The sequence below is a fragment of the Empedobacter tilapiae genome (genome assembly GCF_004785645.1).
Taxonomy (GTDB): Bacteria; Bacteroidota; Bacteroidia; order Flavobacteriales; family Weeksellaceae; genus Empedobacter; species Empedobacter tilapiae.
In genome coordinates, this window is record NZ_SRPE01000002.1 from 346030 (window position 1) to 403700 (window position 57671).

At 30.1% G+C, this 57671-nt stretch carries 56 protein-coding genes and 5 tRNA genes (1 of these 61 running past the window's edge); 32 read left to right on the forward strand and 29 right to left on the reverse strand.

Translation table 11 applies throughout. The annotated features are described in order from the left end of the window. Positions 1–109: 109 nt before the first annotated feature. From E4J94_RS03750 to E4J94_RS03770, 5 genes are all read left to right on the forward strand, one after another. Entirely contained in the window at positions 110–706 is a 597-nt protein-coding gene (locus tag E4J94_RS03750; protein WP_135834523.1) for a glutathione peroxidase, read from the forward strand. A gap of 3 nt (positions 707–709) precedes the next feature. Then, positions 710–1411, forward strand: coding sequence for a bacillithiol biosynthesis deacetylase BshB1 (gene bshB1 / locus E4J94_RS03755; RefSeq protein ID WP_135834524.1), 702 nt, complete (start codon positions 710–712; stop codon positions 1409–1411). A gap of 118 nt (positions 1412–1529) precedes the next feature. Next, a tRNA-His gene (locus E4J94_RS03760) sits at positions 1530–1605 on the forward strand. 43 nt (positions 1606–1648) lie between these two features. Beyond that, positions 1649–1724, forward strand: a tRNA-His gene (locus E4J94_RS03765). Positions 1725–1766: 42 nt separating this feature from the next. Continuing rightward, a tRNA-His gene (locus tag E4J94_RS03770) sits at positions 1767–1842 on the forward strand. Positions 1843–1884: 42 nt separating this feature from the next. Here the strand turns inward: E4J94_RS03770 and E4J94_RS03775 are convergent. Next, positions 1885–2340: a hypothetical protein gene (locus E4J94_RS03775; RefSeq protein ID WP_135834525.1), complete on the reverse strand. Its 456-nt coding sequence runs from the start codon at positions 2338–2340 to the stop codon at positions 1885–1887. A gap of 159 nt (positions 2341–2499) precedes the next feature. Between E4J94_RS03775 and E4J94_RS03780 the strand changes: the two genes are divergently transcribed. From E4J94_RS03780 to E4J94_RS03815, 8 genes are all read left to right on the forward strand, one after another. Then, positions 2500–3456: a hypothetical protein gene (locus E4J94_RS03780; RefSeq protein ID WP_135834526.1), complete on the forward strand. Its 957-nt coding sequence runs from the start codon at positions 2500–2502 to the stop codon at positions 3454–3456. Positions 3457–3465: 9 nt separating this feature from the next. Next, positions 3466–3993, forward strand: a complete 528-nt coding sequence (locus E4J94_RS03785; protein ID WP_135834527.1) for a GNAT family N-acetyltransferase — start codon at positions 3466–3468, stop codon at positions 3991–3993. A 123-nt stretch (positions 3994–4116) separates the two neighbouring features. Then, on the forward strand, positions 4117–4764 hold the full coding sequence (locus E4J94_RS03790) for a 2OG-Fe(II) oxygenase (RefSeq protein WP_135834528.1): 648 nt from the start codon (positions 4117–4119) through the stop codon (positions 4762–4764). 204 nt (positions 4765–4968) lie between these two features. After that, positions 4969–5646 carry a response regulator transcription factor gene (locus E4J94_RS03795; RefSeq protein WP_135834529.1) on the forward strand — a complete coding sequence of 226 codons (678 nt, stop codon included), beginning with the start codon at positions 4969–4971 and terminating at the stop codon, positions 5644–5646. Positions 5647–5649: 3 nt separating this feature from the next. Then, the gene (locus E4J94_RS03800; protein ID WP_246034247.1) at positions 5650–6987 is read left to right on the forward strand and encodes a sensor histidine kinase; all 1338 of its coding nucleotides are present in this window, start codon (positions 5650–5652) and stop codon (positions 6985–6987) included. A 72-nt stretch (positions 6988–7059) separates the two neighbouring features. Next, complete coding sequence (locus E4J94_RS03805; RefSeq protein ID WP_135834530.1) at positions 7060–8310, forward strand: TolC family protein; 1251 nt, start codon at positions 7060–7062, stop codon at positions 8308–8310. Positions 8311–8314: 4 nt separating this feature from the next. Further along, positions 8315–9406 carry an efflux RND transporter periplasmic adaptor subunit gene (locus E4J94_RS03810; protein ID WP_168801821.1) on the forward strand — a complete coding sequence of 364 codons (1092 nt, stop codon included), beginning with the start codon at positions 8315–8317 and terminating at the stop codon, positions 9404–9406. Positions 9407–9409: 3 nt separating this feature from the next. Further along, entirely contained in the window at positions 9410–12517 is a 3108-nt protein-coding gene (locus E4J94_RS03815; protein WP_135834532.1) for an efflux RND transporter permease subunit, read from the forward strand. Positions 12518–12595: 78 nt separating this feature from the next. Here the strand turns inward: E4J94_RS03815 and trxB are convergent, their stop codons facing one another. After that, positions 12596–13540: a thioredoxin-disulfide reductase gene (gene trxB, locus E4J94_RS03820; RefSeq protein WP_135834533.1), complete on the reverse strand. Its 945-nt coding sequence runs from the start codon at positions 13538–13540 to the stop codon at positions 12596–12598. 71 nt (positions 13541–13611) lie between these two features. Further along, the gene (gene holA, locus E4J94_RS03825; protein WP_135834534.1) at positions 13612–14622 is read right to left on the reverse strand and encodes a DNA polymerase III subunit delta; all 1011 of its coding nucleotides are present in this window, start codon (positions 14620–14622) and stop codon (positions 13612–13614) included. Between the two features lie 3 nt (positions 14623–14625). Between holA and E4J94_RS03830 the strand changes: the two genes are divergently transcribed. Genes E4J94_RS03830 through E4J94_RS03840 form a run of 3 tightly spaced genes read left to right on the forward strand, consistent with a single transcriptional unit; the run spans position 14626 to position 16457 of the window. After that, positions 14626–15078 carry a type I restriction enzyme HsdR N-terminal domain-containing protein gene (locus E4J94_RS03830; RefSeq protein ID WP_135834535.1) on the forward strand — a complete coding sequence of 151 codons (453 nt, stop codon included), beginning with the start codon at positions 14626–14628 and terminating at the stop codon, positions 15076–15078. Between the two features lie 53 nt (positions 15079–15131). Continuing rightward, positions 15132–15896 (forward strand): hypothetical protein, encoded by a 765-nt coding sequence (locus E4J94_RS03835; protein ID WP_135834536.1) that lies wholly within the window; start codon positions 15132–15134, stop codon positions 15894–15896. 15 nt (positions 15897–15911) lie between these two features. Next, entirely contained in the window at positions 15912–16457 is a 546-nt protein-coding gene (locus E4J94_RS03840; protein WP_246034248.1) for a DUF7832 domain-containing protein, read from the forward strand. Positions 16458–16513: 56 nt separating this feature from the next. On the opposite strand, the gene can is transcribed toward E4J94_RS03840, so the two are convergent. From can to E4J94_RS03855, 3 genes are all read right to left on the reverse strand, one after another. Further along, complete coding sequence (gene can, locus E4J94_RS03845) at positions 16514–17158, reverse strand: carbonate dehydratase (RefSeq protein ID WP_135834537.1); 645 nt, start codon at positions 17156–17158, stop codon at positions 16514–16516. A gap of 44 nt (positions 17159–17202) precedes the next feature. Continuing rightward, a complete protein-coding gene (locus E4J94_RS03850; protein ID WP_135834538.1) occupies positions 17203–18747 on the reverse strand; it encodes a SulP family inorganic anion transporter in 1545 nt (514 codons plus the stop codon). Between the two features lie 103 nt (positions 18748–18850). Further along, on the reverse strand, positions 18851–19141 hold the full coding sequence (locus tag E4J94_RS03855; protein WP_135834539.1) for a hypothetical protein: 291 nt from the start codon (positions 19139–19141) through the stop codon (positions 18851–18853). Between the two features lie 259 nt (positions 19142–19400). Here E4J94_RS03855 and E4J94_RS03860 point away from each other — a divergent pair, with 259 nt between their 5' ends. From E4J94_RS03860 to E4J94_RS03885, 6 genes are all read left to right on the forward strand, one after another. After that, entirely contained in the window at positions 19401–20240 is an 840-nt protein-coding gene (locus E4J94_RS03860; RefSeq protein WP_246034249.1) for a hypothetical protein, read from the forward strand. Between the two features lie 183 nt (positions 20241–20423). Then, the gene (locus E4J94_RS03865) at positions 20424–22310 is read left to right on the forward strand and encodes a S9 family peptidase (RefSeq protein WP_168801822.1); all 1887 of its coding nucleotides are present in this window, start codon (positions 20424–20426) and stop codon (positions 22308–22310) included. Between the two features lie 178 nt (positions 22311–22488). Next, positions 22489–23190 carry a hypothetical protein gene (locus tag E4J94_RS03870; RefSeq protein ID WP_135834540.1) on the forward strand — a complete coding sequence of 234 codons (702 nt, stop codon included), beginning with the start codon at positions 22489–22491 and terminating at the stop codon, positions 23188–23190. A gap of 56 nt (positions 23191–23246) precedes the next feature. Next, positions 23247–25436 (forward strand): ATP-binding protein, encoded by a 2190-nt coding sequence (locus E4J94_RS03875; RefSeq protein WP_135834541.1) that lies wholly within the window; start codon positions 23247–23249, stop codon positions 25434–25436. Continuing rightward, positions 25426–25980 (forward strand): biliverdin-producing heme oxygenase, encoded by a 555-nt coding sequence (locus E4J94_RS03880; RefSeq protein ID WP_135834542.1) that lies wholly within the window; start codon positions 25426–25428, stop codon positions 25978–25980. The genes E4J94_RS03875 and E4J94_RS03880 overlap by 11 nt, the downstream gene beginning before the upstream one ends. 113 nt (positions 25981–26093) lie before the next feature. Continuing rightward, on the forward strand, positions 26094–27362 hold the full coding sequence (locus E4J94_RS03885; RefSeq protein ID WP_135834543.1) for an alkaline phosphatase family protein: 1269 nt from the start codon (positions 26094–26096) through the stop codon (positions 27360–27362). 53 nt (positions 27363–27415) lie between these two features. Here E4J94_RS03885 and E4J94_RS03890 read toward each other — a convergent pair whose 3' ends face one another. The 12 genes from E4J94_RS03890 to E4J94_RS03945 form a co-directional block, all read right to left on the reverse strand. Beyond that, positions 27416–28372: an EamA family transporter gene (locus tag E4J94_RS03890; protein WP_135834544.1), complete on the reverse strand. Its 957-nt coding sequence runs from the start codon at positions 28370–28372 to the stop codon at positions 27416–27418. 70 nt (positions 28373–28442) lie between these two features. Continuing rightward, the gene (locus tag E4J94_RS03895; protein WP_135834545.1) at positions 28443–29057 is read right to left on the reverse strand and encodes a deoxynucleoside kinase; all 615 of its coding nucleotides are present in this window, start codon (positions 29055–29057) and stop codon (positions 28443–28445) included. Positions 29058–29273: 216 nt separating this feature from the next. Next, on the reverse strand, positions 29274–30056 hold the full coding sequence (locus tag E4J94_RS03900) for a hypothetical protein (protein WP_135834546.1): 783 nt from the start codon (positions 30054–30056) through the stop codon (positions 29274–29276). Beyond that, the gene (locus E4J94_RS03905) at positions 30057–30824 is read right to left on the reverse strand and encodes a sulfite exporter TauE/SafE family protein (protein WP_135834547.1); all 768 of its coding nucleotides are present in this window, start codon (positions 30822–30824) and stop codon (positions 30057–30059) included. An 83-nt stretch (positions 30825–30907) separates the two neighbouring features. Continuing rightward, complete coding sequence (locus tag E4J94_RS03910; protein WP_135834548.1) at positions 30908–32224, reverse strand: beta propeller repeat protein; 1317 nt, start codon at positions 32222–32224, stop codon at positions 30908–30910. A gap of 70 nt (positions 32225–32294) precedes the next feature. Then, a tRNA-Arg gene (locus tag E4J94_RS03915) sits at positions 32295–32366 on the reverse strand. A 31-nt stretch (positions 32367–32397) separates the two neighbouring features. Further along, positions 32398–33411: an acyl-CoA dehydrogenase family protein gene (locus E4J94_RS03920; protein ID WP_135834549.1), complete on the reverse strand. Its 1014-nt coding sequence runs from the start codon at positions 33409–33411 to the stop codon at positions 32398–32400. Beyond that, complete coding sequence (gene pnuC, locus E4J94_RS03925) at positions 33404–33991, reverse strand: nicotinamide riboside transporter PnuC (RefSeq protein WP_135834550.1); 588 nt, start codon at positions 33989–33991, stop codon at positions 33404–33406. The genes E4J94_RS03920 and pnuC overlap by 8 nt, the downstream gene beginning before the upstream one ends. Before the next feature lie 182 nt (positions 33992–34173). Further along, complete coding sequence (locus E4J94_RS03930) at positions 34174–34527, reverse strand: MmcQ/YjbR family DNA-binding protein (RefSeq protein ID WP_135834551.1); 354 nt, start codon at positions 34525–34527, stop codon at positions 34174–34176. Positions 34528–34619: 92 nt separating this feature from the next. Next, positions 34620–36062, reverse strand: a complete 1443-nt coding sequence (locus tag E4J94_RS03935; RefSeq protein WP_135834552.1) for a SusD/RagB family nutrient-binding outer membrane lipoprotein — start codon at positions 36060–36062, stop codon at positions 34620–34622. An 11-nt stretch (positions 36063–36073) separates the two neighbouring features. Next, entirely contained in the window at positions 36074–39337 is a 3264-nt protein-coding gene (locus E4J94_RS03940) for a SusC/RagA family TonB-linked outer membrane protein (RefSeq protein ID WP_246034250.1), read from the reverse strand. A 184-nt stretch (positions 39338–39521) separates the two neighbouring features. Then, positions 39522–41075 carry a calcineurin-like phosphoesterase C-terminal domain-containing protein gene (locus E4J94_RS03945; RefSeq protein WP_135834553.1) on the reverse strand — a complete coding sequence of 518 codons (1554 nt, stop codon included), beginning with the start codon at positions 41073–41075 and terminating at the stop codon, positions 39522–39524. A gap of 316 nt (positions 41076–41391) precedes the next feature. Here E4J94_RS03945 and E4J94_RS03950 point away from each other — a divergent pair, with 316 nt between their 5' ends. Continuing rightward, positions 41392–43062 (forward strand): formate--tetrahydrofolate ligase, encoded by a 1671-nt coding sequence (locus tag E4J94_RS03950; RefSeq protein ID WP_135834604.1) that lies wholly within the window; start codon positions 41392–41394, stop codon positions 43060–43062. 64 nt (positions 43063–43126) lie between these two features. Then, the gene (locus E4J94_RS03955; protein WP_135834554.1) at positions 43127–43618 is read left to right on the forward strand and encodes a ClbS/DfsB family four-helix bundle protein; all 492 of its coding nucleotides are present in this window, start codon (positions 43127–43129) and stop codon (positions 43616–43618) included. Between the two features lie 117 nt (positions 43619–43735). Here the strand turns inward: E4J94_RS03955 and E4J94_RS03960 are convergent, their stop codons facing one another. Then, positions 43736–44374, reverse strand: a complete 639-nt coding sequence (locus E4J94_RS03960; RefSeq protein ID WP_135834555.1) for a peroxiredoxin-like family protein — start codon at positions 44372–44374, stop codon at positions 43736–43738. A gap of 93 nt (positions 44375–44467) precedes the next feature. Here E4J94_RS03960 and E4J94_RS03965 point away from each other — a divergent pair, with 93 nt between their 5' ends. Together E4J94_RS03965 and E4J94_RS03970 are read left to right on the forward strand one after the other, a co-directional pair. Continuing rightward, positions 44468–44809, forward strand: a complete 342-nt coding sequence (locus E4J94_RS03965) for a winged helix-turn-helix transcriptional regulator (protein WP_135834556.1) — start codon at positions 44468–44470, stop codon at positions 44807–44809. A gap of 104 nt (positions 44810–44913) precedes the next feature. After that, positions 44914–45618 (forward strand): Dph6-related ATP pyrophosphatase, encoded by a 705-nt coding sequence (locus tag E4J94_RS03970; RefSeq protein WP_135834557.1) that lies wholly within the window; start codon positions 44914–44916, stop codon positions 45616–45618. 14 nt (positions 45619–45632) lie between these two features. Here the strand turns inward: E4J94_RS03970 and E4J94_RS03975 are convergent, their stop codons facing one another. After that, positions 45633–46286, reverse strand: a complete 654-nt coding sequence (locus E4J94_RS03975) for a class I SAM-dependent methyltransferase (protein WP_135834558.1) — start codon at positions 46284–46286, stop codon at positions 45633–45635. Positions 46287–46291: 5 nt separating this feature from the next. Continuing rightward, a complete protein-coding gene (locus E4J94_RS03980) occupies positions 46292–47113 on the reverse strand; it encodes a siderophore-interacting protein (protein ID WP_135834559.1) in 822 nt (273 codons plus the stop codon). Between the two features lie 198 nt (positions 47114–47311). Between E4J94_RS03980 and E4J94_RS03985 the strand changes: the two genes are divergently transcribed. After that, a complete protein-coding gene (locus tag E4J94_RS03985) occupies positions 47312–47917 on the forward strand; it encodes a hypothetical protein (RefSeq protein WP_135834560.1) in 606 nt (201 codons plus the stop codon). Positions 47918–47926: 9 nt separating this feature from the next. On the opposite strand, the gene E4J94_RS03990 is transcribed toward E4J94_RS03985, so the two are convergent. From E4J94_RS03990 to E4J94_RS04010, 6 genes are all read right to left on the reverse strand, one after another. Beyond that, positions 47927–48481 carry a GNAT family N-acetyltransferase gene (locus tag E4J94_RS03990; RefSeq protein ID WP_135834561.1) on the reverse strand — a complete coding sequence of 185 codons (555 nt, stop codon included), beginning with the start codon at positions 48479–48481 and terminating at the stop codon, positions 47927–47929. A gap of 166 nt (positions 48482–48647) precedes the next feature. Beyond that, on the reverse strand, positions 48648–49274 hold the full coding sequence (locus E4J94_RS03995) for an FMN-dependent NADH-azoreductase (RefSeq protein WP_135834562.1): 627 nt from the start codon (positions 49272–49274) through the stop codon (positions 48648–48650). A 58-nt stretch (positions 49275–49332) separates the two neighbouring features. After that, a complete protein-coding gene (locus E4J94_RS04000) occupies positions 49333–49914 on the reverse strand; it encodes a Crp/Fnr family transcriptional regulator (RefSeq protein WP_135834563.1) in 582 nt (193 codons plus the stop codon). 118 nt (positions 49915–50032) lie between these two features. After that, entirely contained in the window at positions 50033–50767 is a 735-nt protein-coding gene (locus E4J94_RS04005) for a YggS family pyridoxal phosphate-dependent enzyme (protein ID WP_135834564.1), read from the reverse strand. 21 nt (positions 50768–50788) lie between these two features. Next, a tRNA-Ala gene (locus tag E4J94_RS17575) sits at positions 50789–50859 on the reverse strand. 77 nt (positions 50860–50936) lie between these two features. Continuing rightward, positions 50937–51386 (reverse strand): GNAT family N-acetyltransferase, encoded by a 450-nt coding sequence (locus E4J94_RS04010; protein WP_135834565.1) that lies wholly within the window; start codon positions 51384–51386, stop codon positions 50937–50939. Positions 51387–51476: 90 nt separating this feature from the next. On the opposite strand from E4J94_RS04010, the gene pdxR reads away from it, so the two are divergent. Further along, on the forward strand, positions 51477–52925 hold the full coding sequence (gene pdxR / locus E4J94_RS04015) for a MocR-like pyridoxine biosynthesis transcription factor PdxR (protein ID WP_135834566.1): 1449 nt from the start codon (positions 51477–51479) through the stop codon (positions 52923–52925). Between the two features lie 193 nt (positions 52926–53118). Then, a complete protein-coding gene (locus E4J94_RS04020) occupies positions 53119–53490 on the forward strand; it encodes a hypothetical protein (RefSeq protein WP_135834567.1) in 372 nt (123 codons plus the stop codon). A gap of 71 nt (positions 53491–53561) precedes the next feature. Here E4J94_RS04020 and E4J94_RS04025 read toward each other — a convergent pair whose 3' ends face one another. Next, a complete protein-coding gene (locus E4J94_RS04025) occupies positions 53562–54143 on the reverse strand; it encodes a DUF5715 family protein (RefSeq protein WP_135834568.1) in 582 nt (193 codons plus the stop codon). Positions 54144–54186: 43 nt separating this feature from the next. Continuing rightward, positions 54187–54831 carry a DUF5715 family protein gene (locus tag E4J94_RS04030; RefSeq protein ID WP_135834569.1) on the reverse strand — a complete coding sequence of 215 codons (645 nt, stop codon included), beginning with the start codon at positions 54829–54831 and terminating at the stop codon, positions 54187–54189. A gap of 261 nt (positions 54832–55092) precedes the next feature. Here E4J94_RS04030 and E4J94_RS04035 point away from each other — a divergent pair, with 261 nt between their 5' ends. The 3 genes in view from E4J94_RS04035 to E4J94_RS04045 are tightly spaced (at most 2 nt apart) and all read left to right on the forward strand, a layout consistent with a single transcriptional unit that may run on beyond the window. Beyond that, positions 55093–55968 carry a carbon-nitrogen hydrolase gene (locus E4J94_RS04035; protein WP_135834570.1) on the forward strand — a complete coding sequence of 292 codons (876 nt, stop codon included), beginning with the start codon at positions 55093–55095 and terminating at the stop codon, positions 55966–55968. After that, entirely contained in the window at positions 55968–56675 is a 708-nt protein-coding gene (gene blaEBR / locus E4J94_RS04040; RefSeq protein ID WP_135834571.1) for an EBR family subclass B1 metallo-beta-lactamase, read from the forward strand. The genes E4J94_RS04035 and blaEBR overlap by 1 nt, the downstream gene beginning before the upstream one ends. A gap of 2 nt (positions 56676–56677) precedes the next feature. After that, positions 56678–57671, forward strand: partial view of an agmatine deiminase family protein gene (locus E4J94_RS04045; RefSeq protein WP_135834572.1) — the 5' portion only. The gene runs 68 nt beyond the window's last position; the window shows 994 of its 1062 coding nt (coding positions 1–994); it begins with the start codon at positions 56678–56680; the stop codon falls past the right edge of the window.

Sequence of the window (57671 nt, forward strand, 5' to 3'; positions counted from 1 at the left end):
TTTTTCTTAACAAATAATAAAGCTCATCTATGATGAGCTTTATTATTTTAACCTTCTTTAACTTACAAATAAAGACAATTTTTATAAATTTGTTTAAAACAAATAAGCAATGAAATACTTATTCATCGGATTTTTAGGTCTGTTTATAGCTTGTAATGCGCAAGAAAACAAAAAGGTAGTTTCTAAAAAACAACCAACTCATCAAAATATAAAAAATACGCAAAAAGTGAATAAAATTTACGATTATACATTCAAAGATATCAATGATGACGATTTTAATTTCGCAGATTTGAAAGGTAAAAAAGTATTGATTTTGAATACTGCTTCAAAATGTGGTTACACGCCTCAATATGATGCTTTAGAAAAATTGTATCAAGAATATAAAGATCAAGGTTTGATTATTGTTGGATTTCCGTCGGATAATTTTGGAGGACAAGAGTTTGATAACAACGAAGAAATTGCAAGTTTTTGTAAATTGAACTATGGAGTTACATTTCCTTTGATGTCAAAAAGTGACGTGATTGGAAAAAATCAGAATGAAGTGTTCAAATTTTTAACGAAAAAATCATTGAATGGAAAATCTGATAATGATGTAAAATGGAATTTCACGAAATTTTTGATTAACGAAGATGGAACTTTAGAAGCTTCTTATCCTTCAAAGGTTACTCCAAATTCAAAAGAAATAATAGATTGGTTAAATAAATAATAAATGAAGTTAGATATTCTTGCAATTGGTGCGCATCCTGATGATGTGGAATTAGGCTGTGGAGGAACACTTGCAAAAGAGATTAAAAATGGTAAAATAATTGGAATTCTTGATTTAACTAAAGGAGAATTGGGAACTCGTGGTACCGATGAAACGCGCCGTGTAGAAGCAAATGATGCCAAAAACATTTTGGGCGTTGCTGTGAGAGAAAATCTAGGAATTTCAGATGGTTTTTTCTTGAATGATAAAGAAAATCAATTGAAAATTGTCGAAATTATTCGCAAATATCAACCTGATATTATTTTGAGTAATGCACCACATGATAGGCATCCAGATCATGGAAAGGGTTCGGATTTAGTGAATACAGCTGTATTTTTATCAGGATTACCTAAAATAGAAAATGGATTGTCTGCATGGCGACCAAAAAAACACTTTCATTATATTCAATGGTTACCTTTAGAACCTAACTTTGTAGTAGATATTACAGGTTTTATTGAAACAAAAGTTGAAGCCTGTTTGGCTTATAAAACACAATTTTTTGATCCTAATTCTAATGAACCACAAACACCAATTTCTTCTAAGAATTTTACAGACTCTATACGATATCGAGCGTATGATTTAGGAAGATTAATTGGAACAGAAGCTGGTGAAGGATTTATTTCAAGAAGTTACATAGGTGTAAATAATTTAGATTCTTTGATTTAGAAATAAAGGTGTAAAAAACCTTTATTTTTTTATTAAAATTATTTGCTAGTACCGATTAATAGGCTATATTTGCAATCCAATTGAGAGATTAAATTATAGTTAATTTCTTAGTGTAAATGGTGATTGTAGCTCAGTTGGTTAGAGCGCCGGATTGTGGTTCCGGAGGTCGTGGGTTCGAGACCCATCATTCACCCTAAAAACTTTAGAATTAGTTTTAAAAAAAAATTCATACCAAATGGTGATTGTAGCTCAGTTGGTTAGAGCGCCGGATTGTGGTTCCGGAGGTCGTGGGTTCGAGACCCATCATTCACCCTAAAAACTTTAGAATTAGTTTTAAAAGAAATTAACGCCAAATGGTGATTGTAGCTCAGTTGGTTAGAGCGCCGGATTGTGGTTCCGGAGGTCGTGGGTTCGAGACCCATCATTCACCCTAATAAAAAGCCTTAACAATTATTGTTAAGGCTTTTATATTTTTAAATTAATCCAAATTGTTTAAAATGATGTGTAAAATGTTTTTTATGAAATGTTTTCCAATCCTCATAATCTATTTCATCTAGAACAGGATTTACAACTTTTGCATTAGGATGATTCTCAAAATAAAAATGAAATTGATTAATTTCATTTTCTAGCTTATCTATCGCAGCTTCTAAAGAAGGATAACGTAAATCTAATAACCCTTCCATTCCGCCTGCTTTTATACCTTTTTGCATTTCTTGGTCTGATTCTAATAAGAAAGCTTTATACTGTGGAATTTGCTCTTTTGGAGTACGACAAGGAATAGTTAAACTACCATTTGACATTTTTGTAGTTACAATTAAATGCTCAACCATGTGTTGAGGTGTCATAATTCCCCACTCTGGTTGTTGATTTTTATCTAAACTTTTTAGTTTAGAAATAACATCAGCTTTATCTTCAAAATTTAGAAACATATTTTTTAATTTTTCATTGAAGGTAAAAAGAAAAAGTGGATTATACTATGATTTTATTTTGGTTATAAATAAACTAAAAAATATTAACAAATACTATTTTAGTAATAAGATAAATATTTTAAATAAAATTTTATTTTTGTTTATAAACAATCTAGGTGTATGAAGAAATTAATCTATGTATTATTAAGTGTAAATTTGATAATCTCTTGTGTTTCACAAAAGAATCAAAATATTAATGAACATATTTTGACATTAAAGAATAGTTATTGTAAAGCACCTCACCATTATAATTATAAGAAAGAGTTACCTTCATACAATTCAGATTCTATTATAAAAGAAAATTCGGATCTAAGAGCTAATTTTTCTGATCAAAGTATACTTATTCTAAATGCTCTTGAATCACTAGATGAGGTTGAGAAAATAAATGAACTAAAAAAAGATTCTTCTTTAGAATCAAGAATAAGAGTATTGGAACTAAAAAATTCTATTAATAATAAAATTACAATAGCTTTAACTGAATTAGATGCTGTTGCAGCGGAGTTTGATTGCGAAGGAGAACGAGTAGAACAAATGGCAAGTTATGTACAGAATATAAATGATAATCGTAATAATAAATTAGTGATATATTCTATAGTTGCTGGAGCTGCTGCTTCTGTTGCTAGCGGAATTATTAGTAATGATAGTTGGGGAAATGCGGTTGATATTGGAGGAGGTGTTTTAGGAGCTGGCCTTGGATTTGCAACCCTAAATCCTAAAGGACGAAAAGTTGAGTTTATTCATCAAAGGAACTTGTTAAGAGATGTTTGGACTCAAAAGTTAGAGTCAGAAAACTTTCCTCCATTCGTTTGGTACATGTATACGGAAAAAAAGTTTTCAAATCATACAGACGGTAAATCGATTATAGAAAATATAAAAGATCGTTGGTTAGAATTTAATTTTGAGAATAATATAGAACATGCAAATCAATCTGTTAATTTTGGAGATGGAGGAGTATATAGAGCTTCAGATTTATTTAATCGTTCACGTATGTTAAATCAAATGCAGTCTGCTACACGAACAATTAATCAAAACATTAATTACTTATTGTTAGATTTAGATAAATTAGTATTGTACTAAAATAGACAAATGATAAATATTCAACCGAATTTAGAAAATGATTTAGTGGAACTAAAACCATTATTAATAAACGATTTTGAAGATCTATATATAGCCGCGTCTGATCCAAAAGTTTGGGAACAACATCCGAATAAAAATCGTTGGAAAAGAGATGTTTTTATGATTTTTTTTGATGGAGCAATTCAAAGTAAGGGAGCTTTTAAGATTATAGATAAACAAACAAATCAAGTGATTGGAAGTTCTCGTTTCTATGATTATAATGAGCAAGACTCATCAATTCTAGTAGGCTATACGTTTTATTCGACAAATTGTTGGGGAAAAGGCTTTAATCCTTCTGTTAAAAAATTAATGTTTGATTACATTTTTCAGTTTGTTGAAAAAATTTATTTACATGTTGGTGCTGATAATGTGCGTTCGCAAATTGCAGTTGAACGTTTGGGGTGCAAAAAAGTGAAAGAAGAAGAAGTAAAATATTTTGGGGAGGAACCAAAATTAAATTTTATCTATCAGCTGAATAAAATTGACTGGTTTAAGTAATTGAAAATTAAAACTATTTTTTATAGACAAAGTTTTTCTGTTAATTTTTTTTAAAAAAAATAAAAATTATGATTTTACTTTTCGTAATAAAATATACTTTTACTGAAGTTTTCATAATAATGAATGAGTAATATTACATTAAACCCAATTTATGAAAAGATTATTGATGACTTATCAAATCAAAAATACTCTATTTCAGACTTTTTTTTCTCAACAGAAGAAACAAAACAACTTCGCGAAGCAATAATTCGAAAAGAAAATAAAAAAGATTTTCATCAAGCAGCTGTCGGAAGTTCGGTTAACGAACAAATTGTAAAATCAATCAGAGGTGATAAAATCAGATGGATTGATGAAGAAAATAAAACAGAAACGGAAGAAATCTTTTTCTCAAAAATCAATGATTTTATTGAATATCTCAATCTAACATGCTACATGGGCATTGAGGAAAGTGAATTTCATTATGCCATTTATCCCGAAGGGACATTTTACCAAAAACATGTTGATGCTTTCAAAAATGATGATAGACGTACACTTTCGATTGTGTTGTATTTGAATGATGAAGAATGGAAAGATGAATTTGGCGGACAATTGACTTTGTACTTGTCAGATGAGAATAAGAATGAAACGGAATTAGATATTGTTCCTCTTGCTGGTCGTTTGGCTGTTTTTGATAGTAAAACTATTCCTCATGAAGTAAAAACCGTTAATCGACCAAGATATAGTATCACAGGTTGGTTGAAAACTAGAGGAAATATTTTGACGTATTTATAATTAAAATTTGTAGTCGTTTTGTAGTTGTTTTTGAAATTTCAATTTACAAAGAAAAGATGAGATATCTAGATTGATTTAATTAAATAAATAATACAAAAAGCTCAACTAAATTGTTGAGCTTTTTGTATTAAAATCCTATTAGAAAGTCACCTATATTTATTTCTTCTAACTTAAAATTATTATTTTTGAAAAAACTGAAACAAAATGCAAATTTTAGTAATCGAAGATGATAAGCGAATTAGCGATTTTTTAATCAAAGGATTAGAAGAAAATGGACATTTGGTTACGCTTTGTAAAGATGCGGAAACTGTTTTAGATGAATTTCTTACGATTCAGTTTGATTTGATTATTTGTGACATTATGTTACCAAAAATGGATGGAATTCAGCTTGTACAAACACTTCGTTACAAGAAAATATTCACTCCAATATTGATGTTAAGCGCTTTGAATACAGTTCAAGATAAAGTATCCGCTTTAGATTATGGTGCAGATGATTACATTACAAAACCATTTCATTTCGACGAATTATTATCGCGAATCAAAGCTTTGACGCGCCGGAATCAGTTTCGTTCGCAAGAAGTTCCTGAAAATAAATTGATTTTTGATGACTTAGAAATTGATTTGGATCAATACAAAGTTTTTGTAAATAAAGAAGAAACAGAACTTTCTCCACGAGAGTTTAAGTTGTTGAATTATTTAATCGAAAATATAGATAAAACCGTTACTCGTATCCAAATTTTAAACGCCGTTTGGGGAATAACATTCGATAATCACACCAATGTAGTGGATGTTTACATTTCGTATTTGCGTAATAAAATTGAAAAAAACGGGACGAAATATATTCACACGGTAAAAGGCGTTGGTTATATGTTTAAAGCCTAAATTATGAAATTAAAACACCGATTAGCGCTTTATTCAGTCGTTATTTTCAGTATAATTATTCTGATTGTTTCTACAATTATTTATTTTTCTTTTTATACCGAAATGGAGAAAAAAGAGATCAAATCATTGCAGAATAAGACACTATTGGCTTCTATTTATTATTTAGAAAAAGACGAATTGCCTGTTCTAGAACATAATAATATCAAAAGTCAATTAGAGAAGACGATTTCTCGAAAAAATATTTTAATTGTTGATCATAACAATAAAAAATACAATGGAAATATGTCTTCCAATAAAGATATTTCGACCAATTTTATAGAAAATATTCGTGCCAATAAATCCGATTTTTTTACAAGTAAAGACTTCTTTTATAACGGAATTTTTTATCATGATAATGAAGGTGATTTTGTTGTAATCACACGTGAATCTAAACAAGAATTTAATGAACAAATGCAATCGTTACTTCAAATTTTGATTTCGGTTTCATTGATTGGGTTAATTTTTATTTATCTATTTTCTAATTTTTTAGGAATAATTGCTTATGAACCGATTACAAAAATTATTGAACAAATAAAAGAGCGTGATGCGAAGAATTTTACTGAACCTTTAAAGCTCAATAAGTCGTATGCAGAGATTGAGGATTTAATCAAAACCTACAATCATTTTATTGATCGAATGGCACAAACTTTTAATGTACAAAAGAATTTTATCGATTATGTTTCGCACGAATTACGAACGCCAATTACTGCATTATTAGGAACTTTAGAAGTAACGAATCATAAAAAAAGAACGCTCGAAGAATACGAAAACGTGATTGTACAACTGAAGCAATATACCAATGATTTGCAAGAAACGTTAGACCAAATGATGTTACTTTCGGGAGCAAAAACGAGTTTTGAATTTAGTCAAATTCGAATTGATGAAGTAGTTTGGCAAGTGATTGAAAATGCTATTTTGTATCATCAAGCACGTATAAATGTGGATTTACAAGTCGAAAATAATCAATTGTTAACCATTCAAGGAAATGAAAAATTATTAGAAGTTGCGTTGAATAATTTAGTAAGTAACGCAATAAAATATTCGAACAATCAACCGATTTTAGTGCAGTTTTTGGAAATTAATCATCGTTTGCAAATTCATATTTCCGATTTAGGAATTGGTATTTTAGAAACCGATATCAAACAAATTAAACAAAACTTTTTTCGAGGAAAAAATACGCAAGATTTTCAAGGAAAAGGCATTGGACTTTCGATGGCGAATATTATTTTTACACTTCATCAAATTGATATCGAAATTGTTCCGAATAAACCTAAAGGAACGATTGTTAAACTCATTTTCTAATCTACTTTTAATCTAACTTAAAACTCACCTTAATCTTACACTTTTACTTTTGAATTTTCAAAAAGAGTAGAAGTGAAGAAGATCTATTATACAGCAATTCCAATTGTTCTTGCGATACAAACACAGGCGCAAAACATAACGTTGGACAATTTAGAAGCCGCGTTTTTACAAAAAAATTATGCGCTTATTGCGAATAAATTCAATGTAGACAGAATTGATGCTGAAATTATTCAGGAGAAATTATGGCAAAATCCAACGTTGAGTATTTCTGAGGTTAATCTTTGGAAAACTTATAATGTAGAAGAACAGCCTTATTTATTTGGTAAATATGGGAAAAATCAACAAATTTCTGTCGAATTAGAGCAATTAATTGAAACCGCTGGTAAACGAAAAAAGCGTGTTGCGATTAAAGAATTAGAGAAAAATTCGGCACTTTTTGAGTATGAGGAATTGTTGCGTGAGCTGAAAAAAGAATTAAGACAAACATATTTTTCGTTGGCGCGTATTCAATCTGAAAAGAAAGAATTGCAAAATAGTGTTGATTTGTTTGTACAAATGATAACACAATATCAGCGACAAGCAGATTTAAAAAATGTTCCCAAAGCAGATTTTTACAGACTTCAAACAGAATTAATTGGTTTACAAAAAGATCAAATTGAGTTAGAAAATCAAGAAATTGAATACATCAATAAACTTCGATTGTTAACGCAAAACTCAGATTTAAATGTAGATGAAATAGATTTTTCAAGATTCAATTCTCATTCCAAATCAATACCATTTAATGCTAAACAATTAGCAAAAGAGCAAAATATAGCGTTAAAAAAACAAGAGAATGAAATCAATTTAGCTGAAAAACAATTGATTTTAGAAAAAGCACAACGTACACCAGATTTGGCTTTTCAAGTAAATTATGATCGAGGTGGAAATATTATGCGCGATTTTGTTGGTGTTGGTGTAAGCATTGATTTACCGATTTTCAATACGAATAAAGGAACCATCAAAGCTTCTGAAATTGTACTGAATCAACAACAAATCACCAAAAATGCCTTGAATTCTGAATTAGATATTTCGATTGATCGCCTTCAAAATCAAATCAATCAATTGGATAAAGCGCTTATTCAGTGGAAAAAATTGAACAATCAAGAGCAATTAACCATGATTGACAATTACAAAAAACATTTACAAAACAAACAAATTACTTTACTAGAGTTTATAGATTTTACACAGGCTTATCGAGAATCTCAACAAGCTTATTTTGATTTGTTAGAGAATTATCAAAACACATTCGAAGAATTAAATTATATCGTTGGACAAGATTTATAAAATGATGAAAAAATTTTTTTATTTTTTAGCTGCTTTTACTTTGGTTTTAAGTAGTTGTAACAAGCAAGAAACCGAGAAAGAAGCGGTAAAAGAAAACAAATTTTGTTTAAATGATCAGTTGAAAAAGTCAACCGAAATTGTACCAGTTTTGCAGCAACCAATTCACGAACAATTAACCTTATCAGGAAAAATTGAGTACAACGAAAATGATTTAGTTGGCTTTAAAAGTTTGCTGCAAGGTGTGGTAGATAAAGTGAATTTTGAATTAGGCGATTATGTGCGTCAAGGTCAAGTGCTGGCAGTTGTAAAATCGAACGAAGTACTGGATTTGGTGCAGCAAAAGCGTTATCATCAAAATCAAATGGATTTGATTCGAAAACAAATCAAGTCGAAAAAAGAATTATTGAATGATGGAATGGCTTCTCAACCCGAAGTTACAGAGGCAGAACACGAATTACAATCAGCGCAAATTGAAATTGATAAAATCAATGCAACCTTGAAGATGTATCGTGCAGTTGGCAATGGTCAATTCCAGATTTTATCACCTAAAAATGGTTATATCGTTCAGAAAAACATGAGCGTTGGTCAATCTATTACTTCAGATTCAGATGAAAATCTTTTTTCTATTTCAAACTTAAAACAGGTTTGGGTAATGGTAAATATTTACGCCAATAATCTGCAATATGTAAAAAAAGGTGATGCTGTAAAAGTGAAATCTATGGCGTATCCTGATCGAATTTATGTTGGAAAAATTGATAAAATATACAATGTGTTTGATGAAAATGAACACGTTTTGAAAGCGCGTGTTGTGTTAGAAAATCAAGATTTGAACTTGATGCCAGGTTTGAGTGCAGATATTATTATCGATAAACAAAATATTATTGGAAATGCATTTGCGATACCAAACAAAGCCAAAGTTTTTGAGAACAACAAGGAATATGTGGTTGTATATAAAAATGATTGTACAATGGAAATCCGAAAAATTACGACGATTGGTCAGAATGAGGAATACACATTTGTTAGCGAAAAGTTTGCTCCAAATGAGAAAGTTATTTCTCGAAACGCTCTTATGATATTTGAGGAATTAAATAAATAATAAATGAAAAAGTTAGTACAATCAGTCGTAACTTTTTCGTTACGAAATACAACCTTTGTTTTATTTGCTGTATTTGCATTACTCTTTGCAGGTATATTTTCTTTAAAACATACACCGATAGAGGCATTTCCAGATGTAACGAATACTAGAGCTCGTATTATAACACAATGGCCAGGAAGAAGTGCTGAAGAAATGGAAAAATTGGTGACTCTACCAGTTTCAAAAGTAATGAATAGTATTCCGCATAAATCAAATATTCGTTCTATTTCTCTTTTCGGGTTATCTGTTGTTACTGTTCAGTTTGAAGATGGTGTAGATGATTTTTATGCACAACAATACGTATCGAATAAATTAAGTGGAGTTGATTTACCAGAAGGAGCTGATGCGGATATTGAACCACCTTCTGGTGCTACGGGAGAGATTTTTCGTTATGTAATCAAAAGTGATTTACCAATAAAGGAAGTTACAGCAATTCAGGATTGGGTAATTGAACGTGAATTACTTTCTGTATCAGGAGTTGCGGATGTTGTAAGTTTTGGTGGAGAAGAAAAAACATATGAAATCAAAATCAATCCAACCGAATTAAAAAATTATAATTTATCGCCTTTAGATGTTTACGAAGCAGTTTCTAAATCAAATATAAATGTAGGTGGAGATGTTATTCAGCAAGGAGATCAAGCTTATGTAGTTCGTGGTGTTGGTTTGTTAGATAAGATAGAGGATATAGGAAATATTACTGTTGCTCTAAATGGTTCTACACCAATTCTTATCAAAAATGTAGCAGATGTTGTTGTTTCAAATAAACCTAGATTGGGACAAGTTGGTTATAATGAAAATGATGATATGGTTCAAGGTATCGTTATTATGCTACGAGGAGAAAATCCATCAGAAGTCATTGGAAACCTGAAAGCGAAGATTGAAGAATTAAATACAAGAACTTTACCAGATAATGTAAAAATTGAAACAGTTGTAGATCGTACGAAATTGGTGGATAATACAGTACATACGGTTTCTAAAAATATCATTGAAGGTATTTTATTAGTTTCATTAATTGTTTTTGTTTTTTTATATAATTGGAAATCAACATTTATTGTAGCTTCGGTTATTCCGCTTTCTTTTTTGTTCGCAATTATTATGTTGAAAATACAAGGATTACCAGCGAATTTAATTTCAATGGGTTCATTGGATTTTGGATTGTTGTTAGAAGGAACTTTGGTAATTGTGGAAACAGTTTTTGTTGCTTTAGCTACAATGCAACATAAAGTAGGAGCAGAACGTTTCGCGAAAATGAGTAAAATGGGCGTTATAAAGAAAAGTGCAGGAAGTGTGGCTTCTTATATTTTCTTTGCTTTACTTATTCTTATTGTTGCTTTATTACCGATATTCTCATTCCAAAAAGTGGAAGGTAAAATGTTCTCTCCTTTAGCATTTACATTAGGATATGCATTATTAGGATCTTTAATATTAAGTCTAACTTATGTTCCTGCAATGTGTAAGTTGCTTTTTAAGAAAAATATGGAGGAGAAAGAGAACTTTATTACTCGATTTTTTCAGAAAACTATTTTCGGATTATATGAAACCGCATTTCGTTATAAAAAAGCAACAATAGGAATCTTTTTGGGGATTTTAGCTCTTTGTTTGTTTAAATTCTCACATTATGGATCAGAATTTCTTCCGAAATTGAATGAAGGAGCAATTTACATTCGTGCAACTTTACCAAATAGTGTCAATTTACAAGAATCAACTCGATTAACAAAAGAAATGAAAGATCTGATGCAGAAAGATTGTGATGAAATTGATTTTATTTTAACACAAACAGGTCGTCCAAATGATGGGACAGATCCAACAGGATTCTTTAATATTGAGTTTAATATTCAATTAAAAGATAAAAAAGATTGGAAGCGTAAGGTTTCAAAAGAAGAGATTATTCAAGAGATGCGAGATAAACTGAATCATTATCCTGGAATTGTATTTGGATTTTCGCAACCCATTCAAGATAATGTTGAAGAATATGTCGCTGGTGTAAAAAGTTCATTAGTTATTAAGATTTTTGGTGATGATTTGTATGATTTAGAAAAATATGCAAATAAGGTAGCTTCATCTATAGAAAAAGTAAATGGAATAACGGATATCAATGTTTACAAAAATATTGGATTACCTGAACTTAGAATAGAATTGAGTGATACAAAAATGGCGAAATATGGTATTAGTACAGCGGATGTTCAGGCAGTAATTGAAATGACAATTGGTGGACAAGCAGCTACTAAGTTTTATGAAAATGATAGACAGTTTGATGTTATTCTTCGTTTTCAGGAAGCTTATAGAGATACTCCTGAGAAAATTGGAAATATTTTGATTCCGACAAGTAACGGGAACAATGTCCCTTTGCAGGAAATAGCTACAATTGGTTATCAAACAGGACCTGCTTTTATTTATCGAGAAGGAAATAGCCGTTATATCGGTGTAGGATTCAGTATAGAAGGTCGTGATTTAGGAAGTACAATCGATGAAGCGAAGAAAGTAGTGGCCAAAGAAGTTAAATTACCGAAAGAAAATTACATGGAATGGGCTGGTGAATTCGAAAGTAAAGAGCGCGCAGCAAAACAATTAGCAATGGTCGTTCCGGTTTCGTTAGTTTTGATTTTATTATTATTGTACACTAATTTCGGAAATGTAAAAGACACAGCGATAGCTGCATTAACACTGCCTTTTGCTTTTATTGGAGGATTTATTTCGCTTTGGGTAACAGGAACTATTTTTGGTATATCTGCGGGAATAGGTTTTATTATTCTTTTTGGAGTAGCAACAATTGATGGAATTGTTCTAATTGGTGTTATTCGAGATAATTTAAAGCATAAAATGCAATTAAAAGAAGCAATAGTTAATGGTGTTAAAAGTAGAATACGCCCTGTTGTGATGATTGCGCTTATGGGATCGATGGGATTATTACCAGCAGCACTTTCTACCGGAATGGGATCAGAAATTCAAAAGCCTTTGGCAATTATGATTGTAGGAGGATTAATCATTTGTTTAATTTTATCCTTTACAATTCTTCCAGTTGTATTTTATTATGCCTATAGAAAAGAATATCAACAGAAATTCCTGAAATAATTTGTAGTTGTTTATTTTATTAAAAGAAATAGCGAGCATTAGCTCGCTATTTTTGTATTTATAATTTCTTCTGAAAAATTATGCTTCAAAAAATTCTGCAACATAACGTTCTGCGTCTAATGCAGCAGCACAACCAGATCCAGCAGCAGTAATTGCTTGTCTGTAAACAGAATCTTGTACATCACCAGCAGCAAAAACACCAGGTACATTTGTTTTGTACGAACGATCTTGCGTGATTAAATATCCCGTTTCGTCCATATCCAATTTCCCTTGGAATAATTCCGTATTTGGTTTATGTCCAATCGCGATAAAAACTCCATCAACGATTAATTCTTTTTCTTCGTTTGTAACATTGTTGATGATTTTAGCTTTTTCAACAACATTGTTTCCTTCTAAACCAATTAATTCGTGGTTATATAAAACCTCTAAATTATGCGTATTTGCAACACGATCTTGCATAGCTTTAGACGCACGCATTTCTTCTTTACGAACTAATAAATAAACCTTGTTACAAAGTTTTGATAAGTAAGTTGCTTCTTCAGCAGCCGTATCACCACCACCGACTACAGCAACATCTTTACCGCGGTAAAAGAAACCATCGCAAGTTGCACAAGCCGAAACTCCGCTACCAGCGTATTTAGTTTCATCATCTAAACCTAAATATTTCGCAGTTGCACCAGTCGAAATAATGATAGAACGCGCTTGGTAAGTTCCATTGTTCGATTTTACAGTATGTACATCACCTTCTTTTTCTCCAAAAGTTACTTCCGTTACATATTCGTATTTTATTTCAGTTCCAAAACGCTCAGCTTGTTTTTGTAAATCAGCCATCAATTCTGGTCCTGTAACTGCTTCTGGATAACCTGGGAAATTCTCAACATCAGTTGTTGTTGTTAATTGTCCACCTGGTTCCATACCAGTTAAAATCAAAGGGTTCATGTTCGCGCGTGCTGCATAAATTCCAGCTGTATAACCCGCAGGTCCAGATCCTATTATGATAACATCTCTTACGTTATTTTCCATTGTGTTGTTTTATTTTTTTACAAATTTAGTATTTCTTATTTAGTTTTCTCGATTCTATAAATAGATGAAAATTATAGATTCATAATTTTATACACTAATTCAATCAATAATTGGCTTGGTGTCACATTTCCAGTAGTTCCAACACCTTTTCCTTTCAAATCATATTCACGTATAAATGAGATAATTCTCGTAGCTTTTTTTAGCGGATAATTACTCGCAGCTGTCATCATTCCTTGTACAAAGTAGGGATTAATTCCTAATACTTTTGCCAAATTTTGCTTCGATTTATCTGGCGTAATATGTATTTGAATGATGTTTGTAAACAGATTAAAAATTGTTGTGATTGAAACGACGTACGGGTTATCCTTCGGATTTTTCTCGAAATATTTAATGATTTTGAATGCTTTTTCGATGTTCTTCGTTTCGATTGCATTGCGAAGTTCAAAAACATTATAATCTTTACTAATCCCAATATGTTCCTCAATATGATTTGGTGTTATAGTTTTATTCGCACCAACAATTGTAAAGAGTTTTTCTAATTCATTATTCAATCGAGACAAATCAGCTCCCACATATTCTGTCAACAAAAACTTTGCTTTTGGTTCAATCTTAAATTGATTATCTCCAACTTTTTGTTCTATCCAAGCTGGCAATTCGCTTTCATAAATCTTTTTGAATTCGTGGTAATACCCTTTTTCATTCAGAACTTTGTAGATTTTCTTGCGTTTATCAAGTGAATTTCCTTTGTAATTGATAATTAAAACCGTCGAATCTTGTACTTGATTCGCGTACATTTCCAACTGATCTATCGAACGACTAAGATGTTGCGCTTCTTTTACAATGACTACAGATTTTTCTGCACCCATCGGGTATTGACGTGCCATTCCTATTAATTGCCCTATTTCAACATCTTGTCCGTAAACTATTGTTTGGTTAAAACCTTTTTCTTCTTCTGGTAAAATATTCGCTTCCAATAAATCAGTTACCTGATCGATGAAAAATGGCTCATCGCCAGCCAAGAAGTAAATCGGTTTATAGTTTTTGTTTTTTATATCTTTGATCAAAGATTCTACAGGACTCATACAATGACTGAATTAGTACAATTAAATTTTTCCGAAAAATACCAAATAAGATTGAAACAAGCCCAAGATAAATTGCATATCTTTTGTTTGATTCGAAAAAAATGGTTGGTCTATACGCCTGAAGAATGGGTTAGGCAACACGTTCTGAATTATTTAATCAACGATTTGGGTTATTCAACTTCGGCTATTGCATTAGAAGTTGCAATTGATATTACAGGAATGCGAAAACGTGCGGATATTGTCGTTTATCAGCAAGAAAAACCATTTATTATGGTGGAATGTAAAGCGCCGCATATTGCAATTTCGCAAGCAACTTTTGATCAAATAGCACGTTACAATATTGTGTTAGGTTCTCAATTGTTGATGGTAACAAATGGTTTGAATCATTTTTATTGTATGATGGATTTTGTTCAAAAAAGATATAACTTCTTGAAAGAGTTACCAAAGAAGGAATAACGTGCTAATGTGTTGATTTATTGATGAGATAATTTTTAAAGAAATAGTTGATAATGTTTAATCCTTCGAGAAGAAATAGAAATATAGGTACAGTCAAACAGGGTTTTGGTCAGAATAATAAACTGACGATTTCTACTCCTTATGGTAATTATCAATCTTTTTATGAAAAACTAACAACTTATAAAAAAGAGAGTAGGATTATTAATAATCATGAGTTCGTGTTTGTAGTAGAAGATACTAGACCAAATTCTGTTCACGCATGTTCAATAAATGATATTGTGAAAATTATTTCAAATATACCTGTTGAGAATTATGGAGAATTAAAATTTATAGTTTTGAGACAACCAAAGCGAAAGGAGCAAATTATTTCGAGTGTTTGGGGAAGATTAATTTATTTATATGAATTCGAGAAAGAGGATTTTCCTGCTATCATTTTAGAATCTATAGATAAAGATTCAAGATTGATTTGGAGTAAAAAATTATCAGTTGATGAACGAAAAGAATTTGAAAAGCTCAAAGATGATGGACACATATTTGAAGAAAGTAATAAGTATTTTACATCAAAAATAGAACCTCAATTTGCAAGAAATACACAATTATATAGAACATTATTGCATGAGTTTGGACATTATGTACATTATTTAGAACAAGTAGAAAAACTAGGCCATGAAGATGAGGAATTTGATGAATGGGAGAAACGAAATGATATTCACATTAATCTTCCGAAAGAAGAGAAAGAAAAGTTTGCAAATAATTATGCAGATAAATTAAAATCAGAGCTGATTAAAAAAGGTGTGATTCCTTTCAAACCATTATAAAAATTAAAAAGCCAATTGAAAATAAATATAAAGCCAATTTTGTTTTTAATTTTATTTGTAAATATAAATTGTGTTAAACAGAATGAAGAACAACAAGTTATTAATTCTAAATTTGATGATGCTTCTTGGCATTATGGAAATGATTTTCCAGAAGATTTAGCTCAAGAAAATGTTTCAACTCATATTGGAATGTATATGAAGTGGTGTATAAACAATGATTTAATTTCTTCGGAGTTGAAAGAAGATTCACAAGTTGGAATTGATTCTGTGAAAAATAACATAATAACTGGAGCTGAGTTTATTAATAGTTATTCTGATGGTAAGTTTTTATCTACTGATTTAAGTGATATTGGAAGAAAATTTACAAATGATTATTACGAAGATAATAGTGATTTTTCTAAGAATAATGGATCATATTTAGATGATTACACAAAGATATTCGAGAAGATAATTGACAAAAAATCTGTTTATCATGTTGAAGACTCAGAACAAAATTATTTACTTATTAAAGCAAAGATTGATAGTAGATTTAAGGAATGGAAAACATTTACTTCTAAATGACAAAAGCCACTCTATTTGAGTGGCTTTTACATTACTAAAAATCTTATCTAAAAAAATTATTGAGTAATTTCTAATTGGAAAACTTGATCAAGCTCATCATTAGAGTTTAATGAAACATCTAAATCATTTACCAATCCTGTTCCAACTCCATAAACCCAACCATGAATATGCAATTCTTGTCCATTTGCCCAAGCATTTTGAACAATAGATGTTTTAGCTAAATTATAAACTTGTTCTCTTGCATTGATTTCTACAAAACGATCAAACCTTTCGTGCTCGTCTTGTATATTATTTAATTCGTCTTTATTAAATCGATAAACATCTTTGATATGTCGTAGCCAATTATCAATTAATCCGACAGATGCATTACCCATTGCAGTTTTTACACCACCGCAACCATAATGTCCGCATACAATAACATCTTTTACTTTTAATACATTTACTGCATAATCTAACACAGATAACATATTCATATCGGTATGGACAACCATATTGGCAATATTACGATGTACAAAAACTTCACCCGGTTTTGCACCAATAATTTCATTTGCAGGAACACGACTATCTGCACATCCAATCCATAAAAGAGGAGGTTGCTGACCATCGGCCAATTTGCTAAAAAAATCTGGATCTAAATTTAATTTTGATTCAACCCAAGCTCTGTTTTTATCTAATATATCTTTGTAATATTCGTTTGTCATTTTATTTTGTTTTTATTTGTTTAAAAATATTTCAGTTTTTATTATTAATGCGCTCCAGCTACTAAAACGTAACCAAAGAATTCTCTAAATGATGGAGGATTATCTACTGTTCCACGTTCAGAAATTAATCGAATGTTAATATTATTATTTTTTGCTTTTACTTTAAATTCATCTAAATATTCGATAATATCATAATCTAGAATACGAGTTTTTCTAACATCTAATTCTAAGTTAGAACCAGGTTTTAATCCATCTAATTCTTTTACAATAGCACCACGGTTAACAAAAGTTACTTCTTCTGCAAAATTCATATGAAAAATGTTCCCTTCTTTTACTAGCATTACATGCGAATTGTTATAAGATTTGATTAATGAAACAACAACACCAACGATTAAACCAATAATAATTCCTTTCAATAAATCTGTTGCAAGAATAGCAATAACGGTTACAGCAAAAGGAATTAGTTGATCTTTACCTAATTTTTTCATATCCAAAAACTGTTTAGGATTACCTAGTTTATAACCAATAACTAATAGGATAGAGGCTAATACAGCATTCGGGATTAAATTTAAAAAAACTGGAATAGAAATTACACTAACTAATAATAAAATTCCGTGTGTAATGGTAGAAAGTTTTGTAAGTCCGCCACTCATGGCATTTGCCGAAGAACGAACAATAACTTGGGTAACAGGTAAACCTCCAATTAAACCAGCTAAAGAATTTCCAATACCTTGAGCAATTAACTCACGATTTGTAGGTGTTTGACGTTTTAATGGATCTAGTTTATCAGTTGCTTCTACAGATAATAAAGATTCTAAAGATGCTACAATTGCAATAGTAAAAGCAACTTGCCATACTAAAGGATTCGTAAGTCCAGAAGCAAAATCAGGTGTTGTAAACTGTCCTATAAAGTCAGAAACACTTTCAGGTACAGGAACTTTCACTAACAAATCTTTATCAATTGCAAAAACTTCGTGATTGGTATCCCCAATTGTAATTTGATATAAAATACCAATTAATACTGCAACTAATGACCCTGGTAATAATTTGAAAAAGTTTGATTTTTTTCCTAAAATATTATCCCATACAATCAATATAAATAAAGAGATTGCTGTGATAATTATAGCTCCAGGCGTTATAAAATCTAAACTAAATGTATCAAAGCTAAAAGCTTCTTTATAACCTAATGCTAACGGAATTTGTTTCAAAAAAATAGAGATACCAATAGCACATAGCATTCCTTTGATAACCGATGATGGAAAGTAATAACCAATAACACCAGCTTTGAGAATACCTAATAGTATTTGAAAAATTCCTGCAATTACAACTGCAACTAAAAATAGTTCATAAGCTCCTAGATCTGTAATAGCAGTTAAAACAATAACAACCAAACCAGCTGCAGGTCCAGAAACTCCAATTTGAGATTTAGAAATAAGACCAACAACAATTCCTCCAACTATACCTGCTATAATACCGGCAAATAAAGGCGCACCACTGGCCAACGCAACACCTAAACATAAAGGTAATGCAACGAAAAAGACAACAATACTCGCAGGTATGTCCTTCTTCCAATTTTGAAAAAGATTCATAATAATTTTAAAATGAATTATTTAATATTTTAAGATGATGAAAATAAATTTGCTATTCTATTTCATAACTTTGAAAAGAATGAAGCAAAAAATCAGTTAAAAATTAAATAAATTCAGGAGGCGGTGTCGTTACACCATTATCTAAAGAAGAATATATCTTAGAATGATGATAATTTGAATGAGTAGTTTGCTTAGCATTAAAAAATGTAAACAATTTTATTTCGTGAAAATAATGTATTTTTTCTGTGATTTCGTTTGAAGAATTTTTTTGATTGTTTTCTTCTTCTGTTGATGTTTGAGAAAATAAAGTTTTAGAATCATCATTTGTAGAGTCATTACAAGTCTTTTGTTCTAATCTCATCTGATAATCTAGATACCCCGCAAGCCCTTGCATGTTCGTACTGAACACCAAAAGTAGCGTGAAAAAAATTCCAATAGTATGTTTTATCAGGTTATCCTTCATTATGTGACAAAAATATATTTTAATTTTTAATTACAAAATACTCAGAAACTTTTTTAATAAATATTTATCATTTTATTTTATGACGCTTAACAAAATATATTGATTAAAAATATCAATGGTATATAAAATTGATATCATAAATCATTTTTACTCAGTTTTATTAACAATAAATTTGCATAAAAATAAAATTTTGAAAAAGTATATAAGTGTAATGTTTTTGGTTGCTTTAGTTGCAACTACTTTTGGGCAAGGAAAAAATAATAAAGGGAAATTTTATATCTATTGGGGTTGGAACCATGCGCAGTATACAAAATCTGATATTCAATTTAAAGGAGATGGATATGATTTTACATTAGATAATGTTGTTGCACATGACCGTCAAACTTCTTTTGGAATCAAGTATTTTAATCCAAGCTCTATGACTATTCCTCAATATAACTTTCGTTTAGGATACTTTGTTACGGATAATTGGAATATTTCTTTCGGGATAGATCATATGAAATATGTAATGGATCAAGATCAAGTTGTTAAAATGAAAGGATCAATTAATACAGGATCTGAATTTGATGGAAATTATAATAACGTAGATAAAAAATTAACTGAAGATTTCTTAACTTTTGAACATACAGATGGTTTAAATTATGCAAATTTAGAAGTTCGTCGTTTTGATAATATTCAGCATTTTCCAATTACAAAAAATGGAAAAGGAATAGATGTTAATGTTACAGCTGGTTTAGGAGCAGGAATTTTATATCCTCGATCTAATGTTAAGTTGATGGGAAATGATCGCTATGATGAATTTCATTTAGCAGGTTTTGCTACAGCAGCAATGGTTGGAATTAACTTTACATTTTGGGATTATTTCTTTATTCAGGCAGAGATGAAAGGTGGATATGCAAATATGAATGATATTCGTACAACTTATGATAAATCAGATAAAGCAAAACAAGACTTTTTCTTTTCTCAACAAAACTTAGTTTTTGGAGCAATTATTCCTGTATTTACTCATAAAAATAAGTTAAACTTTTAATTAAGAGTCTAAATATAAAATATATAGCCTAATTTTAAGAATCGATTAGACGATTTGAAAAAAATTATTAGCGGAGACATCATTTGAATACAATTTGTATTGAATGATGTCTTTTTTATGATTAATATTTATTTAACTCAATAAAGAATTGTTATTTTTACAAGGAAATTGAATAAAATTAACATGAATAGATTTTCTATATTGGTCGCAAGTATTTTGATGACGACGACAGCAATGGGACAAAAAGTAATGACGCCAGAATTACTTTGGCAAGTAAAAAAAGTTGCTCCAGTTGGAGTAACAAAGGATCAAAAAAATCTGATTTACAAAGTAACTTCTACTAATGTAAAAACGCAAGAAGATACATCTAAAACTTATATGATTTCATTAGCAGGAGGAAAAGCTTCTGAAATTGAAGAATATAAGGCTCTTTTAGCAGATGAATCTTTAAATAAATCTCAAAAATATAAAGCTGAAACAGAAAAAGTTAAATTGCAAAAAGTATTTGGTTCAGATTATTATCCAGAAATGGATAAATCAAATGTTCAGATTTATAATGAATTAAATTACAGACATTGGGATACATGGAATGACGGTAATTACGATCATTTATTTGTATCAGAAAATAAAGAAAATGCAGCTAAAATTGATGTATTAAAAGACGAGCCTTATTCAGTTTCTGAATTTGTTTGGTCACCTGATGGAACAAAGGTTTTGTATGTTTCTAAAAAGAAATTTGGAACAGATTACGCTTTAAGCACAAATACAGATATTTATCAATATGATTTATCAACTAAAACGACGAAAAATATCACGGAAGGAAAAATGGGATATGATAATACACCAAGTTTTTCTTCTCAAGGGGATTTTGCTTTTTTGAGCATGGAGCGCGATGGTTATGAGGCAGATAAAAATGACTTAATCGTTCGCCGTGGTGATATCGAAATGAATATTACAAAACATTGGGACGGAACGGTACAAGGTTACAAATGGAGCAATGATGGAAACAAAATTTATTTCAATGCTCCAGTAGGAGGAACAATTCAACTATTTGAGGTTGATGTAAACTTCAAAATGAGAAAAATGCCTTTCATCAAACAAATAACAAAAGGTGATTTTGATATTGCAGATATCAAAGAAATTGTTGATAATAAAGCAATTGTCACAAAAACAGATATCAATCACGCTGCAGAAATTTATGTGGTCGATTTGAAATCTGGAGCATTAACACAATTAACAAACGAGAACAAAGATATCTTCGATCATATTGCTTTAAGTGATGTAAAAGCACGTAAAATCAAAACTACAGATGGAAAAGAAATGCATGCGTGGGTAATTTATCCACCAAATTTCGATCCGAATAAAAAGTATCCAACGTTATTATATTGTCAAGGTGGACCACAATCTGCTTTAACACAATTTTATTCGCCTCGTTGGAATTTCCAGTTAATGGCGGCACAAGGTTATATTGTTATTGCACCAAACCGTCGTGGAATGCCAGGTCATGGAGTAGAGTGGAATGAACAGATTTCGAAAGATTGGGGAGGACAAGTAATGCAAGATTATTTAGCTGCGATTGACGATATTTCGAAAGAGTCTTATGTAGATAAAGATCGTCGTGGAGCTGTTGGAGCATCTTATGGAGGGTATTCTGTTTATTATTTGGCAGGTATTCACGAAGGTCGTTTCAAATCATTTATTTCTCATAACGGTGTATTCGATTTGAAATCGATGTATGGAACAACAGAAGAAATTTTCTTTACAAACTGGGATGCTGGTGGCGCTTGGTGGGAAACTGATAACAAAGCTGCTCAGAAAACATATTCTAAATTTGATCCAAGTAGTACAGAATTAGTAAATAAATGGAATACGCCAATGTTAATTTACGTTGGTGGTCACGATTACCGCGTACCAATGGGACAAGGTCAAGAAGCTTATCAAATTTTACAGTTGAAAGGAATTAAATCTCGTTTTATTTATTTTCCAGAAGAAAATCACTGGGTGTTAAAACCTCAGAATTCTGTTATTTGGCATACAGAATTTTTCAAATGGCTAAAAGAAACATTGTAATTTAATTAATTTAAGAATCATAACTATAATTTAAAAGTGTAATTTCTATAGAAATTACACTTTTTTTATTTCTTTGAAAATCAATGACAATATCTAATAAACGATTCAATTATTTTTTTAAATTTTGTAGACTAGAATAATCGTTGTAAATTCAAAAACAGAAGTCAAAACCCAATTTATGAGTAAGGAGAATAACAAAATATACTTTTCAAATAGCCCATTTACTAACGGTCACAAAGTAATAGATTTTGTTTGGAATGCTCGCCTTGATCAGAATTTTGATCTTTGGATGGATCTTCATTTAGAATCAGATAATTATGATCAAGAAGAGGAATATAAGGATGATTTGGATGAGATAGATGATATTTCACAAGAGAATGCTGAGAAACAATTATGGATTAATTATGATCATGCTATCATCTCAAGTACGTATTGGAATAATAAAGGGATCAAGATAGAGAATGAAACGCAATTAGATTTTAATCTACTTAATAAAAAAATATTCGAAATAGATCCTCTTCCAATGAATCTTGATGAACCAGAAAGCCTTGCTTTTGGTGTTTCTATGTTAGGAAATGATTCGATAGCTCAACACGAAATAACTTTTTTAGATACAGAAGAATTTGGTGTCTTTGATATCAAATGGAAAGGTAAAATAGCGAATACTTATTTAGGAGAAACAGATTTTGATTATGATTTTTATGTGTATATGAAAAACATAAAATTTGGCGGAGTAAAAGTAGATCCTTCTTTAAAAAAAGAAGATGTAGTAGAATTTTTTAAATCTAAATTAACTCATTTCGAAGATTTTGAATTAGTTGAAACTGATGAATTAGAATTAGAAAATTATATTTTGAAATTAAAAAGACAAGAAGAATAAACAATAAAGTATTTTTTTACATTATACTTTAATTATTCTCTAAGTAACTTAACCATATGATCAACCAAATCATAAAAAACTGTGAAGATGAAGAAATTCAGTTCCTTAACGATATACAACCTTTTGGCTATTTGATAGGAATTCACAAAAAAACTCTTGAAATTGAATTTGTTTCTCAAAATATTGATGAAATATTTCAGATATCTCTAACAGAAATGTTAGGAGTGAACATTCATGAACTTCATGATTTTGATATAGATTTTGAAGAAGTTTTGAATCAGGATATAGGAGAGTTTTCTAGAAGAAATATTCAAATAGATTCAACAAGTTATCATATTACTACATTTTATACAAATGATTTTATTTATTTGGAATTAGAAAATATGATTGTACTAGAGAATAGGTTAGAGTATTATAGTTATTCAGAGCAAATTCTTTATTCTAAAACTATAGACTCTACATGGGATAGTTTAATTTCTTCAATTAAAAAATTAACGGGATATGAACGTGTAATGTTGTATCAGTTTTTAGAAGATGGAAGTGGAATAGTTATAGGTGAAAAAGTAAATAAAAATTTAGATTCATATTTAGGTTTAAGATTTCCTGAATTTGATATTCCTAAACAAGCTAGAGAGCTATATTTAGAGAAAAAAAGCAGGATGGTTTCTGACGTTAATAGCAAAAGAATTCCATTGATAAGTTTAAAAAATCAAAAAATTGATTTGATGTATTCTTCATTAAGAGCACTTTCTCCTATACATCTTCAATATCTTAAAAATACAAGTTGTTCAGCAAGTTTTTCAATATCAATAGTTATTAATGAGAAACTATGGGGCATTGTGGCTTGTCAAAATTCTGAACCAAAATTTATTCCTAATCAAGTCCGTTTACAAAGTGAATTGTTAACACGTTTGGCAAGAATGACTTATGCGAATTTTAAATCAAGCGAACAATTAAAATTTCAAAATCATTTTAATGAAATTGCTATAAAACTTAAAGAAAATCTTTTAACAGAAGAGAATCTTGAGAATTCAATGAATAGTAATTTGAGTCAAATTCTTCATTTAACAAAAGCGGATGGAATTGCTTTAATTAATTTTAATAAAGTTTTTAAAGAAGGTATAACACCTGAAGAAAGCGAGGTTTTAAGAATTAAAGAATGGGCTGTTAAAGAAAAAAGACATCAACTATTTACATCAAATTCTTTCTACGTAGATTATGGACAAGAATTGAATCTCAGTAAAAATGCAGCTGGAGTTATGTTTTGTTTTCTAGGCCAAGGTTTTAATCACTTTATAATTTGGTTCAAGAAAGAACATCTTCAAAAATTAAATTGGGCAGGAGAACCAAATAAGATTGAAAAAACTGAAATTCTTGAAGATAAAAAAGTACTTTCTTTTTCTCCAAGAACTTCATTTAAAATATGGAGAGAAGAAATTAAACATAAATCATTCATTTGGCTCGAAAAAGAAAAATATGTAGCGAAGGAAGTTGTAAAATTAATTATAGAGACACTTCATCTACAATCATTCAAAATACATAGTTTATACGAACAATTGAAAGAAATAAATGACGAATTGGATTCGTTCTCTTATACAGTTTCACATGATTTAAGAACACCTTTATCTATTATGAAATTAAATTGTCAGATGCTTCAACGAAGTCTGAAGGATGATGAAGTGAAAAATAATCGATTAAAAAGTGTTATAGATGAAATTGATAGGATGACGCAAATGATGCAAGATTTATTAGCATTAAGCAAAGCTAAAAAGTCTGAGATAAAATTGATAAATATCGAAACTAAACCAATTATTGATAAAATTGTACATGATGTTTTGTTATATTACAAAACATCAAATACCGAAGTTATTGTAGAAAATATTCATGATGTTTTAGGAGATAAAACAATGTTTTATGAAGTATTATTGAATATTATAGGAAATGCTGTGAAATATTCTTCACAAGAACAGAATCCAAAAATTATGATTTCATCAGAAATTGATAATAAGCATGTGATTTTTAAAGTAAAAGATAATGGAATTGGTATAAAAGAAGAAGATAATGATAAAATGTTTAAACTTTTTAGTAGAATGTCGAATACTGGAAATATTTCAGGAAATGGGGTAGGACTTTCTATTGCACATCGAATGATGAATAGAATGGATGGAAATATATCTTTTGATAGTAAAATAGGAGAAGGAACGACTTTTGTATTAACTTTTAAAAAATGTAAAGATGTTATCTGATTACTTAAAGAAAAAAACGGAAATTTATCATAAGGAAATAGAAGAGAAGTTAGAGTCTAACAAATTGTTTAATAGCACATTTACAGATAAGAATTATTATAAAATGTTACAAGTTAATCATGTTTTTCTTAAATCTTATGAAGATTCAATTAAGCAATTTTTGACAGAAAAAGATTTGAAAAACTTAGCATTAACAAAGCTAAATAAATTGCAATTAATTGAAAAAGATATTCAAGAATTGGGAATTGAACCACAAATGGCAAATAAACAATTTGAATTAGAAAGTAGAGCAGAAGCCATTGGCGCATTGTATGTTATTGAAGGCTCTATGCTTGGTGGAAATGTGATAGCTAAAACTTTAAAGAAATATCCTTTTTTGGAAAATAAAAGTTTTAATTATTTTGGACATTATGGAGAAAATCTTGGACAAGCATGGAAGAATTTTATAAATTATATCAATCAAGAATTCACAACAGAAGAGGAAAAGCAACAAGTTTTTCAAGGAGCTAAAAAGGCTTACGAAGATTTGATAAGTTTTGCATAGAAAAAATAAAAAAACTGATTTAATTAAAATTAAATCAGTTTTTTTATTTTTTCTTATCAAGATTTGATATTTTTTTAATTTATTTTAAATATAAAACTCTCTAAATTTGATACATGAAAAAATCAATACTTAGTATATTTTCCGCAATCATTTTAACTGTTTCAGTTACAGTAAATGCGCAAGAAATCGAAGAACAGATTGTAATTGAAAATCGTGTAAATGATGTTAAACAACAAGATAAACCTTATGTAATCTTGATTTCGGCAGATGGTTTTCGTTATGATTATGCTGAAAAACATGATGCAAAAAATTTATTAGAATTAGCAAAAAATGGAGTGAAAGCGAACGCAATGTATCCATCCTTTCCTTCTGTAACTTTTCCAAATCATTATACAATTGTAACAGGTTTAACTCCTATTCACCATGGCTTGGTTGGGAATAATATGTTAGATAGAGAAGTAGGAGATCGTTATTCATTAGGAAATAGAAATGCGGTTATCAATCCGAAATGGTACGGAGGAACTCCAATTTGGAATCTTGCTGAACAAAACAAAATGTTAGCGGCTTGTTATTATTGGCCAGGTTCAGAAGCGCCTATTAATGGTATGTTTCCAACTTATTCGTACAAGTATTCGGAGAAATCACCAATTGATTACCGTATTCAACAAGTTGTAAATTGGTTAAAATTGCCAGCTGAAAAACGACCTCACTTAATCACGTTTTATTTCCCAGAAGTAGATCACGCGGGACATTCTTTTGGCCCAGATGCGCCAGAAACCAAAGAAGCAGTACAGTTTGTAGATGAATCAATAAAAAAATTAAATGATGAGGTTGCTAAAACTGGATTAAAAGTAAACTTTGTCTTTGTTTCTGATCACGGAATGACGAGGATTGATGATGAAAATCCATTAAAATTACCAATTAAAATTGATGAATCAAAAATCCAAGTTGCTTCTAATGGATCCTATGTAAGTTTATTTGTAAAAGATAAAAGCGATATAGAGTTAATCTATAAAGAAATAAAAGCGACTCAGGATGATACGTTTGAGGTTTATAAAACGACAAATGTTCCGTCTAAATATCATTTTAATGCGAAAAATGATCGATTCAATCGTATAGGAGATATTATTTTGATTGCACATGCACCAAACTATTTTTCAAATAGAAATGCGCCAAAAGGTTCGCATGGATTTCTAGTTAAAGAAACACCAGAAATGAAAGCTACTTTTATGGCTTGGGGACCGAATATAAAAAGAGGAAAAGAAATTAAAGTATTTCCGAATACACAAGTTTATCCAATGCTTGCAAAATTATTAGGTTTGCCAATTCAAGATAAAATTGATGGGACAAATCAATTAGCTAATAAAATTTTATTGAAATAATTGTTTGGCACAAAATATAAAGCCAACTCATTGTGAGTTGGCTTTTTTTGTGATTATTTTTTCTTGAAATTTAGATTAGAAATAATAATTGCAAAGATTATAATTACAATTCCTGTCCATTGTATTGCTAAAACTTGTTCATGTAAAACGATGAATGCCATTGTAACAGAAACAGGTAATTCTATAGAAGCTACAATACTACCTAATCCTAATCCTGTGTTTGGAAACCCTTTGTTTAATAAGATAGGAGGCAAGACTGTTCCAAATAATGATAAGAACAATCCCCAAGTATAGAAAATCTTTAAATTTAATGGATGAATACCTGTAAGATCATCTGAAAAGTTTTTATATAAACTCATTAATCCTTCAGAATAATATGGTCCAATTTGACTAAAAAAGACAAATAAGGCAACAATAATTCCTCCACCGTAAAGCATATACAAACTCTTTTTATAAGGAGGTAAATAATTTGCGATACTATTTGAAGTAAACATAGTAGTTGTAAAGGAACAAGCTGCTAAGAATCCCCAAAATAATCCTTTAGGATTTAATTCTACATCTTGATTAATTAAATTTGTAGCTAATACAGTTCCAACTAAAACCAAAATCATTGAAATTAGTTTTTTAGCAGAAGGAATCTTTTTACTTAGAATACTTTCTACTAAAATGCTTAGCCAAACAGTTTGCATTAATAATACAATTGCAATTGAAACATTAATATATTGTACAGCTAGATAATAGAATAAACTTGTGAAACCTAATGAAGTTCCAGCTAGCATTAATCTTTTCTTATCTTTTGGTTTTATAGTAGGAATATTATTCCTCTTTTTAGACATAATCACATTGATAATTAATAATGAGATTATTCCTAAAACAAATTGAGAAGCGGTAACTTCTGCTGTTGTGTAACCTTGATCATATGCTACTTTTACAAATGTTGCTAACATTCCATAAAAACTAGCTCCCATTCCAACAAACAAGACACCCTTTAATAAATTCTTATTCTTCATAATTATTTTTCACAAAAAAAGGCTTGATTTTTTATCAATCAAGCCGCGCAAGTTACTATATTTTTTTTAACTAGAAAAGTCCATTTATTTCTCCTTCTATTTTGTTGAAGATAAGTCCTAAATCTTCCTTATTCTCAACAAAATCTAAATTATCTACATCAATTACCAAGACTTTTCCTTCTTTATAATTTGAAATCCATTTATCATATTTTTCGTTTAAACGACTTAAATAATCAATACTAATCGAGTTTTCATAATCGCGACCTCTTTTTTGGATTTGAGCTACTAAAGTAGGAATAGAAGCTTTAAGATAAATTAATAAATCTGGAGCTTCAACAAAACTTGTCATCAAATTAAAAACACGTAAATAGTTGTTATAATCTCTTGTAGACAAAAGTCCCATATCATTTAGGTTGCTCGCAAAAATATGTGCATCTTCATAAATTGTACGATCTTGAATAATATCTTTACCGCTTTCTCTAATTTCTTTTACTTGATTAAAACGACTTCCTAAGAAGTATATTTGAAGATTAAAAGCCCATTTTTCCATATCATTGTAAAAATCATCCAAATAAGGATTCATTTCTACATCTTCAAACTGAGCTGTCCAATTGTATTGTTTTGCTAAAAGATTTGTTAGAGTTGTTTTTCCTGCTCCAATATTTCCTGCGATGGCGATATGCATTTTCCAATTATTTTAACGTCTGCAAATATACTAAAGCTTAATTCTCAAAACAAAATCTAAGTATGCAACTCATAGAAAAATCTTTTTTTAGAAAAAAATTATTCCGATTGATTTATACATTTTTATTCAAGTTAAATTATAATTTATTTTTGGTTCAAAAGAAAACGTAATAAATTAATATTTAAGTTTAAATTATTGATAATCAATTTATTTATTCTATTTTAGAATATTATAAATATGCATTTTTGAACCATCAAAAGTATAAAGATTTAGTTCGTTAAAAGCCATACTTTTTACATTTTTTAAATCTATAAAAGTAGAAGTTGTTTTATCTGTTATATTTTTTGAAATTAGCTTGTTGTCTTTAATGTAAAAAATAACATCTTTATAAAAATAATATGGTGAACCATCAAAATCTAATTCAAAATTAGATTTAAAATTTCCATAATCATCATATACATAAATTATTTTTTGACCTTTTAAATAAACCAAATTTTTGTGTATGTGAATTTCTTCAATGGATTGATCGTTATTTTTAAGATAAATTTGTTTAGAATTTAAAATTGGTTTTTGCAATTGATAATTAAAATAGATTATTTTATTACCAATAATATCATAAAACCAACAAAATTGATTGTCAACAACTTTTAATGCTGTTGGTATAAAATCAGTCGACTTTAATTGAATAATATCTTGTATAGGATTAAGATTTTCATCTAAAACAGCCAATTGATTAAAATTAGAATAAATATATGTTCTAAGTGGATTTCCTATATCAACCGAAGTTATTACATTTTTTAGATTGACTACTTTACTCTTTTCTGACTGAAATATTTTTTCAATTTTTGTATCAGAAATCAAGTAAATAGAATTATTGAGATCAGTATCAATTGATTTTATAGTTTTATTTTCAATCAAAATAGAATCTTTTAACTCAAACTTTTGAGAAAAAACAGTAATAAATATCAAAACAAAAAAGATTGAAAAACTTGTCTTCATTTACTTGAAAATTACTTCATAACCAAATCTACAAATTGAGAGTAGTATTACCAAAATAAATATGTAACGAATAAATTTATTTCCTTTGTTAATAGCTAATTTAGCACCGATAAAACCTCCTAAAGCATTGCATAAAGCCATTGGTAAAGCTATTTTCCAAATAATTTGTCCTTTAATCAAAAACAAACAAATTGAACCAAAATTAGTTGCTAAATTGATCAGTTTTGCATTTGTGTTAGCTTTCAAAAAATCCATTCCGAGAAGGGTAACGAATCCCAAAATAAAGAAAGTTCCTGTTGCAGGACCAATAAAACCATCGTAAAAACCAACTGCTATGCTAACAATACAACCATTGATAATTGCAATATGATAAGGGATTTTACGTTCGGTTGCTTGTCCAAAATCTTTCTTGAAAATAGTATAAATTGCTAAAACAATTAAAATGATCAATAAAACTGGTTTCATAAAATCGTTGTTAATAATTGTTAACAATTGTGATCCTAAAAATGCAGAAATAAAAGCACATGTAGCCATAATAGCAAAGAGTTTCCAATCTATTTTCACTTTCTTTATGTATTGAGATGTTGCTAAAGCTGTACCACTAAATGCTGGAATTTTTAATGTTCCAATAACTGTAGAAACTGGTAAATTTGGTAAAAAAGCAAGTGATAAAGGTGTTTGTATTAACCCTCCACCTCCAACAATAGAGTCGATAAAGCCAGCGCAAAAAGCTGTTATACATAAATAGAATAGAATCTCGATTTCCAAAACAGAAAAATTTTGGCAAATGTAGAAATAGAAAAGGACAAAACGTTGATTTTGTCCTTTCTAAATTTTATCTAAGTAGTTTATTATTTTACAATAAATTTAACTGTTCCATAAGATCCGTCTGCGTAAGCTACACGAGCGTAATATACACCAGTTTTTAAAGCAGAAATGTTAACATCTTTAGATTTTACTTCTGAAAATTTTCTTCCTGTTAAATCTCCAACTAATACACTTTTTATTTCTTTATTAGATATAATATTAAGTGTATTACCATTAACAATAGCCTTCAGTTCAACTTTTGTTGCAGCTTGTTCTGTAGTGGCTAAAGTACAATTAGGTATGTCATTTAATTTTAGAATACCTCCTGTTCCTTTGTTATCTGATGTATAATGACCAACCCAAACAGATTTACAATCATGAGCACCAATAAATAGTCTTTGTTGACCATCATCTATATTTGTCCAATTTTTACCATTATCTTGCGTGTAAGCAGAACCTACTCCTAATTCAGATTCAGAGTTAAATCCTGTTGATAAAAAAATACCATTTGATCCTGGAATATATGATATGTCACCATCAAAATAACTATTAGATTCTAAAATATCCCAATTGTCACCACTATCTTCAGTTACCCAAAGTGTAGCTGTATTATCTATCAATAAACCATATTTTGATGAAGAGAAAGACATGTTAGCACTTGAATCTTCTCCTGAAAAATCATCAACAGGAGAGAAGTATGATTTCCAAGTAGCTCCTCTATCATTTGTATGCAAAATACGACCAGTACTTGATGTTAACCATAGATCTTCACCTAAGAAAACTCTACCTGCTACATAACCATACTCTTCACTGCTTAAAGTAGAAGGAGCTGTACTAAGTGTAGACCATGTATTTCCACCGTCTGTAGTTTTATACATTTCATATTTTCCATTGATAGGATCTCCAATAACTAAACCATTATTTGAATCAAAAAAATGAATAATATTTCCAAAAGAATTAGTTCCAAATACTCCTGAAACTTTAGTCCAAGATGTTCCGCTATTTGAAGTTTTCCATAAACCATTAGCAGCTCCTGAACCTGATGCAGGTGCTGTTACGATAAATGCTGTTGTTCCATTTATAGCTCCTACATCTGATATTAAAGCATTCGAAGGTAAGTTAGAAACCAGATTAGCTTTCCAATTAGTTCCTCCATCTGTTGTCACACCTATATATTTAGGATACGATTGATTTCCAGAACCATCAAAATAAGTAATCCAAGCCGTATTTTGATCTACAATAGAATATTCTCTTGCACCAAAAGATTGTAATGGAATACCACTATTTTGTGTTGTATAAGTTTGACCAAAAGATACAGCTACCGCAGCTATCGATAAAAGAGATAGTAATTTTTTTCTCATAATAATGTGTTAATTAATAATTAGTGTTACGCTAAAATAAAAAAAAAATCTCAAAAAAAAAATTAAAAAGTGACCGCGAAGGGATTCGAACCCTTACTGTCAGAACCGGAATCTGATATTCTATCCGTTAAATTACGCAGCCAAATGAATTGCAAATATAGATAAATAGACTTTTATAGGAGAATGTTTATTCTAAAATTACGATGTTGTGTTGCTGTAAAATAATCTCTAAAAATTTGATTAATCTCGTCATTTAATTTAGAAGCTTTTATACCCAATTGAGGATAAATTTGAATAATAAATTGAGTGATTTCTTCTACTGTCTTTATTCCAAAAGAATGAATATCAGTTTCTATTTCCCCTGAAATAGGGGAATTACTTGCTAATAAATTTTCGATAATTTTAGCAAATTCAATACTTTTTGAAGTGGATTCTTTTACGAAATTATTAAAATCTGTTTGTTTTTGGTAATGAATAATGTCTAAACTTTTTTCGATAAAATGTTCAGCCATTCCAAGATAATTTACTAATAAAGTTAAATCAGCAAAAATTCGGAAAGGAATTTTTTCGACCAAATCATCACTATAAAATTCATTATAGATAAAACTATAATCTTGATTAACTTTTTGGTTATTTACTTCAAAACTATGTGAAGAAGTTGCTATCATTCCCATAGATTTCCAAGTTGGAATTAATTTGACTTGAGATTTATCTAAAATGAATGACAAAAATTTTGGGTCGCCATTTTTATCCAATACTTCTTTTCCGTTTTCAATTATTTTTGCATTTAATGTAAAATGAGTAAGATAAGGAGTTCCTGTTGCATAATGCCATAAACCATTTATAATATAATCCTCTCCAATTTTTTCAGCTGTTCCACCCAACATTCCACTTCCGCCAAAACACGTTTTTTGTGAAGAAAATAAATTAGAAGCAATATTGGGTTTTAGATTTCGAGAAAAATAATTTGCTCCACTACATAATGTTACAAACCATCCTAAACTTCCATCAATTTTAGCAATAGATTGTAAAGTTTTTAAGCCTTCAGAGAATTCTAACCCTAATCCGTTGTATTGTTTCGGAACCCAAATGTTTAACCAATTTTTATTTTCTATAAATTGTAGAACTTCGGAATTGAACGTTTCTATATTTAATAGTTGTTCACGAATAGAATTAATATTAAGCATTTTTTTTATTTATAATTTTTCTCCAATTAAAGTATCCAGAAATTGCTACACAGAATAAAATCAAGGATAAAATAGCGTATAAATACAAATCTTTATGAATAAGTAATGGAATTGAAATGATGTTACTAATGTTTAGTAAAATCCAATTTTCGAGTTTACGTTTTGCCATTAACCACATTCCAGCCCAAGCAAATGCGCTTACAACCGAATCCCAAATTGGTACATCAGAATCGGTGAAATGTGTTAATGCTAAATAAAAAATGGTAAAACTACTCAAAACAATTCCTGTTACAATTCCCCATTCTTTTTTGTTGGCTGTTGAAATTTCGATTTCGTGTTTTTGTTGTCCAAATTTCCAATAAACCCAACCGTAAATACTCATTACTAAATAATAAATATTAAGAGTGAATTCTGCATAAAGTTTAGAATTGAACATTACAAAAAGTGATAATGTAATTCCTGCAATTCCAAATAAATAATTTTTTGGATTGTTGTATCTCGCTAATACAACTTGAAAAATTGAAAAAAGTACACCTAGCCATTCTTGCCAAGTTGTTTGTGAAATAATTTCCTTCATCATTAATTTTTTTTGATGAGGAGATGAAGTTATTACTAACATCAATCCCTCCGCCAGCATTATCTGGATCAGGTATAGAACAAAATTGTTCTTGGGTATATTCTCAGCTTTTTAGCACCCCATTGAAAGACAAAGATGATAATATCTATATAAATAACCTAAAAATATTAAGAATTAAGTTTAAATTATTCTTTAAGTAACTCAGGACGTTTGGATTTTGGTAAAGTTAAGATGACTAAATTGTAAGAATCTTTTATCCATTCTTTGATTTGAACGTCTTTTACATCTTGATGAATTTGAACGGTATTCCAATGCTTTTTGTTCATGTGATAACCAGGAGTTACAGCTTCGTAAATCGCTCGAATTTCAGTTGCTTTATCGGGGTCACATTTTATATTAACAGAATCGAATTTGTCTACATTACATAAACAAAACATTTTTCCAGCGATGTAAAAGACTAATGTAGATTGATCAAAAGGAAATTTTTCTTCTACTTGTGGAAGTCCTAGACAATAATCTCTTAATTCTTCGATATGCATTGGTTTGTATTATTTTTAGTGAAGGTACAAATAAAACGAAAACGGCTTTTGAAAAAAAAGCCGTTTTCTATAAAATATGAGTGTGAAAGCAATTATTTCACATCCCACCAAACACGCGTATTTATATCATCACCACCCATTTGTTGTACTGCAATTTGATAATTTTCTTTGTTTTGCATTTTTACATTCGGAGGATATGGATAACGAATAGGCATCTTACCATTATTAAATAAATTTGTTTGTAGTGGTAAAATAGGAAATCCAGTTCGTCTAAATTCCATCCATTGTTGATTATCAGTAAAATATAATGTAAAATATTTTTGGAGCATTATTCGTTCTAATGTGCCATTATATTCGGCAAATGAGTTAGTAAAATAATCAGAAGAAATTGTTGTTCCCCATACTTCCATAGATGCTTTTACTCCATCTTCATAAAAAGCTTTTGCATCTCCAGGTATTAATCCTTTTTGAGCTAACTCAGCCTTTATAAGTTGTAGTTCTCCGTAAGTCATAACAATGTTTTTCATGGGAGCTAGAGCTACAACATTATTTGGAGCCGATGGAGTATATTTGATGGAACTATCATTGAATGCATATCCGCTTGGGATTCCTTTGTAACCAATATCATTTCCTTTTAAATCTTTTGCTTTTGTTGCCCAAATTGTGATTCGTGGATCATTTAATTGTAAAAGATTATCAATAAGAAAAGTAGATAATTTTTTATCTGCTGCATAATCTTGAATACGAGGCCAAGGTGTTGTATTTGGTGTGACACCTGTATTTATTAAGATTGCATTATCTGTATTATTTATGAAAACAGGATATTTTGCAGGATCATTCAGAATAGTATTAATCTTATTAATAGTTTCTGTTGGTTGAATATCACTAATACGTAAAAGTAAACGTAAATGAAGTGAGTTTGTCAATTTTTGCCATTTTGAGACATCATTATTATACAGTAAATCTGCTGTATATATCATAGATTGTTTTGTATTGTATAGTCCATTTGCTTTCTCCAAATATTCTAAAACTGATTTATAAATATCTTGTTGACGATCAAATTTTGGTTTCTCTATTCCTTTATCTGCTTTAGAAGCTTCGGAAAAAGGTATATCTCCAAAACAATCTGTTAAATTAGCATATGCCCAAGCTTTTAATGTTAACGCAACAGCTTGATAATTTTGATCATTAGCTTTGATTGCGGCTTCTTCCATTTCATCTAAATTTTTTAACCACTTGTAATGATTATTCCACATTGTTGTTCCAATATCATCTGTAACATCGTATCGATGATATCCACCGGAAGCATTAGATGGATAAGGTACAATTCCTTGCATAAAATGAGCTGTGCGGTTGTGCCAAGCAGAATATGAATTATGATTTGTTAAACTATATAAAATTGGATTTAATAATGTTGCAGGACTAATAGTTTCTAAACGATTTGGATCTGTGTTTGTTTCTTCAAAATCATCTGTACAGCTGTTGAAAGAAACTGCAAATATTAATCCAAGTGTGATATGTTTTATTTTTTTCATTTTGTAAAAGATTATAAATTAACTTTAAGATTAAATCCATAAGTTGCTGGAGATGGTAGTTGTCCCATTTCTACACCTGGTACCATACTACTTCCATTGAGTGCAGCAGTTTCAGGATCATAAAATGGAAAATCTGACCATGTGTAGAGATTTCGTCCGAAAATGCTTAATGTTAAGCCTTTTAAGTGATGTTTTTCGATTAATTTTTTAGGAAAACTATAACCAATACTTATCTCTCTTAATTTTACATATGTATTTTCAAAGCTATTAGCCTCAACATTTGCACGTCTATAGTATTCTGAGTAATAGTCTGGTACTTTGACTTTTGTTGTGTTTTGAGAATATGATCCATCAGGGTTTATGACAACTCCGTCGCCTATAATATATCCATCTTCACGTCCAGGTAAAGATCCTTTCAGATGTCCATGTTCCATTGTTTTATGATAAGATTGAGAATATAATAATCCGCCAAAAGAACCATCAATTGTAACATTTAATGTCCAATTTTTAACATTCAAAGTATTACTCCAACCTCCTTTCCAATCAGCAAATGCATTTCCTATATATTGAATTTCGGTAGGGCGGACAGGTAAACCAGTTTTAGCATCATATATAATTTTACCTTCGTTATTTCTGACAAATCCATAACCATACATATCTCCTAGAGAACCACCAACTTTACCTATAATTGATACAGTACCAGAAGTTGCGATAGTTTGTTCATCACCTCCCTCAATACCAGCTGCAAGTTCTAATATCTCATTATTATTTTTAGAGTAAGTAAAGCGAGTTGTCCATTCTATATTTTTTGATTTAATAGGTTTGAAATAAATCATAGCTTCTATTCCTTCATTCTTAACCTTTCCTGCGTTAATCCATTTTGTCGAATATCCCGTTGAGTAATCTAGAGGAACGTTAATGATTTGGTTTTTAGAAATGGTGTTGTAGAATGATACATCAAATCCAATTCTATTTTTAAGAAATTGTGATTCTAATCCCATTTCAAAAGAGTTTGTTGTTTCGGGTTTTAAATCAGCATTAAATAAAGAATTATCAACTTGCGCAGAGCCTTGAAAATCATTGTTGTCGTAGTATTTGCTTACGATATAAGGTTTTGAATCGTTTCCTACTTGTGCCCAAGAAGTTCTTAGCTTTGCATAATTAATTATAGACTTAGGTAAATGAAGAATATCACTTAGAATTACACTAAGATTAGCAGAAGGGTAAAAGTATGAATTGTTTTTTTCTGGTAAAGTAGAAGACCAATCATTTCTTGCTGTTAAATCTAAGAAAATGCGATCTCGGTAAGCAAAAGAAGCTAATCCATAAATACTATTCACTTTCTTTTCATAATCTCCTGTAGTGGTTATAATACCATATTTTGCATTTGCTAATTTATATACATCAGGAATAGATAGGCCAGTAGCAGAGGCGTTTATACGTTTATATTTTGTGGACATTCTATTTCCTCCAACAGAAAAATTGTAAGTGAAATCTTGCTTTTTATTACTGTTATAAGAAAGTAAAAAATCAGTATTTATTTCTGTTGATGTGATGTTTTGTCGTTGATAATATCCTTCGGCATATTTAACCAAATCATATGGACGTTTTAGTTCTCTAAACTCATCTTGAGCATTAATTCCAGAGCGAACCATTAATTTTAAGTTTTTTGTAAAATCAATCTCTGCACTAATATTTCCTGTCAATGTGTTATTGTTCATGCTGTTTATTACTTCATAAACTAATGCATATGGATTGTCTAAATATGAACTAAAAGGACTATTAAGTTGTGTTTTACCTTTGTCTAACCACATATTTTTGTACCAATTGATATTATTATTGGCATTCGTTAAAATCATAAAATATGAAATAGTATGGTTATTATATCCAGTAGAAGGTAAGTTGTCACTGTTTCTATTAGAATAATTAATAGATGTATTTAATTTTATATGATCAGAAATTTTGTAATCACCTTTTGTAGATAATACTAAACGTTCAAATCCTGTATTAGGCATTATCCATTTGTTGTCTGTATGTGTAACAGAAGCTCTAAAAGAACCTTTATCATTTCCTCCAGAAAGAGACAAACTATTTGTTAGCGTTGTTCCTGCTTTCCAGAATCCTTTTCTGGCATTATCATAATTTCTCCATAAAGTTCTTTCGGTTCCCATTAATCCTGTTTCGGGATCGTATTGATAATAATATTGTCCATTAAATTTCGGACCAAAACCTAAATTACTTTGTGTAGCAGGTCCATCTTCACTTGCCTTATAAGAATAATATAATTCTCCAGCATCATTAAAAGCTTTACCTGTACCAGAGCCATATTCTGTTTGCCATTCTGGCCAACGTTGAATAACATCTACAACATAATTAGATGAGAAGGTAATACCTAAACCTTGATTTTTCTTTCCAGATTTAGTTGTAATCATAATAGCTCCATTAGCTGCTCGGGAACCATATAAAGCAGTAGCACCAGCACCTTTAAGAACGGTAACATTTTCAATATCATCAGGATTTATATCAGACATTCCATTACCAAAATCTACAGGCGCATCTTTAGATAAGTATCCATTTCCTTCTCCAGAAGAAGACATATCAGAATTTATAGGAATTCCATCCACAACAATTAAGGCTCCATTTGCTCCTAAATCTACAGAACGATTTCCTCGTAACACAACTTTTGTAGAATTCATTGGACCAGAACTAGCGGAAATAAATTCCATTCCAGCAACTTTACCTTTCATATTATCTACCCAATTGTTAGAACGAGCATTAGTAAAATCATCTCCATCTAATTTTTGTTGAGAATATCCAAGTTGTTTTTCTTCACGTTTTATTCCTAAGGCTGTGACAACAACTTCATTTAATTGATTTGTTTCTTCTTGTAAAGTAATTTTTACTTGAGAAATATCTTTCGGTGTGTATTCAATAAATTTGTGTTGAGATGAATTTACCAATAATGTAGGATGAGCAACACTTACTGAAACAAATTCGAAAAAACCATCTCCATCTGTAAATGTTTTAAAAGATGTTCCCTTGATGATGATTTCTACATCTGCAACTCCTAATCCATTTTGATCAACGATTTGACCTTTGATTGGATTCTGATCTTGAGAAATTGAATGATAATAATTTGTATGAATGTAAGTTTTAGCATTGGCGTGTAAACTTAAAAATCCACCAAGTAGAAGTAGTGGTAATTTTAATTGTTTCATAGCTGTAAATGTGAAATGTTTATGTGTTAAAAATTTTAACAAAACTAAACGTTCCATTTCTGAAGTTGTTTAACTCAGGATTAAGAGATTTTTAAGTAAACATTACTAAAATAGGGATGTTGTATTATTTTTACATTCAATTAAAGGTTTATTGATTTTTATTTAATATTAATAAATTTGAATTATTTTTTCAAAAAAGCCACTTCATTAGAAGTGGCTCATTGACGTGGATAAAATGCTTTTATTTGATAACTTCAAAAGAAGATTTTTCAGTAAATGTATTTCCATATAAATCAGTTGCTCTAACTTCAATCTGATATATTCCTGCATTTAATTTATTTGGTAATCGAACAGACCAAATATGTTTAGAAATTTCTGGAGCAGAAGGTCTGTTTCCAATATTTGTAATTTCAGCATTATCAATCTTCATGATTGTTTCCATATAATTATAATCAACTGTCGGATCCCAATTCATTTTCTTCCATTCACCATTGTTCACACGGTACTCTACTTTGTTAGATTCATGTCCCATGTAGAAATTAGCATAAAGAAAAGCTCTATTTCGTTTACCTTCTTTTACTTTTTTAGTGTGGTATAAGTCAATTTGTCTTTCTTTAGGAGCGTTCGCAACTTTATAATCAAATTTATATTGATTACCATCTACATGTAAAAAAGCATAACCTTTTGGTGTACCATCACGCATCGTAGAAGCTGGAACTCCTTTCTCATCTTTTGGACCAGAATACCAATCTCCAGAAGTTGTACCTACATTATATTCATGATGAGGTTTCTGTTGTTGCCAACCATCTTGATTTGCATAGAAAATCTGTTCTTGGAAATGTGTATGAGCAGACATTGAAACTGTATTCGGATAATCTTTTAGTAATTCAAATAATTTGTTTCGGTCATCTGGTCGTGTATCACGAAGTGGAATATGAAAGGCTAAAACGATTAAATGATTTTTTGGAACAAATTTTAAATCATTTTTAATAAATTCTAATTGATCTGGACGAAAGCCACCCCAGTATCCTTTTCCATCGCGAGGATCAGGATATAAAATATCATCTAAAACAATAAAATGTGCTTTACCGATATTGTAAGAATAATTATTTGGACCGAAATTTTTCTCGAACGTTTCATCCGAATATTGATCTTCTTTTGCATCATAATTCATATCGTGATTTCCCATTACATTGTACCAAGGTAAACCAACTTTTCCGACAGTTTTTATATAAGATGGATGAAGGTTTAAATCATCACCTACTAAATCTCCCAAAGAAAGTCCGAATTCCATTCCTTTAATTCCTTTTACATCATCAATTATACCTTTCGAAAAATACTCAATTTCTTCTTCTGTATAAGCTTGAGGATCACCAAAAATTAAAGCCGAAAATTTTTCATTTTCTTTTGTTGGAATTAAAGCAAAATCAATACTCTTTGGAGTATTTCCAGTCGGAGCAGAACCTGCATATTCTAATTTTGGAGAACCATTAGGTTTATTAATGTAAAAGAATTGAGGTTGATTAAATTCGTTTGTAGGAACTTTGTAATTTGCAGGTTTTACAACAAATAAAATTGTTTCATTGTCAATTTCTATTTGATATTCTCCTTTGTCATTAGTAGAAACAACTTGTTTTCCGTTACTAACTTGTACATTCGCTAAACGTTTTTCTGATTTATCAAATTTGTTATTTTGATTTTTATCCTCAAAAACGAAGCCTTTTACAGTTTGCTGTGCATTGATAGAAGTAAAAATCCCTCCAATAAAAATTAGAGATAAAATTATTTTTTTCATGATGTGTTGTTTGTAGATGTTCAAAATTCTATATTTTAAACTAGTTCTTGATTAACACAACAATAAGTAAACATTAATTAATAGTAAAACTTAGTATAAAAACAAATTTCAATTATTATTTAAATAATGAAAAAAAAGGATGGATTTTAAATTCTTATATAAAATATGATTAAAAATATCCACTATAAATAAGTATGACCAATAAACTATTTCACTTTTATTTAATTATTTCATGGTTTTAAAACCGTATCTTTAATGTCATATTAATCTTTCCTTTTAGTTTATGAAAACAAAAGATATTGCGATTGCAAAACCTATGAAAAGCGACATAGAAATAGCACGTTCCATCGCTTTAAAAAACATTCAAGAAATTGCCGAAAGCATTAATTTACCAAGCGATCCGCTTATTCCTTACGGAAAACACATTGCAAAAGTTCCATTAGATCAACAGCTAAAAGAGCAAATCGAAAAATCCAATCTTATTTTAGTTACTTCTATTACACCAACGAAAGCAGGAATCGGAAAAACAACCGTTTCTATTGGTTTGGCTTTGGGATTAAATAAAATTGGAAAAAAAGCGGTTGTAGCACTTCGCGAACCTTCTTTAGGACCTTGTTTCGGAATGAAAGGTGGCGCTGCGGGTGGCGGTTATGCACAAGTTCTTCCAATGGAAAATATTAATTTGCATTTTACTGGAGATTTTCACGCTATTACATCGGCACATAACACTATTTCTGCTTTGTTAGATAATTATATTTATCGAACATCAGGCTCAGAAAATGCATTGAAAGAAGTTCTTTGGAAACGTGTTTTAGATGTTAACGATCGTAGTTTGCGTTACATTGTTACTGGACTTCATGGAAGCGCAAATGGAATTCCGCAAGAATCAGGTTTCGATATTACGCCAGCATCCGAAATTATGGCGATTTTATGTTTGTCCGAAAATATGGATGATTTAAGACGACGAATTGAGAAAATATTGTTAGGATATAAAAAAGACGGAAGTTTATTTACCGTGAAAGATTTAGGAGTTGCAGGCGCAATTACCGTTTTGTTGAAAGATGCGTTACAACCTAATTTGGTTCAAACAACCGAAAATACGGCAGCGTTTATTCATGGTGGACCTTTTGCAAATATTGCACATGGATGTAATTCGGTTATTGCAACAAAAATGGCAATGAGTTATGGCGATTATGTGATTACCGAAGCTGGTTTTGGAGCAGATCTTGGAGCTGAAAAATTCTTCGATATTAAATGTAGAAAAGCGGGATTAAATCCAAAATTAACGATTATTGTAGCAACTGCTCAAGGTTTGAAAATGCACGGTGGAGTTCCAGTCGAAGATATCAAAAAGGAAAATGCAGAAGGAATTGTAAAGGGATTAGAAAATCTACAAAAGCATATTCAAAACTTGCGTTCTTTTGGTCAAAATATCGTGATTGCTTTTAACAGATACAGCTCGGATACCGATTTAGAAATGACATTGATTGAAAAATTCTGTAAAGACGAAAACATTGATTTTGCAATTAATAATGCGTTTTCGGAAGGTGGAGAAGGAGCTGTTGAACTGGCTAATCTTGTTGTAAATTCGATTGAACAAAATCCTTCTAAAAAGTTAGAATTGGTTTATGAAAATGAAGATGCAATCGATACAAAAATAGAAAAAGTAGCGCGTAAAATTTACGGAGCAAATTCGGTTATTTTCGGAAATTCAGCTTTAAAGAAATTGAAACAAATCGAAAAAAATGCTGAAATGAGTCAATTTCCTGTATGTATTGCCAAAACGCAATATTCATTTTCGGCAGATGCTACGGCTTACGGAGTTGCACAAAATTTCGATATTCATATCAACGATTTAGTGATTAATAACGGAGCCGAATTCATTGTTGCTATTGCGGGCGATATTATGAGAATGCCTGGTTTACCAAAAGTTCCACAAGCAAATCATATCGATCTTGTGAATGGATTTGTTGAAGGTTTAAGTTAAATATAAAATATAAAGCTGTCATTAATTTGGCAGCTTTTTGTTTCAAAAATAAATCATCAAAAACATGGCACGACCAACTACAAAAGAAGAATTATTACATTTAAGTCAAGCGAATTATAAGAAACTGAATGATTTAATCGAAAGTATTTCAGATCCAAATAAAGAGTTTCCTGAAGGAACTATGAATCGAAATATTCGTGATGTTTTGGCGCATTTACATCATTGGCATTTGATGATGTTGAATTGGTACGAAGTCGGAATGAAAGGTGAAAAACCTGAAATGCCAGCAAAAGGTTATTCATGGAAAGATACACCTGAATTGAATAAAGAAATTTGGAAAAAATATCAAAAAGTTGATTTTAATGAAACAAAGTCTTTATTTAACAATTCGTATCAAGACATTCAAAAAATCATCGAAAAACATACAAACGAAGAATTGTTCGAGAAGAAAAAATACAAATGGACAGGTACAACTTCTTTAGGATCTTATTTGATTTCGGCAACTTCAAGTCATTATGATTGGGCAATTAAATTGATTAAAAAAACATTGAAATAAAAAATCGGTTTGTGGTTTCAATACTACAAACCGATTTTTAATAAACTTTTTATTTACAATTAATTAAGCTAAATCAATATTTTTAGTAAGGATATCTTTTACTCTTTGTTATTTCGCTTATAATTGTTTTGCAAGTTCTTGAAAATCTATTCTGTTCATGTAATTTGTGTCAACAAACTTGTAGATAATATTGCCATTTGTATCTATTACGAAAACGGCAGGAACAGGTAATTCGTTATAATCGTTTTCATTGTATTCTGATAGATTAATTCCTAAACTATTATAGGTCGGAATTACATAATCTTGAAGCTTGAATGAGATACCAAGTTGTTTAGCCAAAGTATTGTTTTTATCTGTCAATAATTCAAATTTTAAATCATGATTGTTTTTCAATTCTTCGTTATAATCTGAAGCTTGCGGAGAAATAGCTACAAGCGTTGTTTTTCTGTCCGAAATTTCTTTTAGATTGTCCTGCAATGCTTTCAATTCAAGATTACAATAAGGACACCAATTACCACGAAAAAAAGCTACAATTACTTTTCCTTTTTGTAGAAGTTCTTTTAATTCTATAGTTTCATTGGTTGTATTTGGCAAATTGAAATCGGGAAATCTTTCGCCAATAGCAATACTGTTTTCTTCGATTTCAGAACTTTTTAAATCTTGAATAGATTTACCAAACACTTCTAAAACTTTTACAGGAAGTTGTTTTGCTAAATTTTCGTTTAATTCTTCAATTTGTTGCTTTAAATTTTTCATATATTATTTTATATTTTTGTTAAAATTCTAAAAGTAAATTCAGATCCACAATACCGCATATAAATGCCTCTATGGGATAAAAAAGTCAATTTTATGAAAACAAAGGAACGAACGATAGAAGAAAAAATTTGTCCATTAGAATTTGCTGTAAATGCTATCAATGGGAAATGGAAAATTCCGATTGTTTGGCGAATCCATGAAGGCGAAAAACGCCCAAGTGAAATGTTGCGTGGCATTGCAAAAGTAGACAGACGTGTTTTGAATCAACAATTGAATGAAATGATTTCAGACGGAATTTTAACGAAACAATCTTTTAATGAATTGCCACCTCGTGTGGAATATTCGCTTACGCCACTTGGCGAAAAATTAGTGGAAGTACTTTGGAAATTGAACGATTGGGGCAAAATTTTATTAGAACATTCCAATGAAGAATAGCATTTTTAATTCTCGTTCTTTTGGTATTGTTCGTGCATTTGTTATTGTCTTTCCAAATAAGGTTAGAATAAAAAATAAACTGTTTAATTTTTAATGTTAGAAAAATGAATCAACGAAAAAAAGCGGTTTTTAATTGGAGTGGCGGAAAAGATTCTGCTTTAGCACTTTATAAAATTCTTCAAGAAAATGAGTTTGAAGTTGTTTCGTTATTAACAACTATAAACGAAGAAACATCGAAATCATCTGTGCACGAAATTCCGTTAGAGATACTAGAAAATCAAGCAAAAAGTATTGGAATTCCGCTTTATGTTGTTCCGTTCGATAAAGCGTTGACCAACTACGAAGATAAAATGAATAAAGCGGTTCAACATTTTAAACAACAAAATGTAACGCATTTTATTTTTGGAGATATTTTTTTGTCGGATATTAAAACGTACCGAGAACAGAAACTGAATCCGTTGGGAATTGAAGTTGTAGAACCGCTTTGGAATAAAACTTCGGAAGAAGTAATGAGCGAATTTCTGAAATCGGGAATTAAATCAAAAATTATAGTAACCAATGCCGATCAATTAAACAAAACGTTTATTGGAAAAGATTTAGACGAAGAAACCGTAAAATCTTTTCCAAATGATATTGATGTTTGTGGCGAAAATGGCGAATATCATACTTTATCTTATGCAGGTGGTTTGTTTAAAAATCCGATCGATTTTACTATTTCAAACGTCATAAAAACTACGTACGATATTAAGTTAGAGAATGGCGAAACCAAAACGTATAACTATTGGCAAGCAGAGATTAAGAATGAATAAAGTAGTTAAGTATTTCACTTCTTTGCTTTTATAATTGTAAATTTTCGCTGCATTTCAGTACCGTTTTTACTTACTGCATTTTCTTCAAAATGGAATGGTTCAATATGTTTGAAATTTGCTTTTTGGAGCAATTCTATAATTTCAGTTTCGGTATATAAATTAAAATTGTATTGTGTAAAGCTTTGTTTTTCGGCACTTTCTTTCTGAATAAAAGTCAGAAACAATTCGCCTTCGTTTTTTAAAACGTTATAAAACTGTTCGAAATAGTTCGATAAATCATTCCAGAAATAAATCGTGTTAATTGAAAAACAATAATCAAAAGTGTTCGATTTTAGATTTATTGTATCATTTTCGATTCTATTTAATTTTAGTTTACGTTCTTCAATCAACTTCATATTTAGCTTCGAAGCTTCGTTTATCATAGCTTCCGAAATTTCTAAACCATAATAATTGTCGATTCGATATTTTTCAAAAAGCTTTATAATATGATTTCCGTTTCCAAAACCAAGTTCCAAAATAGTTGAATTTTCTTTACTATTTAAAAGATCGATCGTTTTATCAATCATATTAAAATTCGATTGATACATTTTGTTACCAAATTCTGAAACCTGATTTCCAGACGGACATCTTAATTGTTCCGCCAATTCTTTATCTGTCAATGCACTCATGATTTTTAGTCGATCGAACTTTTTTCCGCTTGTCTTTCTGTTGTCGATTTATCTTCTGCAATGCCCGATTTCCAATACGAATAAGCATACAATTCTTCTTTTGTCCATTGCTGTTCTTTTCGCAGATAATTTCTAATTTCTTTAACCGAAGAGAATTCTGCTGCCACATACGCGAAACGATCTTCGTTAGGTAAATCAATCGTTTTAACAATATTTGCTAATTCACTCGATTTTTGAGGCGTTTCATTGTGTAACCAAATAAATTCTATATCGGCTTTAGTTTCGATCTTTTGTTCGTCTTTTTCGTCATGAACTTCGATAATACAAATTCCTTTTGCTGTTGTAGGTAAATCTTCTAAAATAGCGCTTAAAACCGGAATTGCTGTAGCATCGCCAGCCAATAAATACCAATTTGTTTTACGATAAAGTTCGCTCTTTCCATTTTTCATTAGAACACCTAATTTATCGTCTTTTTTTGCATGAATTGCCCAAGCCGAAGCTGGACCTTCTTCTCCATGAGCAACAAAATCAATCCAAATTTCATTCGTTTCCAAATCAATTCCTCGGTGCGTGTAAGTTCTAATTTTTGGTCGTAAATGTTCTTCAGGAAGTATCCATTCCATTTTTTCGTAGTCGAAATCTGGAAAATGAATTTTATTAATTTCTTTTGGCGGAACCAAAACCTTATTATTTACGCCAATTGTTGTGTTAGCAAATAACGGAATTTTTTCGCCTGTTAAAAAAATTCGAATGTAATGTGGTGTTATATATTCTTTTTTAGTTACGATTAATTCGGCTTGTATAGTCTGTATTTTATCTGTGCTCATAATTTATTATTTAAAATCAGTCTAAATTAATGTAAATAAATTAAAGCTCAAAATAATTATAGTTAAACGATTGTTTTAAAGACGAAAAAGATTATTATCAGCTATTTTTTATAGATTCGTGTACATAATAAGTTGGCGAAAACTAAATAGCTTTTCGATTTTATAAATAGAATTTAAATATTTACTAATTTGCGTATTATGAAAACCAAATGGACATCTTCTAAAATAATTTTGATTTTATTTTCGATCGGAATAATCGCGGTTTCTCTTTTTGTATTTCTTCTGTATTTTACTTTAAAAACAAAATCGAGAGATATTAGTAACGAAAAACCTTTTGTAGAATGGATTGGAAAACCGCTTGTACTGAATGCTGAAACGTTTTTGGTAAAAGAAGATAAAGCGAATTACGATAATAGTAAATTTCCTTATTTGTTGACCGATTCTACGAGTTATAATTATGATGATTTGATAAGAAGAAATCAAATTAGAATAGATAAAAGCGAGCCTTGTGATGTTTGCGATATTACTTTTTTAGAAACTTTTCCTGTAGGAACTGTCGTTACTTTTCATAAAGCAGTTATGACGATTGGTGGTGTTTCGGGCTCGGCAAATCTTATTCTTTATGGAATTGTTAAACATAATAATCAAGAATATGCGGTGGGATATTATTGGGGAAGAGAAGATCATTCAAAAAGAGCCGATACTTCAGGTTTTGGCATGAAACGATATTACAAATTCAGCCAAGCGCCTTGGCAAACAAAACAAGACACAACGCGATACGTAATTAAAGATGCGCAATGGTAAGTTAAAACGTTATTTAACCTCTTTATTAACTTTATAGTTATTCCAATTTTCTTTACTTATTTCATAAACAAAATTAAATTTTGGTTGCTCTTTAAAATAAGATACTTCTTGTTCTGCGACTTTTTCTGCTTTTAAACGTGAGATAGCTATTTGAGAACGAACATTTTCAGCACCAACGTGGAAGTGTACTTTTGAAACAAATTGAAAAATGTAATCAAGCATTGTAGCTTTTACTTGTTGATTAATTCCTTTGCCCCAATAGTCAGTTCCGTAAAAAGTATAACCTATAAGTATACTGTTTTCTTGGTGGTTGTAATCGTAAAAACGAGTGCTGCCTATTACATTATTAGTACTTTTATCTACAATTTTAAAAGCGCCTTTACTTTGTAAAGCACCTTCGAAAAAGCTTTGAAAAACTTCTTTTTCCCAGCGATTTTTATTTGGATGTTGTTTCCATATTTCAGGATCACACGCTACATTATACAATGCATCAAAATCATTTTCGTTTAAAGGATAAAGTATCACTTTTTCATTTTCTAATATGGTTTGTATACTGAAATTCATTTTAAGTTCATTTTTAATGTTGAAACACTTTTTTTCTTAATGTAAAGATCGTTTATGAAATGTTATTAGCTGTTTTATTTATGCTAATTTATTATGAAATAAAGGAGAAATTAAAATCACTCCTTTAAATATTTATTTTAACGATATTATGTTATTTATAGTTTTATTAGAATATTTTCTCAATCTGATTCTTTACAATTTCTTTAGTTTTTTCAAATATTTCACCACCAAACTCTTCATTATCTAATGATAGAATTGTAATATCAGAAATACCTAAAGTGTTGAAAATAAATTGTAAATAGGTCGTTTGGAAATTCATATGAGCGTGTTTTTCATTAATTCCATAACCACTATCGCCTCTTGCTGATAAAATATACATTTTTTTATTTTCTATTAGACCTACATAGTTGCTATCTGGTTTTCCGGATTTGAATTTCCAAGTTTCATGGATTCTCATGATTTGATCTATATATGCTTTTAATGTTGAAGGAATACTCCAATTATACATGGGAACGCCCAAAATAATTACATCTGAATCTTTTAATTCTTTTACAAGTTCATTACTAAGCGCAAGAGGATTTTGATTTTCAATAGTTCTATTTTCTGGTTTGGTAAATGACGCTGCAATCCATTCATTATCTATATGCGGAATAGGATTTATACCAATTTCTCTTAATTTTATAACATCATTTGGGTATTTTAGTTCCCATTTCTCTCTAAATAAATTGGTTAAAAATCTGCTTTGAGAATTTTCAATTCTTGTACTTGAATTAATAATTAATATTTTTTTCATAACTAAAATTTTATTGTACAAAATTGATAGTTAATAAAAAGGTGAATATTAAGATAGTTTAAGATTTAATAACTTTTTTCTTTAAAGCGCTTAAAAACTCTGGAGTAATTCCTAAAAATGAAGCAATTAAGTATTGTGGCATTCTTTCATTTAACTTAGAATATTTTTTAACGAAATCTAAATATCTTTGTTCCGAATTAGTAGAGTTATATGAAAGCAATCTTTTTTGGATAGTTGATAAATAATTTTGTAAAATAATTCTGAAAAACTTTTCCATTTTAGGAATTTCATCTAACATTAGATCGAATGATATTTTACTAATTTGAAGTACTTTTGAGTTTTCTAATGCTTCAATGTTAAAATAAGAGGCTGTTTGATTCGAGAAACTTTCTAAATCACTTGCCCACCAATCTTCTATTGCCAAAAAAATAATTTCTTCTTTACCTGTTTCAGGATTTAATCTAAATGCTTTAAAACTACCTTCTAGAATATAACTGTCATATTTACAAACATCACCATTTCTTAACAAAAATTCATTTTTATGTATGGTCTTATGTTTCCAATATTTACTTATTTGGGATTCTTCATTTTCAGTTAATTCAATAATTTCTTTAATTTTTGATAATAGTTGAGTAGTCATAAAATTGAGTATAACATTAGTTTTTTACGAAACAAAAAACGAAAGTATTTCGTATAATCTAGCTTTACTAATATAATTAGTATTCTGGAAATGAGTTTGTTTAAAAACAGAGAAAATTTTAACCTTTATTCTCATTCCAATAATAACTATCTGGATACATTCTTTGTCCAAAAATGGCAGTTCCAACGCGAACAATAGTTGCGCCTTCTTCAATTGCGGTTTCTAAATCGCCGCTCATTCCCATCGAAAGTTCGTTCATTTCAACATTCGGAATATTTTGTTTGATGATTTCTTGTTGAATCGATTTTAGAATTTGAAAACATTTTCGAACTTTTTCGGTTTCCGAACTAAAAAGTCCAATCGTCATTAAACCTTTTATTTTCAAACGATCGAGTTGCGCAATTTGTCGAACCAACTCAATAGTGTTTTCGGGCTGAATACCAAATTTACTTTCTTCGTTCGATGTATTTACCTGAATTAAAACTTCGATTGTTTTATTTTCTAAAGTTAATCTTTGTTGCAGTTTTTCGGCTAAATCTAATCGATCAACAGATTGGATACACGAAACATCGTATTTTAAAACGTCTTTTATTTTGTTGGTTTGCAAATGTCCGATGAAATGATTTGTATGCGGAATATCTTTTAAATCGTCAAATTTTTCTTTTAATTCCTGAACTTTGTTTTCGGCAATTAATGTTTGATTGGCTTGTAATGCCACTTTTATTTTTTCGGAAGAAACTGTTTTGGTTGCCAGTAATAATTTAACTTCATTACGATTTCGATTGCTTTTAAGACACGCTTTTTCAATTCGATCTAAAATAACATTCAGATTGTTTAAAATATTATCCTTCATTTAGCTTTAGTTTTAAAATCGAGGTCGGAAATGGATTTGAACCACTGTAAAAGGTATTGCGTATCTTTGCCTAACCACTCGGCCACCCGACCTTTTGAGAAAGAAATTGTTTAACTTAATCCGCATTTTCTTTCGTTAAAAGATTAAATAAACAACTTCTTTTTCTACTTTATTTTTTCCACCAATGATAATAATTGTGTGCTCCGTCGTATTCAAAATCGCATCGAGGATATAATTGATTCCCGATATCGTTTGTTTTTTCGGTTTCTAACATCAATCCGCAAGCGCCGGTTTCTTCGCACCATTTTTTGCTTCGGTCAATCAACGCAACTGATAATCCTTTTCCTCTGTAATCGGGATGTACGAACAAGTCGCTTAGCAAAAATTGTTTTTGCAATTTGGTGTAATGAAACAATTTGTAAAGTTGCACGAAACCAACCGCTTTGTTTTCCCAAAATACTAAAAATATATCAGATTCGCTATTTAAGAATCGTTCTTTCAAGAATTGTTTACCTTTTTCAACATCCGATTCTTGTCGGTAAAAAATGCGATAAAGATTGAATAATTCGGCTGTTTCGTTTAAGTCTTCTAAACTTGCTTTTTTAATTTTAAAATCCATTGTTTTTCGTTGTTTTAATTGAACAAGACAAAAGTATTTTATAATTGGACTATATTTGTAATCCAGATTTTAGTTAAGAAGTAGTCCAGTATGTTTCCATTCGAGCGCATTATTCAAATAGATAAAAACAGTAAAATTCCCATTTACAAACAAATTGCATTTTCTATAATTGATGCAATTAGAAACGGAATGTTAAAAGCGGGAACGCATCTTCCAGGAAGTCGTGAAATGTCGAAAATGGTTGGCGTTCATCGAAAAACGGTTATTGCAGCTTATGATGAATTAAATGCACAGGATTGGATTGTGATTGTTCCTCGAAAACATGTTTCGGTTTCGGATCGAATTCCGCTTTTAGAACCAAAAAAATGGAATATTCACGATTCTAAAACGTCTTATGAACATTCATTTGAACTGCCATTCAGATCAATAAATAATCAAATCAACACAAACAAATCTTCGATTATTCCTGAAATTATCATAGACGACGGACATCCCGATGTACGATTATCGCCGATTGATGAGCTTTTGAAAACGTATCGTTCATACACTTCAAAAAACTATTCCATCAAAAATGCACATATCGGAACAGATCAAGGAACTTTACGTTTGCGGGAAGAATTGGCGAAGTTTTTAGCCGAAACCAGAGGATTGAATATTTTGCCTAAAAATTTACTGATTACGCATGGAGCACAAATGAGTATTTATCTTGCAGCGCGTTTGTTGTTAAAATCGAATTCTAAAATCATTGTCGGAAAACCCAATTATCCTGTTGCAAATAATACGTTTTTGGAAATAGGAGCTAAGCTTGTTGAGGTTACTGTTGACGAAAATGGACTAGATGTGGATGCAATTGAAGCGGTTTGTAAAAAGGAGAAAATTGCTGCGGTTTATGTAATTCCGCATCATCATTATCCTACAACGGTTACGTTGAGTATTGAACGCCGAATGAAACTTTTACAGCTTTCGCAACATTATTCATTTGCGATAATTGAAGATGATTACGACTACGATTATCATTATACATCGTCGCCTTATTTACCTTTGGCGAGTGGAAATCACAACGGAAATGTGATTTATATCGGTTCTTTTTCCAAGGTTTTAGATCCGTCTTTGCGAATGGGTTTTATGGTTGCACCCGAAAATTTTATTCAGCAATGTGTTGCTCTTAGAAAATTGATTGATGTTGGTGGCGATGGTTATATGCAAAATGCTTTGGCAAATTTGATTAAAGATGGCGAACTGAAACGACATCTTAAAAAAGCGAAAAAAGTATATCATTTCCGCCGAGATTTTCTAGATAATTTATTGAAAGATAAACTTCAAGATTATATTGATTACACGCTTCCTTCAGGCGGAATGTCGGTTTGGATTCGTTTAAAACCAAAATACAAAGTATTGGAATTAACTAAAATTCCTCAACTAAAAATCATTCGGATTAACGAAGAACAAAACGCTTTCCGATTTGGATTCGCTTCTATGAACGAACAAGAATTAGAAACCACCGTTTTGTTGATTGAAAAAGGATTGAAGAGTTTGTGATAGATTTCTATATGTTTGAATAATTTTGAGAGAAAATTATAAGATATTAAGAAAAATGAGAATATAAGCAGAACCATGATTTATTATATAGGCCGATAATAATAAAAAAAGGCTATCTTTACGATAAAATATTATTGTAAAACCTAAAACAACCAAAATTATGACAAAAAAAGTTGCATTTTATTCTTTCGTAATGTTTGCCATTACTCTATTTTTTAGTGGATGTAGTAGTAATGACGACGATGGCACAATAAGTAAAGGCTCAGCATCTGCTGTTGTATCAGGAACTTACAGAGGTGCATATGATTCTAAAGAATTTGATAAACTTCTGTTTATTGAAGACTTAGGAAATAATAAAATTCGAATGAGTGGTAATGATAGAACTCCAATTGAAATGGAAGTTCAATTCGTTTCTGAATATACAGAAGATAAGGATGTTATGCATAAATCGGGAGAATTGGCTGGAGTATTTATTTATACTGCTGGTAATAAATCATTAAAATTCTCAGGAAGAAGAATCCAAGAAGACCAAAAACTTATATTCTTTTCAGGAAAGAAAGAATAGATAATATTAATTTATTAAACTGATAAAAACCACAATGTATTATACATTGTGGTTTTTTTTATATGTGAAAATTAATAATTCCGAATTATAATATGAAAACATCTAATTTTAGATTCTTTAACATAATAAATTTTACCTGTTTTTACATATGTTTTTAATATTTGTTCTAGCTCTTTTTCGAGTTTAGAATCAGGTCTTATTTTATGATTAAATCTTACATAAGAAATGTCAAAAGCAGCACCAAAATTATGTGAACTATCATTAGAAGACGCATTTTTATTAATTCCTCTTAACCTATTTTGGTCATGGAGTGTTCTTGTCATAGAGGTTACAACAAAAAAATTTTGTCCAGTATTCTTTACAAAATCTCGTGCAATATTTGTCAAAATATCTCGACCTTTTGGAATAAGATATGAATGACTATGTGTTAAATCACCAACTCGCCAACCATAACCTCGTTGTTTTATTCTGACCAATTTTCCTTGATTGATGTATTTATTCAACTTTTTATCGCCATCAATTAGCTCAAGTTTATGAGATTTTGCGGCATTCAAATGCTGAACATATTCTTTAGAAGGTTCTATAGCAACTCGCGATTGAGAATAACCAATAAAAGAACAGCAAGTGAAAAACGTGATTAGAGCTTGTTTCATGATTGAATCCTTTCCTACAAAAATAGAAAAGAACTTTTATAAATTACATTGTTGTTGATTTAAATTGATCAGGATTTTTTACTGTTACATGAAAACAATGCTGTCTATATTCTTTAATATAATAAATTTTACCATCTTCTTGTAATTGTTTTAAAATCGCTTCTAAATTATCACGATGAGTTTTGTTATAGGTATATTTATTATTGAATTTAGTATATGACAAATCAAAAGAAGCTCCATAATTGTGCGAACTTTCTCCTTTTGCAGCATTACTATTTACTCGTCTTAAACTTGCTTGACTTTCTTCAGATCGAGTAAGAGAAGTTACTGTCATCGTCGCATTATTTTCTTCATAAAATTTAGAAGCGATTCGTTCTAAAACTGTTTTAGCTCTACTATTTAAAAAAGCTTTACTATGTGTTAGTTTCTCTATTGTGTAACCATTTCCTTCTTCAGGGATAGCAACTAATTTTTTCATAATAACTAGTCCATCTATATCATCAAAACTCTTAACCATAGGAATGTTAAAAGATTCTGCTGCTATTAAATGATCATTGTAAGTTATTTTTTTTGTAGAAATAGCGGTAGCTGAGGATGCAGAATTTTCTGCAAGAATATAACTTTCTTGACTTTGAGCTGAAATAAAAATTCCGCAAAAAAGACAAGAAAGGGCAATTAATTTTTTCATGTTATAAATTATTACCAGACAAAAATATAGGTTACAGTTTAATAAAGACTTGTTAAAAATTATAATATTTAGGTAAACTTTTTTAAAAATTTTCTTAAATCTGTTCTCAAAATAGCATTATTAGATAGATTGATAGAAATTTAAATTTCATCTCATTTGAACATAAAATATTCTTAAATATAAATTCTAATAGATTAAATCCTACTAAATTCGCTATTTTTGTAATTATTATTCATTTTTATTTTTAGACCTATTTATAAAATGGCAAAAGTTAAAGTTGGAATGGTACAAATGACTTGTACTAATAACAAACAAGAAAATTTAAACAAAGCAATCGAGCAAGTAAAAGTAGCAGCCGCAAAAGGTGCTCAAATTGTATGTTTGCAAGAATTGTTTACTTCATTATATTTCTGTGACGTCGAAGATTATGACAATTTCGATTTAGCAGAAGCAATTCCTGGTCCATCGACAGATGCATTATCAGTTGTAGCAAAAGAATTGGGTGTTGTGATTATCGCTTCTTTATTCGAGAAACGTGCGCAAGGTTTATATCATAATACAACAGCAATTTTAGATGCTGATGGAAAATATTTAGGAAAATATCGTAAAATGCATATTCCAGATGATCCTGCATTTTATGAGAAATTTTATTTTACTCCAGGAGATTTAGGTTACAAAGTATTTGATACTAAATTTGGAAAAATTGGAGTGTTAATTTGTTGGGATCAATGGTATCCAGAAGCTTCTCGTATTACAGCATTGATGGGAGCAGAAATTTTATTTTATCCTACTGCGATTGGTTGGGATACGACGCAAGATGAAGAAACAAATCAAGATCAATACAATGCTTGGCAAACAATTCAGCGTTCACATGCGGTTGCGAATGGAGTTCCAGTTATTTCTGTAAATCGTGTTGGTTTTGAGCAAGATGGTGCGATGAAATTTTGGGGAGGTTCTTTTGCGACAAATGCGCAAGGAAAATTGTTGTACTTAGCAACGCATGATAAAGAGGAAACAGAAGTGGTCGAATTGGATTTGAATGAATCTGACTTTTTCCGTAAACACTGGCCTTTCTTAAGAGATCGCCGTATCGATTCTTATCAACCAATTACAAAACGTTTTTTAGACGAAGATTAATGAAGAAATTATTTTCACTTATCGCATTGATAGGAAGTTTTACGTTTGGTCAAATAAAACCAATTCAGATTGATCCAATTAATAACAATTTATTTGTTTATCAAACATTCAATTCGTTTAATGGTGTTGAGTATAATGCAAATTCGATGTATTTGGTAACGAATAAAGGAATCGTTTTGTTTGATGTTCCTTGGCAAAAATCGCAGTATCAAGAATTAAATGATATGTTGCAAGAAAAGTATAATTTGCCAGTTATCGCTGTGTTTGCAACACATTCGCACGATGATAGAGCTGGAGATTTGAGTTTTTATAATGATTTGAATATTCCTACTTATGCAACATCTTTAACTAATTCTAAATTGAAAAAAGAAGGAAAAGCAACTTCTACGTTTGAAATTGAGTTAGGGAAAATATACAAATTTGGTAACGAAAAATTTGTTGTTGAATATTTTGGAGAAGGACATACTTCTGATAATGTTGTGGTTTGGTTTCCGAAATATAAAGTTTTGAATGGAGGTTGTTTGATAAAAGGTGCTGACGCTGTAAATTTAGGTTACACAGGCGAAGCTAATGTTGCTGAATGGCCAAAAACAGTACAGAAATTAGTTGCAAAACATCCAACGATTAAACAAATTATTCCAGGTCATGATAATTGGAAAGTTACTGGACATATAGAAAATACATTTAAACTTTTAGAAAAGAAATAAAATTGAACACTATAGATACATCAAAATTCCCGAAAGATTTAGGATATAGATTTCCTGCCGAATGGGAAGAACATGAAGCAACTTGGTTGTCTTGGCCGCACAAAGAGGAATCTTGGCCAGATCGTATTCAATTAATTTATCCAGCTTATGCTGAATTTATTGCTGAATTATCGAAAGGTGAAAAAGTTCGTATTAATGTAAAAGACGAGGAAATGAAAGCGTTTGCTTTGTCTTTTATCGAAAAAACGAATGCTGATTTGTCACAAGTTGAGTTTTATTTCAACGAAACAAATGATGCATGGTGTCGAGATCATGGTCCTGCATTTCTATTAAATAAAAACAATCCTGATAACCCAAAAGTTATTGTAGATTGGGGATTCAATGCGTGGGGAGGGAAATATCCACCTTTCGAAAATGATGATGTTGTGCCAACAAAAATTGGTGCAGAATTTAATCTTCCTGTTTTTAATCCTGGAATTATTATGGAAGGAGGTTCGGTAGAATTTAATGGAAAAGATACCTTGATGACATCAAAATCTTGTTTATTGAATGAAAATCGTAATCCAGAATATTCGCAAGAGCAAATTGAAGAATTTTTAAGAAATTATTACGGTGTTTCGCAAATTTTATGGGTAGAAGACGGAATTGTTGGTGATGATACGGATGGACACATTGATGATACAATTCGTTTTGTGAATGAAGATACAGTTTTGACAGTTGTTGAAACAGATGAATCGGATGATAATTACGAGTTATTGCAAGTTAACCTTCGTCAATTAAAGGAAATGAAATTGGAAGATGGCCGTTCATTGAATATTATCGAATTACCAATGCCAGATGCAGTTTATTGTGAAGGTGAGCGTTTACCTGCTTCTTATGCAAATTTTTATATTGCCAATAAATCCGTAATTGTTCCAACTTATCGTTGTGCAAAAGATGCGATTGCTTTAGATATTATTCAGAAATGTTTCCTAGATCGTAAAGTTGTAGGAATTG

Bases quoted from the DNA above. Each gene is read 5' to 3' on its own strand.
- E4J94_RS03750 (WP_135834523.1), top strand. From the start codon at position 110: ATGAAATACTTATTCATCGGATTTTTAGGTCTGTTTATAGCTTGTAAT.
- bshB1 (WP_135834524.1), top strand. From the start codon at position 710: ATGAAGTTAGATATTCTTGCAATTGGTGCGCATCCTGATGATGTGGAA.
- E4J94_RS03775 (WP_135834525.1), bottom strand. From the start codon at position 2,340: ATGTTTCTAAATTTTGAAGATAAAGCTGATGTTATTTCTAAACTAAAA.
- E4J94_RS03780 (WP_135834526.1), top strand. From the start codon at position 2,500: ATGAAGAAATTAATCTATGTATTATTAAGTGTAAATTTGATAATCTCT.
- E4J94_RS03785 (WP_135834527.1), top strand. From the start codon at position 3,466: ATGATAAATATTCAACCGAATTTAGAAAATGATTTAGTGGAACTAAAA.
- E4J94_RS03790 (WP_135834528.1), top strand. From the start codon at position 4,117: ATGAGTAATATTACATTAAACCCAATTTATGAAAAGATTATTGATGAC.
- E4J94_RS03795 (WP_135834529.1), top strand. From the start codon at position 4,969: ATGCAAATTTTAGTAATCGAAGATGATAAGCGAATTAGCGATTTTTTA.
- E4J94_RS03800 (WP_246034247.1), top strand. From the start codon at position 5,650: ATGAAATTAAAACACCGATTAGCGCTTTATTCAGTCGTTATTTTCAGT.
- E4J94_RS03810 (WP_168801821.1), top strand. From the start codon at position 8,315: ATGAAAAAATTTTTTTATTTTTTAGCTGCTTTTACTTTGGTTTTAAGT.
- E4J94_RS03815 (WP_135834532.1), top strand. From the start codon at position 9,410: ATGAAAAAGTTAGTACAATCAGTCGTAACTTTTTCGTTACGAAATACA.
- trxB (WP_135834533.1), bottom strand. From the start codon at position 13,540: ATGGAAAATAACGTAAGAGATGTTATCATAATAGGATCTGGACCTGCG.
- holA (WP_135834534.1), bottom strand. From the start codon at position 14,622: ATGAGTCCTGTAGAATCTTTGATCAAAGATATAAAAAACAAAAACTAT.
- E4J94_RS03830 (WP_135834535.1), top strand. From the start codon at position 14,626: ATGACTGAATTAGTACAATTAAATTTTTCCGAAAAATACCAAATAAGA.
- E4J94_RS03835 (WP_135834536.1), top strand. From the start codon at position 15,132: ATGTTTAATCCTTCGAGAAGAAATAGAAATATAGGTACAGTCAAACAG.
- can (WP_135834537.1), bottom strand. From the start codon at position 17,158: ATGACAAACGAATATTACAAAGATATATTAGATAAAAACAGAGCTTGG.
- E4J94_RS03850 (WP_135834538.1), bottom strand. From the start codon at position 18,747: ATGAATCTTTTTCAAAATTGGAAGAAGGACATACCTGCGAGTATTGTT.
- E4J94_RS03855 (WP_135834539.1), bottom strand. From the start codon at position 19,141: ATGCAAGGGCTTGCGGGGTATCTAGATTATCAGATGAGATTAGAACAA.
- E4J94_RS03865 (WP_168801822.1), top strand. From the start codon at position 20,424: ATGAATAGATTTTCTATATTGGTCGCAAGTATTTTGATGACGACGACA.
- E4J94_RS03870 (WP_135834540.1), top strand. From the start codon at position 22,489: ATGAGTAAGGAGAATAACAAAATATACTTTTCAAATAGCCCATTTACT.
- E4J94_RS03875 (WP_135834541.1), top strand. From the start codon at position 23,247: ATGATCAACCAAATCATAAAAAACTGTGAAGATGAAGAAATTCAGTTC.
- E4J94_RS03880 (WP_135834542.1), top strand. From the start codon at position 25,426: ATGTTATCTGATTACTTAAAGAAAAAAACGGAAATTTATCATAAGGAA.
- E4J94_RS03885 (WP_135834543.1), top strand. From the start codon at position 26,094: ATGAAAAAATCAATACTTAGTATATTTTCCGCAATCATTTTAACTGTT.
- E4J94_RS03890 (WP_135834544.1), bottom strand. From the start codon at position 28,372: ATGAAGAATAAGAATTTATTAAAGGGTGTCTTGTTTGTTGGAATGGGA.
- E4J94_RS03895 (WP_135834545.1), bottom strand. From the start codon at position 29,057: ATGCATATCGCCATCGCAGGAAATATTGGAGCAGGAAAAACAACTCTA.
- E4J94_RS03900 (WP_135834546.1), bottom strand. From the start codon at position 30,056: ATGAAGACAAGTTTTTCAATCTTTTTTGTTTTGATATTTATTACTGTT.
- E4J94_RS03910 (WP_135834548.1), bottom strand. From the start codon at position 32,224: ATGAGAAAAAAATTACTATCTCTTTTATCGATAGCTGCGGTAGCTGTA.
- E4J94_RS03920 (WP_135834549.1), bottom strand. From the start codon at position 33,411: ATGCTTAATATTAATTCTATTCGTGAACAACTATTAAATATAGAAACG.
- pnuC (WP_135834550.1), bottom strand. From the start codon at position 33,991: ATGATGAAGGAAATTATTTCACAAACAACTTGGCAAGAATGGCTAGGT.
- E4J94_RS03930 (WP_135834551.1), bottom strand. From the start codon at position 34,527: ATGCATATCGAAGAATTAAGAGATTATTGTCTAGGACTTCCACAAGTA.
- E4J94_RS03935 (WP_135834552.1), bottom strand. From the start codon at position 36,062: ATGAAAAAAATAAAACATATCACACTTGGATTAATATTTGCAGTTTCT.
- E4J94_RS03940 (WP_246034250.1), bottom strand. From the start codon at position 39,337: ATGGAACGTTTAGTTTTGTTAAAATTTTTAACACATAAACATTTCACA.
- E4J94_RS03945 (WP_135834553.1), bottom strand. From the start codon at position 41,075: ATGAAAAAAATAATTTTATCTCTAATTTTTATTGGAGGGATTTTTACT.
- E4J94_RS03950 (WP_135834604.1), top strand. From the start codon at position 41,392: ATGAAAAGCGACATAGAAATAGCACGTTCCATCGCTTTAAAAAACATT.
- E4J94_RS03955 (WP_135834554.1), top strand. From the start codon at position 43,127: ATGGCACGACCAACTACAAAAGAAGAATTATTACATTTAAGTCAAGCG.
- E4J94_RS03960 (WP_135834555.1), bottom strand. From the start codon at position 44,374: ATGAAAAATTTAAAGCAACAAATTGAAGAATTAAACGAAAATTTAGCA.
- E4J94_RS03965 (WP_135834556.1), top strand. From the start codon at position 44,468: ATGAAAACAAAGGAACGAACGATAGAAGAAAAAATTTGTCCATTAGAA.
- E4J94_RS03970 (WP_135834557.1), top strand. From the start codon at position 44,914: ATGAATCAACGAAAAAAAGCGGTTTTTAATTGGAGTGGCGGAAAAGAT.
- E4J94_RS03975 (WP_135834558.1), bottom strand. From the start codon at position 46,286: ATGAGTGCATTGACAGATAAAGAATTGGCGGAACAATTAAGATGTCCG.
- E4J94_RS03980 (WP_135834559.1), bottom strand. From the start codon at position 47,113: ATGAGCACAGATAAAATACAGACTATACAAGCCGAATTAATCGTAACT.
- E4J94_RS03985 (WP_135834560.1), top strand. From the start codon at position 47,312: ATGAAAACCAAATGGACATCTTCTAAAATAATTTTGATTTTATTTTCG.
- E4J94_RS03990 (WP_135834561.1), bottom strand. From the start codon at position 48,481: ATGAATTTCAGTATACAAACCATATTAGAAAATGAAAAAGTGATACTT.
- E4J94_RS03995 (WP_135834562.1), bottom strand. From the start codon at position 49,274: ATGAAAAAAATATTAATTATTAATTCAAGTACAAGAATTGAAAATTCT.
- E4J94_RS04000 (WP_135834563.1), bottom strand. From the start codon at position 49,914: ATGACTACTCAACTATTATCAAAAATTAAAGAAATTATTGAATTAACT.
- E4J94_RS04005 (WP_135834564.1), bottom strand. From the start codon at position 50,767: ATGAAGGATAATATTTTAAACAATCTGAATGTTATTTTAGATCGAATT.
- E4J94_RS04010 (WP_135834565.1), bottom strand. From the start codon at position 51,386: ATGGATTTTAAAATTAAAAAAGCAAGTTTAGAAGACTTAAACGAAACA.
- pdxR (WP_135834566.1), top strand. From the start codon at position 51,477: ATGTTTCCATTCGAGCGCATTATTCAAATAGATAAAAACAGTAAAATT.
- E4J94_RS04020 (WP_135834567.1), top strand. From the start codon at position 53,119: ATGTTTGCCATTACTCTATTTTTTAGTGGATGTAGTAGTAATGACGAC.
- E4J94_RS04025 (WP_135834568.1), bottom strand. From the start codon at position 54,143: ATGAAACAAGCTCTAATCACGTTTTTCACTTGCTGTTCTTTTATTGGT.
- E4J94_RS04030 (WP_135834569.1), bottom strand. From the start codon at position 54,831: ATGAAAAAATTAATTGCCCTTTCTTGTCTTTTTTGCGGAATTTTTATT.
- E4J94_RS04035 (WP_135834570.1), top strand. From the start codon at position 55,093: ATGGCAAAAGTTAAAGTTGGAATGGTACAAATGACTTGTACTAATAAC.
- blaEBR (WP_135834571.1), top strand. From the start codon at position 55,968: ATGAAGAAATTATTTTCACTTATCGCATTGATAGGAAGTTTTACGTTT.